The organism is Cellulomonas pakistanensis (genome assembly GCF_016862755.1).
GTDB classification, from domain to species: domain Bacteria; phylum Actinomycetota; class Actinomycetes; order Actinomycetales; family Cellulomonadaceae; genus Cellulomonas; species Cellulomonas pakistanensis.
Genome location: NZ_BONO01000012.1, coordinates 54972 through 110039, shown reverse-complemented (window position 1 = coordinate 110039; position 55068 = coordinate 54972). Strand labels below are relative to the sequence as shown.

At 76.0% G+C, this 55068-nt stretch carries 59 protein-coding genes and 4 tRNA genes (2 of these 63 running past the window's edge); 31 read left to right on the top strand and 32 right to left on the bottom strand.

What is annotated here, in order from left to right; translation table 11 throughout:
• Positions 1–60, bottom strand: partial view of a hypothetical protein gene (locus tag Cpa01nite_RS09715; protein WP_203668552.1) — the 5' end (the start) only. The gene continues 579 nt to the left of window position 1, outside the view; the window shows 60 of its 639 coding nt (coding positions 1–60); it begins with the start codon at positions 58–60; the stop codon falls past the left edge of the window.
• Between the two features lie 233 nt (positions 61–293).
• Here Cpa01nite_RS09715 and Cpa01nite_RS18595 point away from each other — a divergent pair, with 233 nt between their 5' ends.
• On the top strand, positions 294–599 hold the full coding sequence (locus Cpa01nite_RS18595; protein WP_239068674.1) for a DUF2087 domain-containing protein: 306 nt from the start codon (positions 294–296) through the stop codon (positions 597–599).
• Between the two features lie 22 nt (positions 600–621).
• Here Cpa01nite_RS18595 and Cpa01nite_RS09705 read toward each other — a convergent pair whose 3' ends face one another.
• Both Cpa01nite_RS09705 and Cpa01nite_RS09700 read right to left on the bottom strand, forming a co-directional pair.
• Complete coding sequence (locus tag Cpa01nite_RS09705) at positions 622–960, bottom strand: STAS domain-containing protein (protein ID WP_239068673.1); 339 nt, start codon at positions 958–960, stop codon at positions 622–624.
• Between the two features lie 136 nt (positions 961–1096).
• Entirely contained in the window at positions 1097–1411 is a 315-nt protein-coding gene (locus tag Cpa01nite_RS09700; protein WP_203668550.1) for a hypothetical protein, read from the bottom strand.
• A gap of 140 nt (positions 1412–1551) precedes the next feature.
• On the opposite strand from Cpa01nite_RS09700, the gene Cpa01nite_RS09695 reads away from it, so the two are divergent.
• A complete protein-coding gene (locus tag Cpa01nite_RS09695) occupies positions 1552–2595 on the top strand; it encodes a response regulator (protein ID WP_239068672.1) in 1044 nt (347 codons plus the stop codon).
• A gap of 2 nt (positions 2596–2597) precedes the next feature.
• A complete protein-coding gene (locus Cpa01nite_RS09690) occupies positions 2598–4280 on the top strand; it encodes a PAS domain-containing sensor histidine kinase (protein ID WP_203668548.1) in 1683 nt (560 codons plus the stop codon).
• Between the two features lie 59 nt (positions 4281–4339).
• Here the strand turns inward: Cpa01nite_RS09690 and Cpa01nite_RS09685 are convergent.
• The 3 genes from Cpa01nite_RS09685 to Cpa01nite_RS09675 all read right to left on the bottom strand — a co-directional run bounded on the left by Cpa01nite_RS09685 (position 4340) and on the right by Cpa01nite_RS09675 (position 4636).
• A tRNA-Phe gene (locus Cpa01nite_RS09685) sits at positions 4340–4412 on the bottom strand.
• Positions 4413–4453: 41 nt separating this feature from the next.
• A tRNA-Asp gene (locus Cpa01nite_RS09680) sits at positions 4454–4527 on the bottom strand.
• Between the two features lie 36 nt (positions 4528–4563).
• Positions 4564–4636: transfer RNA gene (locus Cpa01nite_RS09675), tRNA-Glu, on the bottom strand.
• Between the two features lie 97 nt (positions 4637–4733).
• On the opposite strand from Cpa01nite_RS09675, the gene Cpa01nite_RS09670 reads away from it, so the two are divergent.
• The gene (locus Cpa01nite_RS09670; RefSeq protein WP_203668570.1) at positions 4734–5078 is read left to right on the top strand and encodes a metallopeptidase family protein; all 345 of its coding nucleotides are present in this window, start codon (positions 4734–4736) and stop codon (positions 5076–5078) included.
• 58 nt (positions 5079–5136) lie between these two features.
• A complete protein-coding gene (locus Cpa01nite_RS09665) occupies positions 5137–6060 on the top strand; it encodes an LLM class flavin-dependent oxidoreductase (RefSeq protein WP_203668547.1) in 924 nt (307 codons plus the stop codon).
• Positions 6061–6135: 75 nt separating this feature from the next.
• On the opposite strand, the gene galE is transcribed toward Cpa01nite_RS09665, so the two are convergent.
• A complete protein-coding gene (gene galE, locus Cpa01nite_RS09660) occupies positions 6136–7095 on the bottom strand; it encodes a UDP-glucose 4-epimerase GalE (RefSeq protein ID WP_203668546.1) in 960 nt (319 codons plus the stop codon).
• Positions 7096–7412: 317 nt separating this feature from the next.
• Between galE and Cpa01nite_RS09655 the strand changes: the two genes are divergently transcribed.
• The 8 genes from Cpa01nite_RS09655 (at position 7413) to Cpa01nite_RS09620 (ending at position 15570) form a co-directional block, all read left to right on the top strand.
• Positions 7413–8546 (top strand): polyprenyl synthetase family protein, encoded by a 1134-nt coding sequence (locus Cpa01nite_RS09655; RefSeq protein ID WP_203668545.1) that lies wholly within the window; start codon positions 7413–7415, stop codon positions 8544–8546.
• Entirely contained in the window at positions 8543–9535 is a 993-nt protein-coding gene (locus Cpa01nite_RS09650) for a phytoene/squalene synthase family protein (protein ID WP_203668544.1), read from the top strand. Before Cpa01nite_RS09655 ends, Cpa01nite_RS09650 begins: the two co-directional genes overlap by 4 nt.
• Positions 9532–11310 carry a phytoene desaturase family protein gene (crtI, locus tag Cpa01nite_RS09645; protein ID WP_203668543.1) on the top strand — a complete coding sequence of 593 codons (1779 nt, stop codon included), beginning with the start codon at positions 9532–9534 and terminating at the stop codon, positions 11308–11310. The genes Cpa01nite_RS09650 and crtI overlap by 4 nt, the downstream gene beginning before the upstream one ends.
• Positions 11307–11654: a lycopene cyclase domain-containing protein gene (locus Cpa01nite_RS09640; RefSeq protein WP_373307380.1), complete on the top strand. Its 348-nt coding sequence runs from the start codon at positions 11307–11309 to the stop codon at positions 11652–11654. The genes crtI and Cpa01nite_RS09640 overlap by 4 nt, the downstream gene beginning before the upstream one ends.
• The gene (locus Cpa01nite_RS09635; protein ID WP_203668542.1) at positions 11651–11998 is read left to right on the top strand and encodes a lycopene cyclase domain-containing protein; all 348 of its coding nucleotides are present in this window, start codon (positions 11651–11653) and stop codon (positions 11996–11998) included. The genes Cpa01nite_RS09640 and Cpa01nite_RS09635 overlap by 4 nt, the downstream gene beginning before the upstream one ends.
• Positions 11995–12867 (top strand): prenyltransferase, encoded by an 873-nt coding sequence (locus tag Cpa01nite_RS09630; protein ID WP_158369864.1) that lies wholly within the window; start codon positions 11995–11997, stop codon positions 12865–12867. The genes Cpa01nite_RS09635 and Cpa01nite_RS09630 overlap by 4 nt, the downstream gene beginning before the upstream one ends.
• Positions 12868–12995: 128 nt before the next feature.
• Complete coding sequence (locus Cpa01nite_RS09625) at positions 12996–14966, top strand: mechanosensitive ion channel domain-containing protein (RefSeq protein WP_239068671.1); 1971 nt, start codon at positions 12996–12998, stop codon at positions 14964–14966.
• Between the two features lie 319 nt (positions 14967–15285).
• Positions 15286–15570 carry an adhesin gene (locus Cpa01nite_RS09620; protein WP_203668540.1) on the top strand — a complete coding sequence of 95 codons (285 nt, stop codon included), beginning with the start codon at positions 15286–15288 and terminating at the stop codon, positions 15568–15570.
• 177 nt (positions 15571–15747) lie between these two features.
• On the opposite strand, the gene Cpa01nite_RS09615 is transcribed toward Cpa01nite_RS09620, so the two are convergent.
• The 3 genes from Cpa01nite_RS09615 to Cpa01nite_RS09605 form a co-directional block, all read right to left on the bottom strand.
• Positions 15748–16017, bottom strand: coding sequence for a GlsB/YeaQ/YmgE family stress response membrane protein (locus Cpa01nite_RS09615; protein ID WP_203668539.1), 270 nt, complete (start codon positions 16015–16017; stop codon positions 15748–15750).
• Between the two features lie 122 nt (positions 16018–16139).
• On the bottom strand, positions 16140–16457 hold the full coding sequence (locus Cpa01nite_RS09610; RefSeq protein ID WP_203668538.1) for a hypothetical protein: 318 nt from the start codon (positions 16455–16457) through the stop codon (positions 16140–16142).
• Positions 16458–16610: 153 nt separating this feature from the next.
• Positions 16611–16958: a VOC family protein gene (locus tag Cpa01nite_RS09605; RefSeq protein WP_203668537.1), complete on the bottom strand. Its 348-nt coding sequence runs from the start codon at positions 16956–16958 to the stop codon at positions 16611–16613.
• A gap of 174 nt (positions 16959–17132) precedes the next feature.
• On the opposite strand from Cpa01nite_RS09605, the gene Cpa01nite_RS09600 reads away from it, so the two are divergent.
• Positions 17133–17738: a TetR/AcrR family transcriptional regulator gene (locus Cpa01nite_RS09600; protein ID WP_203668536.1), complete on the top strand. Its 606-nt coding sequence runs from the start codon at positions 17133–17135 to the stop codon at positions 17736–17738.
• A gap of 56 nt (positions 17739–17794) precedes the next feature.
• On the opposite strand, the gene Cpa01nite_RS09595 is transcribed toward Cpa01nite_RS09600, so the two are convergent.
• The 4 genes from Cpa01nite_RS09595 to Cpa01nite_RS09580 all read right to left on the bottom strand — a co-directional run bounded on the left by Cpa01nite_RS09595 (position 17795) and on the right by Cpa01nite_RS09580 (position 20021).
• Complete coding sequence (locus tag Cpa01nite_RS09595) at positions 17795–18262, bottom strand: SRPBCC family protein (RefSeq protein WP_203668535.1); 468 nt, start codon at positions 18260–18262, stop codon at positions 17795–17797.
• Positions 18259–18630: an ArsR/SmtB family transcription factor gene (locus tag Cpa01nite_RS09590; RefSeq protein WP_239068670.1), complete on the bottom strand. Its 372-nt coding sequence runs from the start codon at positions 18628–18630 to the stop codon at positions 18259–18261. The genes Cpa01nite_RS09595 and Cpa01nite_RS09590 overlap by 4 nt, the downstream gene beginning before the upstream one ends.
• A 261-nt stretch (positions 18631–18891) precedes the next feature.
• The gene (locus Cpa01nite_RS09585) at positions 18892–19530 is read right to left on the bottom strand and encodes a hypothetical protein (RefSeq protein ID WP_203668533.1); all 639 of its coding nucleotides are present in this window, start codon (positions 19528–19530) and stop codon (positions 18892–18894) included.
• 41 nt (positions 19531–19571) lie between these two features.
• Positions 19572–20021, bottom strand: a complete 450-nt coding sequence (locus tag Cpa01nite_RS09580; protein WP_203668532.1) for a DUF4383 domain-containing protein — start codon at positions 20019–20021, stop codon at positions 19572–19574.
• Positions 20022–20229: 208 nt separating this feature from the next.
• Between Cpa01nite_RS09580 and Cpa01nite_RS09575 the strand changes: the two genes are divergently transcribed.
• The 4 genes from Cpa01nite_RS09575 (at position 20230) to Cpa01nite_RS09560 (ending at position 24871) form a co-directional block, all read left to right on the top strand.
• Entirely contained in the window at positions 20230–20829 is a 600-nt protein-coding gene (locus tag Cpa01nite_RS09575; protein ID WP_203668531.1) for a DUF2231 domain-containing protein, read from the top strand.
• Between the two features lie 51 nt (positions 20830–20880).
• Positions 20881–22059: an RtcB family protein gene (locus Cpa01nite_RS09570; RefSeq protein ID WP_203668530.1), complete on the top strand. Its 1179-nt coding sequence runs from the start codon at positions 20881–20883 to the stop codon at positions 22057–22059.
• A 1-nt stretch (position 22060) separates the two neighbouring features.
• Positions 22061–22672 (top strand): DUF2238 domain-containing protein, encoded by a 612-nt coding sequence (locus tag Cpa01nite_RS09565; protein ID WP_203668529.1) that lies wholly within the window; start codon positions 22061–22063, stop codon positions 22670–22672.
• 87 nt (positions 22673–22759) lie between these two features.
• On the top strand, positions 22760–24871 hold the full coding sequence (locus Cpa01nite_RS09560) for an alpha-galactosidase (RefSeq protein ID WP_203668528.1): 2112 nt from the start codon (positions 22760–22762) through the stop codon (positions 24869–24871).
• 19 nt (positions 24872–24890) lie between these two features.
• Here Cpa01nite_RS09560 and Cpa01nite_RS09555 read toward each other — a convergent pair whose 3' ends face one another.
• On the bottom strand, positions 24891–25541 hold the full coding sequence (locus Cpa01nite_RS09555; RefSeq protein WP_203668527.1) for a hypothetical protein: 651 nt from the start codon (positions 25539–25541) through the stop codon (positions 24891–24893).
• A 225-nt stretch (positions 25542–25766) separates the two neighbouring features.
• Here Cpa01nite_RS09555 and Cpa01nite_RS09550 point away from each other — a divergent pair, with 225 nt between their 5' ends.
• From Cpa01nite_RS09550 to Cpa01nite_RS18855, 4 genes are all read left to right on the top strand, one after another.
• Positions 25767–28124 (top strand): transglutaminase domain-containing protein, encoded by a 2358-nt coding sequence (locus Cpa01nite_RS09550; protein ID WP_203668526.1) that lies wholly within the window; start codon positions 25767–25769, stop codon positions 28122–28124.
• 60 nt (positions 28125–28184) lie between these two features.
• Positions 28185–28760, top strand: coding sequence for a GNAT family N-acetyltransferase (locus Cpa01nite_RS09545; RefSeq protein WP_239068669.1), 576 nt, complete (start codon positions 28185–28187; stop codon positions 28758–28760).
• 214 nt (positions 28761–28974) lie between these two features.
• Positions 28975–29964 carry a tryptophan--tRNA ligase gene (gene trpS / locus Cpa01nite_RS09540; RefSeq protein ID WP_203668525.1) on the top strand — a complete coding sequence of 330 codons (990 nt, stop codon included), beginning with the start codon at positions 28975–28977 and terminating at the stop codon, positions 29962–29964.
• A gap of 108 nt (positions 29965–30072) precedes the next feature.
• The gene (locus tag Cpa01nite_RS18855) at positions 30073–32013 is read left to right on the top strand and encodes an HNH endonuclease signature motif containing protein (RefSeq protein WP_203668524.1); all 1941 of its coding nucleotides are present in this window, start codon (positions 30073–30075) and stop codon (positions 32011–32013) included.
• A gap of 46 nt (positions 32014–32059) precedes the next feature.
• Here the strand turns inward: Cpa01nite_RS18855 and Cpa01nite_RS09530 are convergent.
• From Cpa01nite_RS09530 to Cpa01nite_RS09460, 15 genes are all read right to left on the bottom strand, one after another.
• Positions 32060–32132 (bottom strand) — tRNA-Lys (locus Cpa01nite_RS09530).
• Positions 32133–32282: 150 nt separating this feature from the next.
• Positions 32283–32510 (bottom strand): hypothetical protein, encoded by a 228-nt coding sequence (locus tag Cpa01nite_RS09525; RefSeq protein WP_203668523.1) that lies wholly within the window; start codon positions 32508–32510, stop codon positions 32283–32285.
• Positions 32507–33031 carry a hypothetical protein gene (locus Cpa01nite_RS09520; RefSeq protein WP_203668522.1) on the bottom strand — a complete coding sequence of 175 codons (525 nt, stop codon included), beginning with the start codon at positions 33029–33031 and terminating at the stop codon, positions 32507–32509. The genes Cpa01nite_RS09525 and Cpa01nite_RS09520 overlap by 4 nt, the downstream gene beginning before the upstream one ends.
• Positions 33032–33035: 4 nt before the next feature.
• A complete protein-coding gene (locus tag Cpa01nite_RS09515) occupies positions 33036–33182 on the bottom strand; it encodes a hypothetical protein (protein ID WP_203668521.1) in 147 nt (48 codons plus the stop codon).
• 125 nt (positions 33183–33307) lie between these two features.
• Entirely contained in the window at positions 33308–33499 is a 192-nt protein-coding gene (locus Cpa01nite_RS09510; protein ID WP_203668520.1) for a hypothetical protein, read from the bottom strand.
• Positions 33496–33762, bottom strand: a complete 267-nt coding sequence (locus Cpa01nite_RS09505) for a hypothetical protein (protein ID WP_203668519.1) — start codon at positions 33760–33762, stop codon at positions 33496–33498. The genes Cpa01nite_RS09510 and Cpa01nite_RS09505 overlap by 4 nt, the downstream gene beginning before the upstream one ends.
• A 344-nt stretch (positions 33763–34106) precedes the next feature.
• Positions 34107–35420 (bottom strand): glycoside hydrolase family 3 N-terminal domain-containing protein, encoded by a 1314-nt coding sequence (locus Cpa01nite_RS09500; RefSeq protein WP_203668518.1) that lies wholly within the window; start codon positions 35418–35420, stop codon positions 34107–34109.
• 64 nt (positions 35421–35484) lie between these two features.
• Entirely contained in the window at positions 35485–35928 is a 444-nt protein-coding gene (locus Cpa01nite_RS18585) for a response regulator (protein ID WP_239068668.1), read from the bottom strand.
• Between the two features lie 367 nt (positions 35929–36295).
• Positions 36296–37096 carry a polyprenol monophosphomannose synthase gene (locus Cpa01nite_RS09490; protein WP_203668516.1) on the bottom strand — a complete coding sequence of 267 codons (801 nt, stop codon included), beginning with the start codon at positions 37094–37096 and terminating at the stop codon, positions 36296–36298.
• A gap of 42 nt (positions 37097–37138) precedes the next feature.
• On the bottom strand, positions 37139–37792 hold the full coding sequence (locus tag Cpa01nite_RS09485) for a class F sortase (RefSeq protein WP_203668515.1): 654 nt from the start codon (positions 37790–37792) through the stop codon (positions 37139–37141).
• On the bottom strand, positions 37789–38949 hold the full coding sequence (locus Cpa01nite_RS09480) for a glycosyl hydrolase family 8 (protein WP_203668514.1): 1161 nt from the start codon (positions 38947–38949) through the stop codon (positions 37789–37791). Before Cpa01nite_RS09480 ends, Cpa01nite_RS09485 begins: the two co-directional genes overlap by 4 nt.
• A complete protein-coding gene (locus Cpa01nite_RS09475) occupies positions 38946–39881 on the bottom strand; it encodes a DUF4397 domain-containing protein (protein WP_203668513.1) in 936 nt (311 codons plus the stop codon). The genes Cpa01nite_RS09480 and Cpa01nite_RS09475 overlap by 4 nt, the downstream gene beginning before the upstream one ends.
• A 77-nt stretch (positions 39882–39958) precedes the next feature.
• Positions 39959–41944: a glycosyltransferase family 39 protein gene (locus Cpa01nite_RS09470; RefSeq protein ID WP_203668512.1), complete on the bottom strand. Its 1986-nt coding sequence runs from the start codon at positions 41942–41944 to the stop codon at positions 39959–39961.
• Complete coding sequence (locus Cpa01nite_RS09465; protein WP_239068667.1) at positions 41941–43446, bottom strand: glycosyltransferase family 2 protein; 1506 nt, start codon at positions 43444–43446, stop codon at positions 41941–41943. The genes Cpa01nite_RS09470 and Cpa01nite_RS09465 overlap by 4 nt, the downstream gene beginning before the upstream one ends.
• Positions 43447–43523: 77 nt before the next feature.
• Positions 43524–43967: a GtrA family protein gene (locus tag Cpa01nite_RS09460; protein WP_239068666.1), complete on the bottom strand. Its 444-nt coding sequence runs from the start codon at positions 43965–43967 to the stop codon at positions 43524–43526.
• A gap of 294 nt (positions 43968–44261) precedes the next feature.
• Between Cpa01nite_RS09460 and Cpa01nite_RS09455 the strand changes: the two genes are divergently transcribed.
• From Cpa01nite_RS09455 to Cpa01nite_RS09425, 7 genes are read left to right on the top strand one after another with little or no spacing between them, the layout of a single operon-like run.
• A complete protein-coding gene (locus Cpa01nite_RS09455) occupies positions 44262–44429 on the top strand; it encodes a hypothetical protein (RefSeq protein WP_203668510.1) in 168 nt (55 codons plus the stop codon).
• Positions 44426–44515: a potassium-transporting ATPase subunit F gene (locus Cpa01nite_RS09450; RefSeq protein ID WP_203668509.1), complete on the top strand. Its 90-nt coding sequence runs from the start codon at positions 44426–44428 to the stop codon at positions 44513–44515. Before Cpa01nite_RS09455 ends, Cpa01nite_RS09450 begins: the two co-directional genes overlap by 4 nt.
• Complete coding sequence (gene kdpA, locus Cpa01nite_RS09445; RefSeq protein WP_203668508.1) at positions 44515–46185, top strand: potassium-transporting ATPase subunit KdpA; 1671 nt, start codon at positions 44515–44517, stop codon at positions 46183–46185. Before Cpa01nite_RS09450 ends, kdpA begins: the two co-directional genes overlap by 1 nt.
• 5 nt (positions 46186–46190) lie before the next feature.
• The gene (kdpB, locus tag Cpa01nite_RS09440; RefSeq protein WP_203668507.1) at positions 46191–48365 is read left to right on the top strand and encodes a potassium-transporting ATPase subunit KdpB; all 2175 of its coding nucleotides are present in this window, start codon (positions 46191–46193) and stop codon (positions 48363–48365) included.
• A 21-nt stretch (positions 48366–48386) separates the two neighbouring features.
• Positions 48387–48995 (top strand): potassium-transporting ATPase subunit KdpC, encoded by a 609-nt coding sequence (kdpC, locus tag Cpa01nite_RS09435; protein WP_203668506.1) that lies wholly within the window; start codon positions 48387–48389, stop codon positions 48993–48995.
• Positions 48996–49000: 5 nt separating this feature from the next.
• A complete protein-coding gene (locus tag Cpa01nite_RS09430; protein WP_203668505.1) occupies positions 49001–51517 on the top strand; it encodes a DUF4118 domain-containing protein in 2517 nt (838 codons plus the stop codon).
• On the top strand, positions 51514–52227 hold the full coding sequence (locus Cpa01nite_RS09425; protein WP_203668504.1) for a response regulator: 714 nt from the start codon (positions 51514–51516) through the stop codon (positions 52225–52227). The genes Cpa01nite_RS09430 and Cpa01nite_RS09425 overlap by 4 nt, the downstream gene beginning before the upstream one ends.
• Positions 52228–52251: 24 nt before the next feature.
• On the opposite strand, the gene Cpa01nite_RS09420 is transcribed toward Cpa01nite_RS09425, so the two are convergent.
• Together Cpa01nite_RS09420 and Cpa01nite_RS09415 are read right to left on the bottom strand one after the other, a co-directional pair.
• Positions 52252–52980: a DedA family protein gene (locus Cpa01nite_RS09420; protein WP_239068665.1), complete on the bottom strand. Its 729-nt coding sequence runs from the start codon at positions 52978–52980 to the stop codon at positions 52252–52254.
• A 212-nt stretch (positions 52981–53192) separates the two neighbouring features.
• Positions 53193–53417, bottom strand: a complete 225-nt coding sequence (locus Cpa01nite_RS09415; protein WP_203668503.1) for a hypothetical protein — start codon at positions 53415–53417, stop codon at positions 53193–53195.
• Between the two features lie 171 nt (positions 53418–53588).
• Between Cpa01nite_RS09415 and glsA the strand changes: the two genes are divergently transcribed.
• A complete protein-coding gene (gene glsA / locus Cpa01nite_RS09410; protein WP_203668502.1) occupies positions 53589–54602 on the top strand; it encodes a glutaminase A in 1014 nt (337 codons plus the stop codon).
• On the top strand, positions 54599–55068 hold the 5' end (the start) of the coding sequence (locus tag Cpa01nite_RS09405) for an MFS transporter (protein ID WP_239068664.1). The gene runs 1168 nt beyond the window's last position; only the first 470 of its 1638 coding nucleotides appear in the window; the start codon lies at positions 54599–54601; its stop codon lies beyond the right edge, outside the window. Before glsA ends, Cpa01nite_RS09405 begins: the two co-directional genes overlap by 4 nt.

Here is a 55068-nt window from a genome sequence, read left to right as displayed (position 1 = left end):
CGGCTGCTGGTAGCGCTGCGGCCGGGTCTCGCGCCCCAGCAAGCGGTCCAGGAAGCCCATGGTCGTCACCTCTCGTCGTCGGTACCCGGGTGGAACGGTCCGGCGCGGACTCCGGTTCCCTCGGCCCGTGCCGCCAGCATCGCCGCGCCCCGCCGGCCCCGCCACCGGCGCGGCGAGTGTGCACGCGACACGTCGGGCGAGGGTGCGGCGGATCCTCTCCCGACGTGTCGGGTGTCCGCTCGGCGCGGCATATCGGCGAGCGCGTCCCGCCGCGCCCCGCCTACGCTGCACGCGTGGCTGACGACGACGCCCGCACCGGCGCCCGGCCCGGGGGGCCCGAGCGGTTCCTGGTGCGCGGGCGGCTGGAGAACCTGCCCCGGCGGCGTGCGGACCGCGACCTCGTGCTGCGCTGGGTCGCGCAGGGCACGCTGCCGCTCGAGGAGCCGGTGCCCGAGCGGGACCTGACGGAGCGGCTCGGGGAGCTGGCCCGGGACCCGGTCGGCCTGCGCCGCGAGCTGGTCGACGCGGGGCTGGTGACCCGCACCCGGGACGGCGCGGAGTACTGGCGCACCCGGGTCACGGAGTTCGACCCGCTCTGACCGGCCCCCCCGGCCCCGCCGGTCAGCTCAGCGCGGCGAACGCGTCCGCGACGGTCTCGTGCGGCGGCAGCACCCGGATCATCGTCGTCAGCGTCAGCACGTCGAGCACCTGGCCGGTCGGCCGGGCGATCGTGAGGTCGCCGCCGGCGGTGCGCGTCGCGCGCAGGCCGGCGATGAGGGCGCCGAGCCCCGACGAGTCGAGGAACGTCGTCTCCTCGAGGTCGACGACCACCTTGGTGCGCCCCTGCTCGACGAGGTCGGCCACCACGGCGCGCAGCTCCGGGGCGTCGCCCGACGTCAGGCGTCCCCGGGGTCGCAGGACCACCACCGGCCCGCCGATCCGCTGCACCGCGATCTCCACGTCCGCCGCCCTCCTGCCGCGTGCGGCCGGCGTCCGCCGGCCCGGTGCCCAGCCTAGGCACCCGTGGGCCCGCCCGCCCCGCGCGTCCACGGCGCCGGGACCCGTGCGGCGCCGCGGGTGCCCCGCGCCGGTCGGCTCAGCCCTCCGGCAGCACGTGCGCCGCGTGCCGCGGCAGGTCGTCCTCGCCGAGGTCCGTGCGCCACGCCCCCACCACCCGGAGTCCGGCGACGTCGAGGTGCGGCGCGACGACCTGGGCGAGCGGCGTGGGCCAGTCCGGCGCGCAGAGCCGCTCGCGGCCCAGCGGGACCCCGTCCGCGTCGGCCAGCGTGAGGGTCCACACGAGGTCGCCGTCGCCGGACGGGTCGGGGGAGTGCACGGCCACGGTCCGGGCGCGCGCCAGGGTCGCGTCGTCGAGCGCCGCGAGCCGCGGCGGGTCCTCGTGGTGCGGCACCGTCGCCTCCCCTGACCGATGACGGCATCATGCGCGCGGTCCTCGCGGATCCGCCAGACGCGGGCCGATCTGCGAGCATGGCGGCGGCGGGCGGGGCACGCGTCGCCCGCCCCGCACCGGAGCCACCCTGGGGGAACCGCTTGACCAGCCCTGCCCTGCGCGTCGTCGTGCTGGACGACGACCCCGACGTCGCCGCGTACACCGGGACCGTGCTGGAGCGGCGGGCGGGCTGCGAGGTCGTCGTGCTGCACGACGCCTCGGACATCGCCGCCACGCTCGCGCGGTTCGACCCGGACGTCGTCGTCACGGACATCGAGATGCCCGGCATGTCCGGGCTGGAGCTCGCCGGCGTGCTGAGGGAGCAGGCCCCGGAGGTCGGCGTCGTCGTGATGACCGCGCACGTGTCGGTCGAGTACGCGGTCGGCGCGCTGCGGCAGCGTGCCGACGAGTTCCTCACCAAGCCCGTCGCCGGGGGCCAGCTGGTCGACGTGGTGCGCCGGCTCGGCGAGCGCCGCCGTGCGGCCGTCGCCGCGCGGCCGGTGGTGCTCGCGGTGGGCGCGCACCCCGACGACGTCGAGATCGGCGCGGGCGGGATCCTCGCGGCGCACCGGGCGGCCGGCGACCAGGTCGTGATCCTCACGCTGTCCCGGGGGGCGCGCGGCGGGGACGCCGGCGACCGGGAGGGGGAGTCGCTGGCGGCCGCGGGGCTGATCGGCGCGCGGCTGGTCCTCGAGGACCAGCCGGACACGCAGATCCCGGTCGCGGGCCCGACGCTCGAGATCGTCGAGCGCGTGGTCACCGAGGTCCGTCCGACGGTCGTCTACACCCACAGCGCGAACGACCGGCACCAGGACCACCGCGCGGTGCACGACGCGACGATGGTCGCCACCCGCGGGATCGGCACGGTGGCGTGCTTCCAGAGCCCGTCGGCGACCGTCGACTACCGGCCGAACCGGTTCGTCACCATCGACGGGCACCTGGACACGAAGCTGGCGATGCTCGCGTGCTTCGCGTCCCAGGCCGGCATCCGCGACTACCTGGAGCCGGACTTCGTGCGATCGACGGCGCGGTACTGGTCCCGGTTCGGCACCGGCCGCACGGTCGAGCCGCTGGAGATCGTCCGGGACACCGGCGGCATCGGGGGAGCGCGGGCGACGCCCGCGGCCGGCCCGGGCCCGGCGTGACCGTGGCCGACGCACCCACCGCCGGGGCGCCGGCGGCCCGCGCGGGCCGGCGCGACCGCACGGTCCTGCTCAAGCACGCCCCGACCCTGGCGGCGGTGCTGCTCGGTGGTGCGCTCGCGGCGGCGGCGCCCGGCGCGGTGGTGACCGACGCCGCCGCGGTGCTCGCCGGCGTCGTCGTCCTCGCGGCCGCGACCGCGCTCGCGGTGGTCGCCGCCGCCCGCCCGCCGGCCGCCACCCGCCGGGCCGCGGACGCGTGGGCCGCCGGTGACGGCTGGGTCGTCGTCGTGCCGCTGCTCTCGGTGCTCGCGGTCGGCCTGCTGCGGGCGGGGACGGGTGGCACGGGCTCGCTGTTCGGCGCGGTGCTCGTGCTGCCGGTCATCTGGATCGCGGCGGAGCCGGGCCGGTGGTCGGTCGCGCTCGCCGCGGGCGCGTCCTGCGTCGCGCTCCTGCTGCCCGCCCTGCCCGGCCTCGACGGGCACCCCGACGACCTGGCGTGGTGGCGGGCGGGGTTCGCGCCGGTGGTCTACGCGCTCGCGGCGCTGACCGTGAACGAGCTCGCCCGGCGGCTGCGCCGGCACCTCGCGCGGCTCCGGGACGCCGACCGGCTGACCCGGAGCGTGCTGGACGCCGTCACCGAGCAGGCCGTGGTGGGCACGGGCCCGGACGGCCTGGTCGACGTGTGGAACCCGGGGGCCGAGCGCCTGCTCGGCCGGACCGCGGCCGAGGCGCAGGGGTCGCTGCGGGCCGACGCGCTGGTCTCGGCCCCGGAGCTGCAGGAGCGCTGGCGGCAGGCGGGGACGACGACGCCGTTCGGGGCCCTGGTCGCGGACGTCGCGCCCGGCCGGCCCGAGGTGTCCGAGTGGACCTGGCTGCGCGCGGACGGCGCGCCGGTGCCCGTGCAGGTGTCGACCACCGCGCGGCTCGACGGCGAGGGCCGGCCGATCGGCTACCTGTTCGTCGCGACGGACGCCACGGCCGTGCACGAGGCCGCGCGGCTGCAGGACCAGTTCACGGGGATGATCTCGCACGAGCTGCGCACGCCGGTCAGCGCGATCGTCGGGCACCTGGACCTGCTCCGCGACGACCCGCTGACCCCGGACCAGCGGCGGTCGGTGGAGGTCGCCGAGCGGAACGCGGGCCGGCTGCTCCGCCTGGTCGACGACCTGCTGTTCACCGCGCGGGTGGACGCCGGCCGGTTCCCGCTCGCGCTCGCCGACGTGGACGTGGCGGAGGTCGCGCGGGCGGCGGTGGAGTCGGCGGGCCCGGCGGCGGAGCGGGCCGGTGTCGCGCTCGTGCTGGACGTCCCGGACGAGCCGGTCGTCCTGCGCGCCGACGCCGTCCGGCTGGCCCAGGTCGGGGACAACCTGCTGTCGAACGCGGTGAAGTTCACGCCCGCCGGCGGCACCGTCACCGTGCGGGTGTCGGCGACCGTCGACCACGTGCGGCTGGCCGTCGCCGACACCGGGGCGGGCATCCCCGCCGACGAGGTCGACCGGCTGTTCACCCGGTTCTTCCGGACCACGACCGCGACCCGGAACGCCGTGCCCGGCGTCGGGCTGGGCCTGGCGATCACCCGGTCCGTCGTGGTCGCGCACGGCGGCGTGATGGAGGTCACCAGCACCGAGGGCGCCGGGACGACGTTCACGGCGGTGCTGCCGCGCCGGCGCCGGGACCTCGCGGGCTGAGCGGGACCCCGCGAACGACGAAGCCCCGCGTCGCGCGGGGCGATGCGGGGCTTCCTCGGTGGCTCCGACCGGCGTCGATCCGGTGACCTTTCGATTTTCAGTCGAACGCTCTACCAACTGAGCTACAGAGCCTTGATACGACGACACCGGCCCAGTGGACCGGTGTGATCGAGCGACCCCGACGGGACTTGAACCCGCGACCTCCGCCGTGACAGGGCGGCGCGCTAACCAACTGCGCTACGGGGCCTCGTTGTGAGACCTATTCTTCCACATGCACTGCTCGTACCCCCAACGGGATTCGAACCCGTGCTACCGCCGTGAAAGGGCGGGGTCCTGGGCCGCTAGACGATGGGGGCTCGTCGCCCCTGACGTCGAGGCGTCTTCAGACCGAGGAATACGTTACGGGTAGGTCGGCGGATCCACCAAATCGGCGAGGATGGACCGGTGATCGACATGTCGCGCGAGGACTTCGAGGACGCCGTCCGGGACGGGCTCGACCGCATCCCCGACGAGCTCGCCGCCCGGATGGACAACGTGGTCGTGCTGGTGGAGGACGACGCCCCGGCCGACGACCCCGAGCTGCTGGGGCTGTACGAGGGCGTCCCGCTCACGGAGCGCGGGGAGTTCTGGGCGGCGGGGTCGCTGCCCGACCGGATCACCATCTTCCGCCGGCCGACGCTGGCGATCTGCGAGGACCGGGACGAGGTGGCGGAGGAGGTCGCCGTCACGGTGGTGCACGAGATCGCGCACCACTTCGGCATCGACGACGAGCGGCTGCACGAGCTCGGCTGGGCGTGAGCCGGCGCGAGCCCCGCCGGCCGCGGTGGTGTCACCCCGCGTGGCTACGCTCGGTCCCGTGACCGCCGACACCGCCACCCGCCCCGGACGCCCGCGCCTCGGCGTGGTGCTCCTGCCGCAGCAGCGCTGGCCGGAGGCGCGCGAGCGGTGGCGCCGGGCGGAGGAGCTCGGGTTCGACCACGCGTGGACCTACGACCACCTCGCGTGGCGGTCGCTCGCGGACGAGCCGTGGTTCGCCACCGTGCCGCTGCTGGCCGCGGCCGCCGCGGTCACCGAGCGCATCAGGCTGGGCACCTGGGTGGCGTCGCCGAACTTCCGGCACCCCGTGCCGTTCGCCAAGGACGTCATGGGCCTGGACGACGTCGCGGAGGGCCGGTTCCTGCTCGGGCTCGGCGCGGGCGGGGAGGGGTTCGACGCCGGCGTCCTGGGCCCGGCCCCGACCCGCGGGGAGCGCACGCGCCGGTTCGAGGAGTTCGTCGAGCTGCTCGACCGGCTGCTCACCCACCCCGTGACCGACCACGAGGGCACGTTCTACGAGGCGCACGGCGCCCGGATGCACCCGGGCACGGTCGCCCGCCCGCGGACGCCGTTCGTCGTCGCCGCGGCCGGGCCGCGGACGATGGCGCTCGCCGCCCGGTTCGGGCAGGGCTGGGCCACCTACGGCCCGGTGCTCGACCCCGAGGCGGGGCTGTCCCCGGTCGCGGCCCAGGAGGCCTGGTGGTCCGGGCTGGCCGAGCACGTCGACCAGCTGCGCGAGATCGCCGGCCGGCTGGCCCCGGACGGCCGCGTGCCGGACATGTACCTCAACCTCGACGGGGCCCCGGTGTTCTCGGGGGAGTCCGCGGAGACCCTCGTCGAGGGCGTCGAGCGGGCCGCCGACCTCGGGTTCTCGGACGTGGTCGTGCACTGGCCGCGCGCCGAGGGGATCTACGCCGGGTCCGAGGACGTGCTGGTCGAGGGGCTGTCCCGCCTCGGGCGGTGACGCGGTCCGCGGGCGCGCGAGGGCCGGGGTCGACGCTCTCGTGAGCGCCGACCCCGGCCGCGTCCGCGGCCGCCGTCAGCGGGCCTGGCGCGCCTCCCAGGCGCTCGCGACCATCTCGGTCAGCGTGTGCCGCATGACCCAGTCCAGGTCGCGGGCCGCGGCCCGGCCGGACGCGACGATCCGGTCCGGGTCGCCGGGGCGGCGGGGGGCGACCTCGGGCTCGAACGGGATGCCCGTGCCCTGCGCCATCGCGGTCATGATCTCCCGCACGGAGACGCCGTCGCCGGAGCCGAGGTTGTAGACCCGCTGCAGCTCCCGGCCCTCGGCCAGCGCCCGGGCGGCGGCGACGTGCGAGGTCGCCAGGTCGGCGACGTGCACGTAGTCCCGCACGCAGGTGCCGTCCGGGGTGTCGTAGTCGTCGCCGTTGATCCGCGGGGTGCGGCCCTCGGCGAGCGCGTCGAGCACCAGCGGGAACAGGTTGTGCGGGCTGGTGTCGGACAGCTCCGGCGTGCCCGAGCCGACGACGTTGAAGTACCGCAGCGAGGTGTGTGCGAGGTCGGTCGCCCGGGCCTGGTCGCGGAGCAGCCACTCGCCGATCAGCTTGGACTCGCCGTAGGGCGACTCGGGGGCGGTCGGGGTGTCCTCGGTGACCAGGTCGACGTCGGGGGTGCCGTAGACGGCGGCGCTGGACGAGAACACGATCCGCCGGACGTCCGCGGCGGCCATCGCCTCGAGCAGGTGCGCGGTGCCGGTGACGTTCTGCTCGTAGGTGTGCAGCGGGCGCTGCACCGAGACGCCGGCGTACTTGAACCCCGCCAGGTGCACGACGCCGGTGACGTCGTGCTCGCGGAGCGCCGCGGTCACCAGGTCGGTGTCGAGGATCGAGCCCTGCACGAACGGCACGTCGTCGGGGACGAAGCCCCGGTGCCCCGAGGACAGGTCGTCGAGGACCACGGCCCCGATGCCCACCTGCCCGAACGCCCGCACCACGTGCGAGCCGATGTACCCAGCGCCTCCGGTGACCAGCCACGTCATACGGCCACCCTAGCGCGGATCGCTGGTGCTTTCTGGTCGGATCCGGTGGTTTGTGTGCGGTCCGCGGTGCCGGGACCCCGCGGTGGCGGCGTCGCCCCGCCGGGTCGGCACCGGCGCGCCAGCGGCGCAGTGGTGCGATCGCGTCCTCGATGGGGCAGAGTGCACCGCAGGCCGCCCGACGGCGGTCGCGGTGCCCGGCGCCGTGGCCGGGACCGGTGGCGGCGCGTGAGATGCTCAGTATGCTGAGCATCTCACTCGAGCCCTGGGGAGGACGCGTGCGCAGTGCCCGCACCCGAGCGGACGGGAGCGGCGGTCTCGTGGCCGACGCGCCCGCGCGCGCCCGCGCGGACACGGGCCACCACCCGGACCCGGCCGGCCCGGCCCGCGCCGACGGCCTCGCCGTCCACGTGGAGGACGGACTCGCCGCGGTGCGCCTGCTGCTGGTGGACGACGCCGCCGCGCGCCGCGCCCGCGCCCGCGAGCTGGCCGCCGAGCACGCCGCCCTGTGGCGCGCGGTCGGCGAGCAGGTGGGCGGCGGCCGGCTCATGCGCCCGCGCCTGACCGTCGCCGCGTACCTCGGCCTCGGCGGGACCGACCTCGCCGCGGTCGCGCCCGTCGCCGCCGCGCAGGAGGTCCTGCACACCGCGATGCTCGTGCACGACGACGTCCTCGACCACGACGAGACCCGCCGCGGCCGCCCCAACGTGACGGGGACGGTCCGCCGGCGGCTCGCCGCGCGCGGGGTCGAGGGCCCCGCGGCGGACGGCCCGGTGCTCGCGGCCGGGCTGCTCGGCGGCGATCTCGCGATCGCGGCGGCGTTCGACCTCGTCGCCTCCGCGCCGGTGCCCGCCGCGACCGCCCTGCGCGTCGTCCGCTCCATGGCCCGGGCCGTCGACATGACGGTGGCGGGCGAGCTGCTGGACGTCACCGGTGCCCTGCACGGCCCCACGTCGGTCGACGCGCTGCGCGTCGCCGAGCTCAAGACGTCGGTGTACTCGTGCTGCACGCCGCTGTCCGCCGGGGCGGTGCTCGCGGGCGCCGACGAGGCCGTGTGCGGGGTCCTGGACCGGTTCGGCACGGCCTTCGGCATCGCGTTCCAGCTGCTCGACGACGAGCTCGGCGTGTTCGGCGACCCGGCGGTCACGGGCAAGTCGGTGCTGTCGGACCTGCGCGAGGGCAAGCGCACCGAGCTGCTCCGGCTGGCCTACCTGCGGGCGGACGGTGCCCAGCGCGCCGTGCTGGACGCGCTCGTCGGCCGCCCGGACCTGTCCGAGGACGACGCCGCCCGGGTGCGCGCGGTCATGGAGGACTCGGGCGCCCTGCACGAGGCGCGCCTGGTGCGCGCGGACGCGGTCCGCACCGCCCGGACGACCGCCCGCGAGGGCCTGCCGGACGAGCTCGCCGGCTACCTCACCGGCCTGGTCGACGCGACGGCCGGGGTGGCCGGTTGACCGCGACCCAGAGGCCGGTCCGGGCCGCGTCGGCCGCGCTGTACGACCGCACCGCCGCCCGGGCGAGCCGCGCCGTGCTGGCCGGATACTCGACGTCGTTCGGCCTCGGCACCCGGCTGCTCGGCCCGCGGGCCCGCCGGGACATCGAGGCCGTCTACGCGCTGGTCCGGATCGCCGACGAGGTGGTGGACACCCGCGGCGGGGACGACGCGGCGGCGCTGCTCGACGAGCTCGAGGCGCAGACCGCCCGGGCCATGGCGTCCGGGTACTCGACCAACCTCGTGGTGCACGCGTTCGCCCGCACCGCCCGCCGCACCGGGATCGGCGCGGCCGAGGTCGACCCGTTCTTCGCGTCGATGCGCGCGGACCTCACGGTCCGGGTGCACGATCGCGAGTCCTACCTCCGGTACGTCTACGGGTCGGCGGAGGTCGTCGGCCTCATGTGCCTGCAGGTGTTCCTCAACGCGGACCGCGCGCCCGGCGAGCCGGTGCGCCGGCCCGACGCCGCCACGGTCGACGGGGCGCGGGCGCTGGGCGCCGCGTTCCAGAAGATCAACTTCCTGCGGGACCTGGGCGCCGACGCCGGCGAGCTGGGCCGGCTGTACTTCCCCGGCGTGGGGCCCGAGGGGCCGACCGACGCGCAGCTCGCGGCGATCCTCGACGAGATCGGCGACGACCTGGCCCGGGCGCGGGCGGCGCTGCCGCGGCTGCCCCGGCGGGCGCGCGCGGCGGTCGCGGCGACGCTCGCGCTGTACGACACGCTGCTCGCCGACCTGGCCGCGACGCCCCCGGAGCGGGTGCTGGCCACCCGGGTCCGGGTGAGCACGCCACGGAAGCTCGGGGTGCTGGCGCGCACGCTGGCGGGCGAGGCGGCGGACGCCGCGCGCTCGCGGGGCGGCGCGCGGAGCGGCGGGCACGGGGACGGCGGCGGTCGCGGCGGCGCGACGCGCGCGCAGGACGACGGACGAGACGACGGAGGTGCGGCGTGACGGGTCGGGTGGTCGTGGTCGGCGGCGGGATCGGCGGCCTCGCGACCGCGGCCCTGCTCGCCCGGGGCGGCGCGGAGGTCACGCTGCTCGAGCGGCACGACCGCGTCGGCGGCCGCACCGGGATCTGGGAGCAGGACGGGTTCCGGTTCGACACCGGGCCGTCCTGGTACTTCATGCCCGAGGTGTTCGACCACTTCTTCGCGCTGCTCGGCGAGCGGATCGAGGACCACGTCGACCTGGTCCGGCTCGACCCGGCCTACCGGCTGTTCCCGGAGCCCGACCCGGCCCGCGGGCCCGGCGCGCCGTCGGAGCCGTTCGACGTCGTCGGCGACCCGGAGGCGAACTGGGCGACGTTCGAGTCGATGGAGCCCGGCGCGGGCGAGGCGTTCCGCCGGTACACCGCGGAGTCGACCGACGCGTACCGGACGGCGCTCGACCACTTCCTGTACACGACGTTCGAGCGGCCCGACCGGGCGATCAGCGGCGACGTCGCGCGACGCACCGGCACCCTCGCGTCCCTGCTGACCCGGTCGCTGGCCGACAAGGTGGCCGAGACGACCGACCACCCGGTGCTGCGGCAGGTGCTGGGCTACCACGCCGTGTTCCTCGGCTCCTCGCCGTACCGGGTGCCCGCGCTCTACTCGCTCATGAGCCACCTGGACCTGGTCGACGGCGTCCGGTTCCCGCGCGGCGGGATGTACACGATCATCGAGGCGATCGAGCGGCTCGCCGTCGCCCAGGGCGTGACGATCCGCACCGGGGCCGAGGTCGTCGAGGTCGAGGTGGACGGCGCCGCGCGCTCCGCCCGCCACCCGCGCCGCACCGGCGTGGCCCGCGGCGTCCGGCTCGCGTCCGGCGAGATCGTGCCCGCGGACGTCGTCGTGTCCGGCGCGGACCTCTTCCACACCGAGACCGCCCTGCTCGCGCCCGAGCACCGCACGCTGCCCGAGCCGTGGTGGGACGACCGGGGCCCCGGGATCTCCGCGCTGCTGGTCATGGCCGGCGTGCGCGGCGAGCTGCCCGAGCTCGCGCACCACTCGCTGTTCTTCACGCGGGACTGGCCGGGCAACTTCGACGCGATCCTCGGCGAGGGCCGCTCGTCCCGCCCGGAGGACCTGCGCGTCCCCGGCTCCGCCTCGCTGTACGTGTCGCGCACGACGGCCACCGACCCGTCCGCGGCGCCGGAGGGCCACGAGAACCTGTTCGTGCTCGTGCCGTTCCCCGCCGACCCGTCGATCGGGGCCGGGCCCGCGGGCGCCGCCGAGCTGGACTCGTACGCCGACCGGTACCTCGACCAGGTCGGGCGCTGGGCCGGTGTGCCGGACCTGCGCTCGCGCGTCGTCACCCGCAAGGTCGTCGGGCCCGCCGACTTCGCGCGCGACTTCTTCGCCTGGCGCGGCACCGCGCTCGGCATGGAGCACACGCTGCGGCAGAGCGCGATGTTCCGGCCCGCCGACCGCTCGCCGCGGGTGCCGAACCTGCTGCACGTCGGCGGCGGCACCGTGCCCGGCGTCGGCCTGCCGATGTGCCTGATCAGCGCCGAGCTGGTCGCGAAGCGGCTGCTGGGCGAGACCTCGCCGAGCCCGCTGCCCACGCCGCTGCGGCGCGGGTTCCTCGACGCCGCGCGGCGGCGCGGGGCGTGGACGGAGCACGGCGGCACGGCCGCGGGGACCGGCGCGGTCGCGCGCCCGGCCGCCCCGGGCGCCGGCGCTCCGGACACCGCCGGCCCGGCCGGGACCCGCGACGGCGACGCCCTCGCGGCGGGGGCGCGGTGATCCGGTTCGCCTACCTCGGCGCGCTCCTGCTCGCGCTGGGCGGTCTCGCCATGATCGACCACCGGTGGCGCCTGGCGTTCTGGGACGCCCCGCGCCGCGCCGCGGCGTGCGTCGGGATCGGCGTCGCCGGGTTCCTGCTCTGGGACGTCGCGGGGCTGCTGCTCGGCATCTTCGCGCGCGGCGAGAGCCCGCACATGACCGGGCTGCTGCTCGCGCCGGAGCTGCCCGTCGAGGAGGCGGTGTTCCTCACGCTGCTCTGCTACAACGCGCTGCTCGCGTGGCGCGGGATCGACCGCGCGCTCGTGGCGCGGCGCGCGCGGGCCGGCGGGGCGGTGCACCGGTGACCAACATCGTGCTCAACGTGATCGTGCTGGCCGTGGTCGTCGCGGCGTCCTGGCGGGTGCTGCGCCGGATGCGGCTCGGCCCGGTCGCCGGCGCGGCGCTCGTGCTGTGCGTGCTCACCATGGTGTTCGACACCCTGATGATCGCCGCTGACCTGTACGTCTTCGACGAGGACAAGATCCTCGGCGTCTACCTCTGGGGGGCTCCGCTGGAGGACTTCTTCTACGCCGTCGTCGCGGCGCTGGCGATGCCGGTGCTGTGGACCGTGCTCGAGCGCCGGTCGGGCGCCCGCGCGGCGACCGCACCCGCGGCGCCGGGCGCCGGGACCCCGGGGGGCGACGCGTGAGGCAGGTGCTCGCGGCCTCGCGGCCGTTCTCGTGGATCAACACCGCGTACCCGTTCGCCGCCGGCTACCTCCTGGCGACCGAGGGCCGGGTCGACCTCACGTTCGTCATCGGGACGCTGTTCTTCCTGATCCCGTACAACCTGCTGATGTACGGCGTGAACGACGTGTTCGACTACGCCTCCGACCTGCAGAACCCGCGCAAGGGCGGCATCGAGGGCGCGCTCGCCGACCCGGCCGTCGCGCGCGTCGTGCACCGGCGGATCCTCTGGGCGAGCGCGCTGTCCGTGCTGCCGTTCCTGGTCTACCTGCTGGCGGTGGGCTCGCTCGCGGCGGGGCTGACGCTGCTGCTCGTCGTGTTCCTCGTCGTCGCGTACTCGGCGCCGGTGCTGCGGTTCAAGGAGCGCCCGGTCCTGGACTCCGCGACGTCGGCGATGCACTTCGTCGGCCCGCTGCTGTACGCGCTGGTGCTCGTCGGGGCCGACCTCGGGTCCCGCTCCGTGTGGCCGGTGCTCGTCGCGTTCGTGCTGTGGGGGATGGCGTCGCACGCGTTCGGCGCCGTGCAGGACGTGCGGGCCGACCGCGAGGGCGGGATCGGCTCGGTGGCGACCGTGCTCGGGGCGCACGCGACGGTGGTCCTCGCGACCGTCGCGTACGTGCTCGCCGCCGCGGTCCTGCTGGTCCTCCCGTGGCCGGGGTGGCTCGCCGCGGTGCTGCCGCTCGTCTACGCCGCCAGCACCGCGCGGTTCTGGTCGGTGCGGGACGAGGACTGCGAGCGCGCGAACGCCGGGTGGCGGACGTTCCTCTGGCTGAACCTCGTCGTCGGGTTCCTCGTGACGATGCTGCTGATCGCGATCGCCCTCACCACCTGACGCGTGACGGCGCCGCGCGCCGAGCCGGTCGGCGGCCGCCGCCGCGAGGTGTGCAGGTCGTGCGGAGGCTCCGCGGCGCGCCCCGGGCCCGGTGGTGACGCCGTCGCCGGGCGTGTTCGATGGCTCGCGTGATCCGAAGCGCAACGCAGGCCGCCGTGCAGGCGGCGACGACCGAAGAAGCCGTCGACACCGCCCGGGACGTGCTCGTCCCGGTGCTCTGGGTGGCCGGCGCCGTGCTCGTGGCCCTCCTGGTCGCGGTGCTGATCGGCGCCGCCGTCCGGACCGTCGCCAAGAAGTCCGTCCTGGCCGCCGACCTCGCGAAGCGGTCCAGGCGCCCGCTGCGCGCGGTGCTCATCGTCATCGCCGTGTGGGTGGCGCTGGCGATCTCCGTGTCCGACGCGGACTGGGAGACCTCGTGGATGCGCGCCGTCGGCCACGTGCTGCTGATCGCGCTGATCGCCGCGACGACCTGGCTGGTCGGGACCCTCGCGTTCGTGGTCGAGGACCTCGCGCTGTCCCGGTACCGGGTCGACGTCAAGGACAACCGGCACGCCCGCCGGGTCCGGACCCAGGTCCAGCTGCTGCGCCGCATCACCGTCGCCGTGCTGGTGATCGTGGGCGTCGCCGCCGTGCTGCTGACCTTCCCCGGGGTGTCCGCGTTCGGCGCGAGCCTGCTGGCGTCCGCCGGTCTGCTGTCGGTCGTGGCCGGTCTGGCGGCGCAGAGCTCGCTGGCGAACGTGTTCGCCGGGCTGCAGATCGCGTTCACCGACGGCATCCGCGTCGACGACGTCGTGATCGTCGAGGAGGAGTGGGGCCGGATCGAGGAGATCACCCTCACCTACGTCGTCGTGCACATCTGGGACGACCGCCGGCTGATCCTGCCGTCGACCTACTTCACGCAGACGCCGTTCGAGAACTGGACCCGGCGCGCCGCCGAGCTGCTCGGCACCGTCGAGATCGACGTCGACTGGCAGGTGCCGGTGGACGAGCTGCGCGCCGAGCTCAACCGGCTGCTCGCCGACACCGACCTGTGGGACCACCGCGTCGGCATCCTCCAGGTCACCGACGCGGTGAACGGGGTGGTGCGGCTGCGCGCGCTCGCGAGCGCCGTCGACGCCCCGACGCTGTTCGACCTGCGCTGCTACCTGCGCGAGGGCCTGGTGGCGTACCTGCAGCGGAACGCCCCGCAGGGCCTGCCGCGCACGCGCATCGAGACCACGAAGGGCGCGCCGCTGCCGGTCGAGGCCCCCGCGCCGGCGCAGGCCCGGCGGCCGCGCACCGGCGCGCACGCGGTCGTGGAGCCGGCGCCCGAGACCGGCCAGCTCGACGCCCGCCTGTTCACCGGCAGCGTGGAGGCCATGCAGCGCGCCGGGTCGTTCGCGGGCCCGGGCGAGGACGTCATCGCCGAGCGCGAGGAGCACGCGGCGGAGGCCCGGCAGGACGCCGAGACGACGGCCGGGCGGTCGTCGGGCGGGCGCAAGGTGGCCGTGGTGCCGGCGCCCGGGACGGACGCGGTGCCCGTCGCGGTGCGCACGGCCGGGGTGACGGAGGCCGACGCGGTGCCGGTGGCCCCGGCGACCGGGGCGGAGTCGGGCGCGGCGGAGGCCGGTGCGACGGGCGCGGCGCCGGCGTCGATCGCCCCGGCGGAGGGGCCGGACCGCGCGGAGGAGCCGGCCGCCGCGGGGGAGCCTGGTCGCGTGGAGCAGCCGGCCCCGGCGTCGGAGCCCGCTCGCGCGGACGAGCCGGCTCGCGCGGAGGAGCGCGCGGCCGCCGACGATGCCCCGGCGGCCGTACCGACGGGCGCGGCGCGCACCTCGGAGCCGATGGCGGGGCGCGGGGACGAGTCCGGCACGATGGTCCTGCCGGCCTACGCCGACCCCGCGACCGCCGCGATCCCGCCCGTCGCCGGGACCTCCCGGTCGACGGGGGAGACGCAGGTGCAGCCCGCGGTGCGCCCGGACGGCGCCGGCGGGGCGACCGACGACGCCCGGGACGACGCCCCGAGCAACGCCCCGGACGCGGAGGGCACCCCGGCCCCGCCGACGCGCCGCTCGGTCCGCAGCGCGCCGCTCGACCCCCGCGACCGCCCGTCGCGCTGAGGGAGCAGCACCGAGACGCAGCAGGCGTGGGGTTCGTCGCGGGCGAACCCCACGCCTGCTGCGTGCTCGGCGAGGGGCACCGGCCCGACGCGGTGCGCGCGCGGACCGGGGGCGGTCCGCGGGCGGGATCTGGGCCCCAGGGGAGGAGGGTGCGGCGTCGCCGGGGGGCTTGTCCAGCGCGCTCCGCGCAGCGGACACCGGCGGTCTTGCCCAGCGGACCTGCGCTTGCGTCCCCCGGCGGACCCGCCGACGGTGGAGGGGTCCGATGGTCGCGGCGCTCCGGTGCCGACGACCGCCACCGGCCACGAGAGGAGCACCCGTGCTCACCCTGACCGAGAACGCCAGCACCGCCGTCCGCGACCTCACCACCCGCGCGGGGCTCCCCGACTCGGGCGGCCTGCGCATCGCGGAGTCGCAGCAGCAGCTGGGCTCCTTCGAGCTCGCGCTGGTCCCGGAGGCCGTGCCGGGCGACGACGTCATCGACACGGACGGCGCGACCGTGTTCGTGTCCCCGGAGACCTCGACCGCGCTCGCGGACCTCACGCTCGACGCCGATCCGTCGGCGACCGGCGCCCCCGGCTTCACGCTGGCGCCGCAGGGCTGATCGCCCCCGGGGGCGCCGACCCCCGGACACACGGCGAGGGCTCGCGCAGCCGCTGGTGCGGATGTGCGAGCCCTCGTCGTGCCGGGCGGCCCGGGCGGTCTCCCACCGCGCGGGGCCGGTGCCCGGCCCGGGCTCCGGCGACGGTCTCCCACCGTCGCCGGGCCGGATGCTCCTACGTCAGGCGCGGGCGCCCTTGCGGCCGGTGAGGGCCCCGTAGATCAGCAGCACGATGATCGAGCCGGCGATGGCGAGCAGCCACGTCTGGATCGACCAGAACTCCTCGAGCGGGGCGTCCAGCAGCACGCTGCCGAGCCAGCCCCCGAGCAGGGCGCCGACGACACCGAGCAGCAGCGTGATGAACCAGCCACCGCCCTGGCGTCCGGGCAGGATCGCCTTCGCGATAGCCCCCGCGATCAGACCCAGCAGCAGGAAAGCGAAGAATCCCATCTGGCACCTCCAAGAACTCGTTCGGACGGTGAGAACCGTGGCACGGGTGCGGCGGCTCCGCATCCGGAACGCCCGCGGGCCCGCTGCTCAGCGGGTCGTGGGCGGTCGGGTGACGGGTCGGGTCAGCCCTGGACCGCGTTGAACGCGATGGCGCCGAGGACGAAGCCGAGCACCGTGGCGGCCACGGCCACGATCAGCGCGATCTTGCCCAGGCGCTCCTTGCGGACGACGGCGACGATGCCGGTGACGATGCCGGCGAGGCCGAACACGATCGGCAGGAAGAACAGCCCGATCGCGGCCAGCACGAACGTGATGATCGACAGCACCGGGGTGCCGGTGGCGGGCGTCGACACGCCGTAGCCGCCGGGGGCCGCGGGCGCGGCGGGCGGCGGCGTCTGGCCGGCGGGCTGCTGCGGGTTCTGTCCGTACGGGTGGGTCATGGCATTCCCCTGTCTCGTTCTCGGCACCGGTGAGCGCATTCCGACCGCCATCGGGGCGGCACGCCGGAAACTAGGACGAATGCGACATAGCCGCCCGTCGAGCGAGCGCCGGGCGGCCGTTGTCACCCGGACGGGTGGCGGGTCGGGTCCCGGTCAGGCCGCCGGCAGCAGTGCGAAGGCGTTGCCCTCGGGGTCGGTCAGGTTGACCCAGCGCGCGGTGCCGCCGACCGCGCCGACCCGGCGCGCGCCGAGCCGGACGAGCCGCTCGGACTCGGACTCGAGGTCCGTCGTCACGAGGTCGAGGTGCAGGGCGTTGCGGACCACTCCGCCGGACGGGACGCGGTCGAAGACGAGGCGCGGGGCGCCGGTGTGGTCGAGCAGCTCGGCGTGCTCCGGGGTGGCCCCGGGGGCGACGTCGCGGCCGAGCGCGGCGCCCCAGAACCGGGCGACGGCCTGGGCGTCGTAGGCGTCGAACGTCACGCCGTGGAAGGTGCTGGCCATGCGGGCCTCCTGAGGTGGTCGGTGGTGCGGGGTTCGCGGGCCGGCGTCGACGGTGCCCGGTGCTCGGTCGGAGGTGACCGGGCGTCGGAGGCGGCGTACCCTGGAACGGAGGAGCCTCCGTTTCGCTGTCGACTCTAAGCGGAGGACCCTCCGGATCGCAAGAGGAGAGGTGCCGTGACCACCCCGTCGACCCCGTCGACCCCCCTGACCAGGCCGCTGCGCGCGGACGCCGCACGCAACCGCGCCCGGCTGCTGCAGTGCGCCGTCAGCGCGCTCGCCGAGGACGGCGACGCGCCGCTCGAGTCGATCGCGCAGCAGGCGGGCGTGGGCATCGGCACGCTGTACCGGCACTTCCCGGAGCGCAGCGCGCTCGTCGAGGCCGCCTACCGCCAGGAGGTCGCCGAGCTGTGCGACGCCGCGCCCGCGCTGCTCGGCCAGGACCGGCCGGCGGTCGAGGCGCTGCGCGAGTGGATGGGCCGGTTCGTCCGGTACGCGGCCGCCAAGCGGGGGATGGGCGCGGCGCTGCGCACCGCGGTCGGCTCGGACTCGTCGCTGTTCGCCGACACGAAGGCGCGCATCGTCGCGGCGATCGACGTGCTGCTGGCCGCCGGCCGGGAGGACGGCTCGGTGCGCCCGGACGTCGACGGCGAGCAGGTGATGCTCGCGATGGGCGGCGTGTGGAACGTGCCCGACTCCGACCGGTGGGCCGAGCGGGTGCGGGGGCTGCTCGACCTGGTCGTCGACGGGCTGCGCTACGGCGCGGGCGCCGCTCCGCGCTGAGCGGACGAACGGCGACGCGCGCCCCCGGGTTCCGGGAGCGGGCGCCGCGCGGGCCGTCAGGCGGCGGACAGGTACGCCGCGATCCGGTCGAACGCGCCGACCCAGGCCTGCTCGGCGAAGAAGTCCCGGACCTCGGGGGTCGGGAAGCCGCTCTGCACGACGCTCATCAGCGTGCCGCCGTCGACGGCGGCGAACGTGACCTCGACGCGGGTCGTCATCGTCTGGCCGTCCGGGCTGCTGCCGACGGACTCCGTGACCAGGCGGTGCGGCCGGTCGATCTCGAGGAACGTCTGCGTCTCGCGGAACAGCTCGTCGCGGCTGGGCCCCCACACCGCGGTCTGCTGCCCGCCGACCCGCAGGTCGACCTCGATCTCGACGACGCCAGGCTCGGTGTCGAGGATCGCGAACCAGATCCGCTGCTTCTCGGCGTCGGTGTAGGCGTCGAAGACCTCGTCGGGGGTGGCGGGCAGCACGCGCTCGGCGCGCAGCTCGATGTCGGTGGTGCCGGTGGCGTCGGTGCTCATGCGGGTGGTCCTTCCGGGGTGCGCGGGGCGGCGGCCGTCTCACGGCCGCGCTGCAGGGTGAAGAAGGCCTCGAGCCCGTCCAGCCGCCGCTCCCACAGCCGCTGGTAGAACCCGATCCAGGACATCGCGTCGTCCAGGCGCTCGGTGCCGAGGCGGCACTGCCGGGCGCGCCCGACCTTCTCGGTGACGACCAGGCCCGCGTCCTCGAGCACCCGCACGTGCTTCGTCATGCCGGTGAGGGTGATCCCGTACGGCCCGGCGAGCTGCCCGATCGTGGCGGGGCCGTCACCGAGGCGCACGAGGACGTCGCGCCGGGTCGCGTCGGACAGGGCGGCGAACACCTCGTCCAGGCGCTGTTGCTGAACCATGAGGTTCACCATAACGCTGAACCGATCGGTGCACAATCCCCGTGCGATCCCTCGTCGGCGGGCACCGCAGCCGGGCGCCCGACGGGTCGCGGGATCGCCGAGACCCACTGATCCGGTCGAGACCGCCTGAACCGGACGGGGGTCTCGGCCGGATCAGTGGGTCTCGCGGAGCGCGGCGCCTCCGGCGCAGCACGGCGGCGCAGCGCGGCGGCGCAGCACGGCGGCGCAGCAAGGCGGGGCAGCGCGGCGGGGCCCGCGGGGTCAGGAGGCGCGGGCGCGGCGGTACGACGGGAGGCGCAGGCGCGCGGCCCAGCCCGGGACGCGCAGGTCGCCCGGGACGTGCAGCACCGGGTCGAACCGCAGGCCCGGGTCGTCGCGGTCGCCCGGCCGCGCGGGGCACACCAGGCGGCCCAGCCGGTGCCACCGGCCGCCCGGGCGGGCGGACAGCAGCACCAGGTCGACCCCGCCGTCCCGCGGGGCGTCCGGCGCCGGGACCGCGGCGACGAGCAGCGGCCGCCCCTCGGCGTCGAGGAACGGCATCAGCGTGCCGTGCGGCCCGTCGAGCGGCCGGCGGCGCGGGACGAGGACGAACCGGGACAGCCGGCCGAGCCCGGTGCCGGAGAGCAGCAGGTCGTGGGTCAGCCCGCCGACCTGCCAGCGCACCGCGACACCGAACAGGTCGGGCAGCGGCGCGGGCAGCCCGGCCGAGCGGGACACCCGGGCGACCGCCGGGACGACCAGCGGCGCCCCGAGCTCGCGCGCCCCGGGCGCGCCGGCGTCGTCGACCAGCAGGGTGCCGTGCCGGACGACGCCGCGCGGGTGCAGCGGGCGGGGCGCGCGGCGCAGGTGGTCGACCAGGCCGATCAGCGCGCGCAGGACCGCGCCGGCGGCGTCGGCCACCGGCGCGGTCGGTGCGGGACGCGGGGTCCCGGTGCGGGCGCTCAGGCGCGCACCGTCCGGTCGCGGTCGCGGCGCGGCCACAGGGCGATCGCCAGGCCGGCGAGGGCCGAGACGATGTGCAGGCCGTTGTCGGCGCCGTTGATGTTGAGGACGTTCGCGTCGGGGTTGTCCGCGACGATCAGGCCGTACACGAACGTCGCGCCGTAGCCGACGAACAGCAGCCAGCCGTAGGTGCGCGCCCGGCTGGCGGTGGACCACAGCGCGATGCCGGCGAGGCCGATCACGATGTGCACGATGTTGTGCAGCGGGTTGATCGCGAAGCCGAGCAGCGTCTGCGAGTGGTCGTGCTCGGTGAAGCCGTCGAAGCCCGTGACGAGGAAGCCGGCGAGGCCGACCAGCAGGTAGACGACCCCGATGGCCAGCGCGAGGTACTGGTGCGGCTGCCGCGCGGTCGTGCCGGCGGAGCGGGCTGCGGGAGTGGAAGCGGTCATGGCGGGTCCCTCCGGAGTGCGCGGGGTCACCGGGCGACGCGGTCCTGCGGCGGCGGTGCTGCGCGGGGCGGCGCCGTGTGCTGGACGCGGTCCCAGCATGCGTCGGGGCTGGTCGGCCCGCACCCGGGCGGCTCTCGCCGTGCGACGGCGGCCCGCCGGGGCGATGCTCGACGGCAGGACATGTCCGCCTGGCCGACGAGGAGCACGCATGACCGCCGACGAGAGCCCCCTGCTGACCGCGACCCGCCGACTCGAGCGCGCGACCGCCCTCGACGACGCGGTCGACCGCGTGCAGCCCGTCGTCCTCAAGGCCCTGCGGACCAGCCCGAAGCTCGCCTCGCTGCTGCACGGCAAGCCCCTCGGGCACGCGGCGCACCCGCTGCTGACGGACGCGCCGATCGGGTTCTGGGTGAGCTCGACCGTGCTCGACCTGACCCCCGGCGGCGGGGACGGCCGCCGTCGCGCCGCCGACCGGCTGCTCGGCCTCGGCATCCTGTCCGCCGTGCCCGCGGCGGTGACCGGGATGGCCGACTGGGCCGTCTCGGACCGGAAGACCCTGCGGGTCGGCACCGTGCACGGCTTCCTCAACAACGTCGCCCTCGGGCTGTACGGCACCTCGTGGCTGCTGCGCCGCGGCGGGCGCCGGGGGCTGGGCGTCGCCGTGGCGCTCGGCGCGGGCGGCGTGCTCGGCGTGAGCGGCTACCTCGGCGGCCACATGGCGTCCCGGCTCGGCTCGCCGCCCACGTCGGCGTCCGGCCCGGCGGAGCACGAGGGCCGCGAGGGCACGGCGGCCGACCGCGCGGCCTGACCAGCGCTGCTCCGGCGCGCGGGCGGCGACACCTGCTGCGACGATCGGGCGATGGCCCCCGAGCGCATCTCCGACCGGCTGCTGAGCTGGGCGTCGCTCCTGGACCCGCAGACCCGGGAGCAGGCGCTGCGCACCGCGGAGCTCCCGTTCGTGCACCCGCACGTCGCCCTGATGCCCGACGCCCACCTGGTCAAGGGGGCGACGGTCGGCAGCGTGATCCCGACGCTCGGCGCGATCATCCCGGCGGCGGTCGGCGTCGACATCGGCTGCGGCATGATCGCGGTCCGCACGCAGTGGTCGGCGGACGACCTGCGCGCCGCCGGGCCCCTCGCGCGGCTGCGCACCGACGTCGAGCGCCGGGTCCCCCTGTCGGCCGGCGCGTACAACCGCCGCGTCGAGGGCTCGGCCGCCGAGCGCGTCGCGACGCTGGAGACCGCGGCCGAGGCGGCCGGGTTCGACCCGGCGTCCTACGCCCCGACCTGGCGCGTGCAGCTGGGGTCGCTCGGGTCGGGCAACCACTTCATCGAGGTCAGCGCCGACGAGACCGGCCGGGTGTGGCTGTTCCTGCACTCCGGCTCCCGCGGCGTCGGCAACAAGCTCGCCCAGCACCACATCCGCGTCGCCGCGGACCGCTGCCGGGCGGCGGGGGTCGACCTGCCCGACCGCGACCTGGCGTTCCTCGAGGAGGGCACGCCGGAGTTCGACCGCTACATCCGCGAGCTCCGCTGGGCGCAGGACTTCGCCCTGCTGAACCGCGAGGAGATGATGGACCGGGTCGCGGCGGCGGTGGGCGCGTTCGTCGGCGAGGACGTGGTCGAGGCGGAGCGGGTCAACTGCCACCACAACTTCACCGAGCGCGAGGAGCACGCCGGCCGCACGGTCTGGGTGTCCCGCAAGGGCGCCATCCGCGCGCGGGCCGGCGACGCGGGGCTGATCCCGGGGTCGATGGGCACCGCCTCCTACGTGGTCGTCGGCCGCGGCGAGCCGGAGTCGCTGTGCTCCAGCCCGCACGGCGCCGGGCGCGCGTACTCGCGGACGGCCGCGCGGAAGCGGTTCACCCGGGCGCAGCTCCGGGAGGCCATGGCCGGCATCGAGTACCGGGACACCGACGCGTTCCTGGACGAGATCCCGGCCGCGTACAAGGACATCGACGTCGTGATGGCGGACGCCGCCGACCTGGTGGAGGTGCGGCACACGCTGCGCCAGCTCGTGAACGTGAAAGGAGACTGACGTGGCGGTGGTCGTGGACGGGGCGACGGGTGGCGGGATGACGGCGGGTCGGGCGGCGACGTTGCTGGTGCGCGGTCCCGGCGGCGCGGTGCGCGTCCTGGGGCTGGCGAGCGCGGCGGTCGCCGCGGTCGCCCTGGGGCCGGTGGACGCGGCCCTCCTGCTGCTCGTGCTCGCCGGGCTGGTCGTGCCGCTGACGGCGAGGGTCGACCCGCGGCTCGACGCGGCGTACGGGATCGGGCTGCTCGCGTCGGGCTGGGCCGGGGTGCTCGACCTGTACCAGCGGATCTCCTGGCTCGACATCGTCATGCACCTGGTCGTGACCGGGCTCATCGCCGCGGTCGGCCACCTGGTGGTCGCCCGGCTGACGGGAGCGGTCGTCGACCCGGTGGTGCCCGCGCCGCGGCGGGTGCAGGTCGGGTCGGTGGGCTTCACCTGGGCGCTCGGGCTGGCGCTCAGCGTGTTCTGGGAGGTCGGGGAGTACCTCGGGAACACCTACATCGACGCGACGATCCACGTGGCCTACCGCGACACGATCGGCGACATGGTGCTGGGCGGGCTGGGCTCGCTGGTCGCAGGCGTGGCGCTCGTGCGCGCGAGCCGCCGCCGCGCGTAGCGGGGGTCGTCGCGAGGGCCTCGGCCGGCCTGGCAGAGTGGGCCCGGCGCACGCCGTCCGCCATCCCCTCGACGAGGCAGGGAGCCGATGATCCACCATCTGCGCGCCGGGGGCGTCAGCCTCCTGCTCGACGCCCGCGGCACCGGGGTGCCGGCCGTGCTGCACTGGGGCGCCGACCTCGGGCACCTCGACGACGGCGCCCTGGCGGCGCTCGCGGACGCGCTCGTGCCCGCGGTGCCGCCGAGCTCGGTCGACGACCCGCTGCGGCTGACCCTCGTGCCGACCCTGTCGCAGGGGTGGTCGGGGCAGCAGGCGCTCGCGGTGCACCGGGACGGCCGGCTCGACGTCGACCCGGCCCTGCTGTCGGTCGAGCGCGTGAACGTCGACTGGGACGACGTCCTGCTGGTCGACGTCGGCGACGCGGAGGCGGGTCTGGAGGTGCGCACCGAGCTGCGGCTGTCGCCCGAGGGCGTGCTGGCGGTGCGGAACGAGCTGCGGAACGTCGCGGGCACGCCGCTCGGCGTCGGCACCCTCGACGTCGTCCTGCCGGTGCCGGACCGGGCGCGGGAGCTCGCCGACCACACCGGCCTGTGGGCGCACGAGCGGCGGCCGCAGCGGCTGACGCCCGGGCACGGCGTGTGGCTGCGGGAGGCGCGGCACGGCCGGCCCGGTCACGACGACGCGTACCTGCTCGCGGCGGGCACGCCCGGCTTCGGTTTCCGGACCGGCGAGGTGTGGACCGCGCACGTCGCGTGGAGCGGCGACCGCCGGCTGTGGGCCGAGCGCAACCCGCTCGGCCCGGCGGTCGTCGGCGGCGGCGAGCGGCTCGACCCGGGCGAGGTCGTGCTGGGGCCCGGGGAGGTGCTGACCACGCCGTGGCTCGTCGCCACCTGGTCGGACGCGGGGATCGACGGCGCGAGCGACCGGCTGCACCGCCGGCACCGCCGCCGCCGGGGGCCGCTGCGCCCGCGCCCGCTCGTGCTCAACACCTGGGAGGCCGTCTACTTCGACCACGACCTGCCGACCCTCGCGCGCCTGGTCGACGCCGCCGCGGCGGCCGGGGTCGAGCGGTTCGTGCTCGACGACGGCTGGTTCCACGGGCGCCGGGACGACCGCACGTCGCTCGGCGACTGGACCGTCGACGCGGCGGTCTGGCCCGACGGGCTGCACCCGCTCGCGGCGCTGGTCCGGGACGCCGGCATGGAGCTCGGCCTGTGGGTCGAGCCCGAGATGGTCAGCGCCGACTCCGACCTCGCGCGGGCGCACCCCGAGTGGGTGCTCGGCCGGGCGTCGACCCCGGAGTGGCGGCACCAGCGCGTGCTCGACCTCGCCGACCCGGGCGCGTGGGCGCACGTGCACGACGCCCTGGCGGCGCTGCTGCGCGAGTACCCGATCGCCTACCTCAAGTGGGACCACAACCGCGACCTGCTGAGCGGCTCCGCGCACCGGCAGACCGAGGCGCTGTACCGGCTGCTCGACGCCCTGCGGGAGGAGTTCCCGCACGTCGAGATCGAGTCGTGCGCCTCCGGCGGCGGGCGGGTCGACCTCGGGATCGCCGACCGGGTCGACCGGTTCTGGCCGTCCGACACCAACGACCCGCTCGACCGGCAGGAGATCCACCGCTGGACGTCGGTGCTCGTCCCGCCGGAGCACCTGGGCGCGCACCTCGGCGACGCGCGTGCGCACACCACCGGGCGGTCGAGCGACCTCGGCTTCCGGTTCGCGACCGCGCTGTTCGGGCACGCCGGGATCGAGTGGGACCTGACGCGGGCGTCCGACGAGGACCGCGCCGCGGTCGCGACCTGGGCGGCGGCGTACCGGGACCTGCGCGGGCTGCTGCACTCCGGCACGGTCGTGCGGGCCGACGTCGCGGACCCGGCGCTCGCGGTGCACGGGGTCGTCGCGGAGGACCGGTCGGCGGCCGTCGTCGCGCTGGTGGCTCTGTCGGCGCCGGGGGTGTCCCGGCCGGCGCCGGCGCGGGTGCCGGGGCTCGACCCGGACGCGTCGTACCGCGTCGAGGTGGTCGACCTCGGCGCCGGCGCCCCGCGGACGCTCGACGCGGGCGCGCCGGCGTGGTGGACGGCCGTGGCGGGCGGCGGGTCGGTCGTGCTGCCCGAGAGGGCGCTGGGCGAGACCGGGCTCGCGTGGCCGCTGCTGACGCCGCAGCAGGCGGTCGTGCTGCGGCTGACGGCGGTCTGAGCCCGCCGGCGGTCGGCCGTCAGCGCGCGCCGGCCCCCGCGGGGGTCGGCGCGTCCGTGCGGGGGGTGCCCGGGTCGTCCGCGTCGTCGGCGGGGGCCTTGCGGAAGATGATCTTGAGGATCGGGAAGAACACGACGAACGAGATCAGCGCGTTGATGATCATCGTGACCACGTCGGCGCCGGTCTCGCCGGTGCTGTCCCAGCGGTCGATCATCCACCGGTAGATCGGGTCCTTGTAGAACCCCTGCAGCCAGGCGGCGGCGAACGTGATGACGACGTACGCGAACGCGTACCAGGCGGCCGCGCGCCACACGTCGCCGTCCGACTTGAACGTGACGGTGCGCTGCAGGAAGAAGTTGATGATCTGCGCGATCGCCAGCGTGACCTGCACCGCCAGGAAGTACGCCAGGCCGCCGCCGCCCGCGGGCAGCGCGCCCGCCGCGTAGTCGAAGACGAAGAACGTGCTGCCGTCCGCGTTCGTGTTCACGGGCAGCACCTGGAACGCGGTGTCGACCAGCGGGGTCGTCCCGAACACCCACTTGAGCACCGGCATGAGTGCGAGCTGGAGCACGGTCATGCCCTGGCTGATGAGCGTGAACACGACGAACTCGGCCACGGCGGGGCGGCCCTCGGCGAAGCGGCGCCAGGCGTCGCGGGTGCGGCTGAGCATGCGGGTCCTCCTGCGTCGGCACGACCCGGCTCGTCCCGGGGGCCGAGGCCAGGAAAGCCGACCGGCGGTGCGGTCCCGTCCCGTCGGGCACAACCTGTCCGCTGAGGTGCACAGGCTGTCGCGCGGTGCCCTCCGGCGCCCGAACGGTCGAACCGGGAGGTCACGGCTGCGCCGTCCGGGCGCACCGGGTCCCCGTCGCGTCAGGTGATCCGCGAGAATCCTCCCATGACTGATCCGCAGGGGGCCCAGGGCCACGATCGTCCGCAGCCGTCCGACCCCGACGCGACACCCGTACGCGGCGTGCCCGCCGTCCCGCCCGTCCCCGAGGCGCCGCCCGCCGGGGTGCGCGCAGCCGGCAACCCCTTCGCGCCGCCGTCCGCCGGCAGCCCGTCCGCCGTCCGCCCGCCCGCCGCGACGCCGCCCGCGCCCCCCACGGCGTCCCGGCCGCCACGGCGCGCCGTGGCCTGGACGGCCGGCGGCGTGGCCGCCGCGCTCGTCGTCGTCGCCGGCGGACTCGGCGTCGGCCGGCTGGTGCGGGACGACGACCCGGCGCGCCCCGGTACCGCCCCGGCCGACGTCCAGCGGGTCGACCTCGGCGCTGCGGAGTTCGACGACGTGCTCCTCGACGTCGCACCGACCCACGAGTTCTCCCTGCCGATCGAGTGGGCGCTCGAGGACCTGCCGGACGCCCCGACCGACCGGGGCGTCGTCCAGGTGTTCGCCGACCAGCAGCTGACCATCCCCGCCACGGACGCCATCGCCCACGTGAGCTGGGACGGGACGATCTCGGTCAGCCCGCCGAACCACGAGATCCTCGCGTTCGTCCCGGACTTCGAGGAGCAGTTCGGCGACTCCGAGGAGGTGACGCTCAACGCCGCGGGAGAGTGGGGCGTCCACGACCGGTACTTCATCGCCGAGTACCGGGACCGCGCCACCGGCGAGCCCCTGCCGGAGCCGCGCGTGACGGCCTTCACGGTCGACGACGACGAGCAGGCCGTGCAGTCGTCGGTCCGGGTCGACGACGACGGCGTCGCCCACTTCTCCTGGGACGCGGTCGAGGGCGCCGACGAGTACTACATGGTGCGGGCCGACGACATGGGCGTCGACGTCATCGGCACCACCTCGGGGACCACGTGGTCGTCGATCGAGCAGGACGCCGACGTGCAGGCCGCCCTGGCGGCGACGGAGGTCCTGGACCGGGACGTCTACGCGATGAACCAGGCCTTCACGGTCGGCCTCTTCGGGGAGGATGACGCGGTCGACGGCTTCACGGACGACGGCCTCGCGGTCGCGCCCGGGTTCGGCGTCGTCGCCGTCGTCGACGGCGAGGTCGGCCCGCTCGCGGTCCAGGGAGGCGCCGACCTGGTCAGCCGCCTCCCCGCCCAAGAGGCGTTCAACGCCGCCGAGGAGATGGGTGTGACGGGCGCGACCGTCAAGACGCTCGAGCAGCTCCCGACCTCCTACCCGGTGTCCCTGGCCGACGGCTCCACCGTCGTCCGGCCGGTCACCTACGACGCGGACGCCATCACCGAGGCCGAGACCTGGACCGGCACCGAGGACGACGCCGGGAACGTCACGATCACCGGCTCGCGGATCGACTACCGGATCCCCTACCGGGTCGTCGGGACGATGTTCACCGACACCTACACGGTCCGGGCGCCGGACATGGAGGCGGCCCGTGCGGGCGCACGCGCCGCGGACGAACGCGCCGCCGCGGCGCGCGCGCGGACCGGTGACGAGCAGTCCTACGTGTACGTCGAGGCCGGCGCGGGCGACCCGGGCGAGGGCGACGTCGTCAGCCGGGTCGCCCCGGAGGTCCCGTACCAGGTGAACGGCAGCAACCCGCTCACGACGTACCTCGCCGCGAACCTCGTCGCCGGCGAGCGCTACGTCGACGTGAGCGCCTTCGTCGGCAGGGGCTCGGCCATCACCCCGACCGGGGTCTCGCTCTGGGACGCGTTCGACGAGGCGCTCGCGCAGAACCCCATGGCGCTCGCGTACGGGCGGACGAGCGTCGGGTACTCACCGGACCAGCAGCTCCTCAGCATCTCGTACACCGGCTTCGACAGCGAGGCCGCGCGGGTCTCCGAGCAGGAGTCCGTCGCCGCGGCGGTCCAGGACGTCGTGGGCCGGGTCGTCACCGACGGCATGTCGGACCGGGACAAGGCCGTCGCGATCGGCGACTACCTCGCGGCGAACGCGGAGTACGACTACGCGGCCCTGGATGTGGCGCGGCAGAGCACCTTCGCGTCGATCGAAGCGCCGCACGCCTTCGTCGCCACCGGCGTCCTGGTGGACGGCCTCGGGGTCTGCGCGTCGTACGCCCAGGCGTACAAGGCGCTGGCGGACGCGGCGGGCCTGGAGGCCGTGTACGTCACCGGCACGGCGAACGCGTCCGGCGAGGGCCACGCGTGGAACAAGGTGAAGGTCGACGGCGCGTGGCGGGTGGTGGACCCGACGTGGAACGACTCGTCCGACCCGAACCGCTATCTCCTGCAGACGGATGCCGAGGCGGCCGGCGACCGGACCGAGGACACGGACTGGATGCTCGACTCGCGGGTCGCGGAGTACGCGGCGGGCTGACCGGCTCGTGACGTGCGGGGCCGGGAGCGCGCCCCGGTCCCGCACGGCTAACCTGCCCGGGTGACCGCCGCCGACCTGGCCCTGCCCTGGCCGCTCACCACCGACCGCCTGCGGGTGCGCCCGGCCACGCCCGAGGACGCGTCCGTCGTGTGGCGGTACCGCCGGCTTCCCGAGGTCGGCCGCTGGATGACCGGGCTGCCGACCGACGAAGCCGCGTTCGCCGCCCAGTTCGCCGAGCCCGACCGGCTGCGCGTGACGCTGGTGGTCGAGCGGGACGGCGTCGTCGTCGGCGACCTCATGATCCGCGTCGAGGACGGCTGGGGCCAGGCGGAGGTCGCCGAGGACGCGAAGGCCACCCAGGCCGAGATCGGCTGGGCCTTCGACCCGGCCGTCCAGGGGAACGGGCTGGCGACCGAGGCGGTCGAGCGGCTGCTCGAGGCGTGCTTCACCGACCTCGGGCTGCGGCGCGTGACCGCGCTGTGCTTCGCGGACAACGCGCCGTCGTGGCGGCTGATGGAGCGGGTCGGCATGCGCCGCGAGGGCGACTACCGGGCGGACTCGCTGCACCGCGACGGGCGGTGGCTCGACTCGTACGCGTACGCGCTGCTGCGCGAGGAGTGGGCCGCGGGGCGCTGACCGCGGGCCGGCAGGGGCTTGCGCGCGCTCCGGGTGGGTGCGGCAGAGTGTCGGCCATGAGGTTCCTGACGTCCGGCAACGGCTGGTGGTGGCGCTCGCAGGGCGCCGCCTGACCTCATGTCCCCGGCCGCCCACCTCGGGCGGCCGCTCCCGTTCCTCGGCACGGCTCCGGACCCGGCGTGGGTGCGCCATCCCCCCTCGAAGGAGAGCCCCCGTGCCCACGCGTGTCTTCACCGGACTCAAGCCCACCGGCCGCCTGCAGCTCGGCAACCACCTCGGCGCCGTCCGCCCGCTGCTCGACCTGGCCGCCGCCCCCGCCGCCGACGTGCTCGTCTGCGTCGCCGACCTGCACGCCCTCACCGTCGACCACGACCCGGCGCGGCTGCGCGCCCTGACCCGGGAGCTGGCGACGACCCTGCTCGCCTGCGGGCTCGACCCGAGCGCCCGGCTGTTCGTGCAGTCGTCCGTCCCGGCGCACACCGAGCTCGCGTACCTGCTGGAGTGCACCGCGACGCACGGCGAGATGACCCGGATGGTGCAGTTCAAGGAGAAGTCGTCGGGCAGCGACTCGATCCGGCTGTCCCTGCTGACGTACCCGGCCCTCATGGCGGCGGACATCCTCGCCCACGACGCCGAGGTGGTGCCGGTGGGCGAGGACCAGCGGCAGCACCTCGAGCTCACGACGACGCTGGCCCGCCGGTTCAACGCCCGGTACGGCGAGACGTTCGTCGTGCCGCGGGCGACCACCCCGCCGGCGACCGCGCGGCTCAAGGACCTGCGCGACCCCGGCGCCAAGATGGGCAAGACCGGATCGGACGGCTCCGGCGTGGTGTTCCTGCTCGACGACCCGGACACGATCGTGGCGAAGGTCCGGCGTGCCGTGACGGACGCCGAGCCGGCCCTGATCTACGACTCGGCGGAGCGGCCGGGCGTCGCGAACATCGCGGCGCTGCTCGGTGCGCTGACCGGGCGGGAGCCCGCCGCCGCGCTCGACGGGCTGCCGGGTTCCGGGGCGCTCAAGCGGGCGGTCATCGACGCGCTCGTCGCGACGCTCGACCCGGTGCGGCGGCGGTACGCGGAGCTCGCCGCCGAGCCGACGGAGGTGGACCGGGTGCTGGCCGCGGGGCGGGACGCGGTGGCGCCGCCGGCCGCGGCGACGGTGGCCCGGGCGCGCGAGGCGATGGGGCTGCTGCGGGTGGGGTAGCGATGGTCCCGGGGCACGGAACCGTCCACAGGCGGCGGGGCGTGCGTCGTCCCCAGGCGCGGGGCCCGTTTGGCGGGTCGTGTCAGGGGTCGTCGGTAGGGTTTTCTCATGGATGACCTGCAGCGATGCACCGGCGGCGACGCAGTCGCCGACGCTGCGCTGCCGGTCTACGGGCCCGACGGGACGTGCCTGACGGACTACGGTCCGGACCCGGTCGTCGAGGCTGGCGGGGCGCCGCGGACGGGCGAGCAGCGGCAGGTCGAGGCGATCGCGGGGTGCCCGCCCGGGCCGGTGCTGGACGCCTGGCTCCGGGGGTTGGACCTGACCGTGCTGTCGCCGATGATCCTGCTCGAGGTCGTCGCGGCGCGGTCCCGGATGCAGGCGCACCAGCACGCGGGGGCGTTGGAGGCGATCGCGGAGCTGGCCTCGCGCGCGGAGATGAGCCCGGACTGGTCCCCGCTGGCCGGTGCGCCGCCGGTCCAGTCCTCCGTGGCGGGCGACGAGCTGTCCGCCCGGCTGGGGTGGTCGCGGGGTGCCGCGAGCAAGACGGTCCACCGGGCGCTGGTGCTCGACGGGATGCTGACCGCCACCGGCGAGGCGCTGGCCGCGGGCCACGTCGACGCCGCGAAGGCCGAGGTGTTGGCGTCCGGGCTGGCGGACCTGCCGTGGCAGGCGGCGCACGCCGTGGAGGACGCGGTGCTGCCGGACGCCGACCAGTGCTCGGTGGCCGAGTTCCGGCAGCGGGTCGAGCGGGAGATCCGGCTGGTCGACCCCGACGGCGCAGCGGGCCGGCACCAGCGGGCACGCTGCACCCGGCGGGTGACGCACCCGCGGAGCCGGCCGCACGGGATGGCCGCGATGTGGGTCGTCATGGCAGCGGAGGACGCCACCCGCGTCGACGGGGTGCTCGACCACGCGGCGCGGGCCGCCCAGGCCGTCGGTGACGGCAGGACGCTGGACCAGCTGCGCGCCGACGGACTGCGGGACCTGGTGGTCGGGGACGTCCCGCCCGGCGACGGCCCGGCGGTCGAGGTGCGCCTCGACCCGCCCGCGCCGGCGCTGGTGCCGGACCCGCGCGAGCCCCGCCGCGACCTGGAGACCACGGTCCGCCGGAGGCCTGTGAAGCTCGGGCGGACGGAGGCCCGCCCGACCGCCACACTCGTCCCGGTCGACGCGTCCGACCTCGCCGCCTGCGCGCCTGCCGCCGCCGAGTCGGCCGCACACGCTCTCGCGACGTCCACGCCTGCCGCACCCGGGCCCACGGCGCCCGGGCCCGCAGCGCTCGAGCGTGCTGCCGCCGAGCCCACAGCCGCCGAGCCCGCCTCTGCCGGGCCCGCCGCCGAGCCCGCCGTCGCCGGGCCCGCCGCACCCGAGCCCTCCGCGCACCGGCGCCGGGCAGCCGAACCCGTCGCACCTGCGACCGAGACCCCCGACCCCGCTGTCGCCCTCGCACCCGCCGCCCCGCACGACCCGAACCCGTCCCGCGGGCGCTGCGGCTGCGCGCGCCCCGGCGCCGAGGTCCGCGTCACCGTCTCCGCGGCCACGCTGCTCGATGTCGACGACGCCCCGGCGGACCTCGAGGGCTACGGCCCGATCGACGCCGTCCGCGCCCGCGCCCTGGCCGCCGGCGGGGTCTGGCGGCGGATCCTCACCGACCCGGCCACCGACCGCGTCCTGGACGTCGGGCGCCAGCGCTACCGCCCCCCAGCGGCCCTGGCCGAGCACGTCCGGACCCGCGACGGGACCTGCACCTTCCCCGGCTGCACCGTCCCGGCCCGCCGCGCCGACCTCGACCACACCCTCGAGTACCACCCACGCCCCGGCGCGCCCCCGGACGAGCCCCTGGGCCGCACCGACGCCGACAACCTCGGCCCGCTGTGCCACCGCCACCACCGCCTCAAGACCGACGGCGGGTTCCGGCTGCGCCAGATCGAGCCAGGACTGTTCGAGTGGATCACGCCCGCCGGGCACCGCTACCTCGTGCGCCCCGGCACCAGGCAGACCCACGACGCCACCGCCGATCCGTACGACCGCCCACCGCCGTTCTGAGCGTGAGGCTGTCCGGACCCTCGGGTCGTGCGGTCCGGCGCGTGGGTGGGCCCCGTGGGGATCGAACCCACAACCCGCGGATTAAAAGTCCGCTGCTCTGCCAGTTGAGCTAGAGGCCCGGGAGGTGAGGGGATTCATCGGAGGAACCCTCGGGACAACTCCCGTGTCGCCCCGGGTGGTGGGACACCGCTCCGAGGACGACGAAGTCGAAGGTACCGCCTCGCCGGGCAGGCGTGAGACCAGCTGCTGCCGTCCCGGCGACGGACCAGTCATGGGGTCGTCGGTCTTCGTCCTGCGTCCAGCACCCGGCGCCCGCGCTCGGTGAGTCGGTCCACGACACGCGTCACGACCACGACCCCGGTGGCGGTCACGGGCACGGTGGCCCAGCCCTGCTGCCCGGTGACCGCGGACAGGACCACGCCCGCCGCGCAGAACGCGAAGAGGCCTGCCCAGAACGCCACGAGGATGGAGGGGCGGCGACCGTCGTGCTCCGTCACCGCCTGAACCCCACTCGCTCGATCGTCAAGGTGTCGCCCGGCGCCGTGACCATCCTCCAGATCATGGAGAACGGCAGCCTGGTCCTGATCTCGACGCGCTCGCCCGGGACCAGGTCGAGGTCCATCGCCCGGGAGGTCGTCCAGTCCATCGACGCGCGCACGCGGTGCCGCCCCGGCGGCACGTCGACCTCCGCCACGGTGCGGGGCTTCAGGAGTGCCACCGGTTCCCCGTCGACCGTGACGCGGATGCGCCGCAACATGCCGGCTGAGTCGTCGCCACGGGACAGCACGAGGCGCGCGGGCGGACCCGGCACGGTCGGCCCGGCGACACCGCGATCGTCCCGTCCTCCCTGGCGTGCCCGGACGGCGACCGCGGTCCACCCGACGACAAGGACGACGGCAGCACCGAGCGCCGCCGGCAGCGACGGCTCGCCGTCCCCCGCGACCACCACGATCACCACCGCGACCAGCCCGAAGGTGCTCGCCGCCACCATCAACCAGAACGACAGGTCGCGCTTCACGCCGTCACCAGTCCAGGCCGAGGAGAGACAGCACGATCATCACCGCACCGAGCGCCATCCAGCCCACCCCGAGGCGACCCGTGGTCCGCCCGGTGTTCTTCGCGCGGACCCGCCGGACCACGGCGCCGTCGCCGAACGTCTGCTGCTGCATGGCCGACCGCGCGTGCGACCCGCTCCCGGTGCCGGACCAGTGCGGCGCCCGCGAGCAGCACGACCACCCCGGTGAGTGGAGCCGGCCAGAAGACCGTCACGCGATACCCCTTCCCTGCAGCACCGTCATGACGTCAGCGACCGGACTGCGACGAACGCCACCGCCGCGAAGCCCACGACGGCGGCCGTCGCCTGGACCCGTCGGCGCCGCGGCGGGTCGTCGCGGAACCGGAAGAGCAACCACGCCGCCAGCAGGACGAGCGCCACGGCTACCGCCGCCTCGGCCGCCGGGATGCTGCCGCCGCCCGTCCCTGTCACCGGCTCCTCCACGAACCGTGGCCGCGGTCGCCGTCCTGCCTCGCACGGCGCCGCTGCCGATATGACACGACCGCGATCGCCAGCATGAGCACAGTCAGGAGCCCGAGCAGCACGAACAGCCAGGCGGGCGCACCCACGGCGGCACCGGCTGCGATCACGACCACCTCGCAGACCGCGATGGTGGCGTACAGCCCCCAGTGCGGCAGCGGGCCGCGGGCCTTGGTGAGGCCGAGGAACCGCAGGACGTCGCGGGTGGTGGTCATCGCCGCCGCAGACACGTCACGAGCGCGGGAGCGGGCCGACGGGGGACGTCGCCGCTCTCAGCACCCCGCACGCCGTCCGCCCTCCGTCACCGACCCGTGCCTGCACTCTGCATGGTCGGCCGCTACCCGGCCGGACGAACCGGACATTTCACCCGGACGGGCGACCCGTGCGGCGCAGCGAGGAGCAGGAGGTGCCGTCACGACGAACCGGGCCCTGCCCCCGGCGCCAAGCCCGACCCGGACGGCTGGCACCCATCGAGGACGAGAGGATCAGCCGGCGACGAGGTCGGCGGCACCACGTCGGGGGATCGTCACCGCGGAGCGGCCGCCCTCGCCGCCCGGCCTCACGGCGCGGAGGTCGCCACTCCCGCATCGACCTCCGAGCCGGCGCCCGGGCCGAGCTCGGGCAGGTCGACGTCGAGGCACGACATCGCCACCGGGTCCCCGCCGGCCAGCGCCGTGACGCGCGCCGCCGCCTCCGACAGGCGCTCCTCGGGGAGGGTGCCGTCGCGTACCGCCTGGACGAGCCCGTCCCGCATGCGGGCCGCGTGGTTGCCGTCGGTCGTCAGCACCGCGTCGGCGCCGGCGGAGACCGCCTGGACCGCCGCGGCGGGGAAGTCCCAGCGCAGGTTCACCGCCCCCATGCCGACGGAGTCGGTGATCGCGACGCCCTCGAAGCCCATCTCGCGCAGGAGGGCGTACGCGCGCGGGCTCAGCGAAGCCGGCAGGTCCGGGTCGAGCGCGGCGTACTGCAGGTGGTTCAGCATGACGACGGGTGCGCCGGCGTCGACGGCCCGCTGGAACGGCAGCAGGTCGGTCGCCGCCAGCTCGTCGAGGCTCGCCTCGACCAGGGACGACTCCACGTGCGAGTCGACCGCCGAGCGACCGTGACCGGGGAAGTGCTTGACCGCCGAGGTGACGCCCGCGTCGGCGAGCCCGCGCGCGTACGCGAGCCCGTACGCCGCGGCCTCCTCCGGGTCGGCGCTGAAGGAGCGGTCGCCGATCACGCCCCCGGACGGTCCGTCGTCGAGGTCCAGCACCGGTGCCAGGTCGAGGCCGACGCCGACGGCCGACAGCGCCTGCCCGGTGGCGGCGGCCTGCGCGCGGACGTCGTCGGGCGATCCCTGCGCGGCCATCCGACGCGGCGACGGCCCGGGCCCGACGACGTCGCGCATGTGGGCGACCCGCCCGGACTCCTCGTCGGTGGCCACGAGGACCGGGCGGGGCGCCGCCGCGCGCAGCCCCGCGGTGAGCGCCGACACCTGGTCGGCGCCGTACGCGTTCCCGCCGGCGAGGAACACCCCGCCGACGCCGAGCGCGGCGACCTGCTGCGCGAACGGGTCGTCCGCGCGCGTGACCCCGGGCAGCCCGACGACCAGCACGGCCGCCGCCCGCTCCTCGAGGGGGGAGGGAGTGCAGGTCGGCGTGGGCTCGGGGATGGCGGACGGCGCGGCGGTCCGGGCGGGCGCGGACGCCGCCGTGGGCGCGGGTTCCGGTGCGCCGCGCCCGTCCGCCGCCGCCCACGCGAGCGGCACGGCGGCGAGCCCCACCGCGACGAGCGCGGCGGCCGCGGAGCCGCGCGCCCGGCCGGGCCGGGCCGCGCCGCGGGCGTGCCGGGGCGGCGGCCCGGAGGGGCCGGGCGTGGTGGGGGAGCTCACCACGGCAGGCTACGTGCCGCGCCCGGGGCAGCGCCGCCGAGGGCGGGACGGCGCCGTCGCCGCGCTACGCGGTGCGTCGCGGGAGCCGGGCCACGTCGAGGTAGAACCGCCCGATGCGACGCACGGCGCCGCTGAGCTCGTCCCAGTTCAGCGGCTTGGTGACGTACGCGCTGGCGTGCGCGGCGTAGGACCGCAGCACGTCCTCCTCGGCGGCCGACGTGGTGAGCACGATGACGGGGATCGGCGCGAGGTCCGGGTCGGCCTTGATGTGCTCGAGGACCTCCCGGCCGTTGACCTTCGGCAGGTTCAGGTCGAGCAGGATCAGGTCCGGCCGCGGCGCGTCCGCGAACGGACCCCGGCGGTGGAGGAAGTCCAGCGCCTCGACGCCGTCCTCGACGCACCGGAGGTTCCCGGAGGCGCCGTGCTCGTCGAACACCTCCTCGACCAGCAGGCGGTCGCCGGGGTCGTCCTCGACGAGCAGGACACGGGCGTCGTGGGAGGTGAGCACGGCCGAGTGTGACACGATCCGCGGCGCGCGGCGCGGCCGGCGAGGGTCACCTCGCGTCGGCCGTTGCCGGCGTCGTCCGCCGGCTGAGCCGGAGGCAGCGCAGCCCGACCGCCGCCACGACGAGTGCCCCGGCCGCGACCGTCTCGGGGAGCAGCAGGCCCTGGGGCACGGACGCCCACCCGGACGCGAGGTCCGACCCCGTGAGCGCGGAGGTGAGCAGCCGGCCCGGGACGCTCCGGGCGTCGACGGCCCGACGTCGAAGTCGCGCGTGTGGGCCTCCATCGTCTGAGGACGGCATGCTCGCGGGTCCGTGACCAGCGGGAACAGCCCGGGACGGTCACGCGACCGTACCGGCCCGGTCACGGCGTCAGGCGTCCAGCGGGACGGTGCGGCGCAGGACGTGGGAGTGCGCGCGGACCGAGGGCAGCGCGCGCCGGTGCACGACGCGCTCCCGCGCCGCCCGCAGCCGGCGGGTGAGGCCCCAGCCGGTGACCTTGACGAGCGACTCGCGCACGATCGCGCCGCCCATCTTGGACTCCCCGCGCACCCGCTCGGTGAACGTGATCGGCGCCTCGACGACGTCGAGTCCGGCCTGCAGCGCGCGCCAGACCAGGTCCAGCTGGAAGCAGTAGCCGTGGGACTCCACCTGCTCCAGGTCGAGCCGGGCGAGCGCGGTCGAGCGGTAGACGCGGAACCCGCCGGTGGCGTCGCGGACGTCGATGCCGAGCGCGAGGCGTGCGTACAGGTTGCCGCCGCGGCTGAGCACCGTGCGGTGCAGCGGCCAGTTCTCGACGCGGCCGCCGGGCACCCACCGGGAGCCGAGGACGAGGTCGTGCCGCTCGGCGAGCGCGATCATCCCCGGCAGCGCCTCGGGGTGGTGCGATCCGTCGGCGTCCATCTCGACCAGCAGGTCGTAGCCGTGCGCCTGCCCCCAGGCGAACCCGGCGAGGTAGGCGCGCCCGAGACCCTCCTTGCCGGCGCGGTGCAGGACGTGCACCGCGGGGTCCGCCACCGCGAGAGCGTCCGCGAGCTCACCCGTGCCGTCGGGGGAGGAGTCGTCGACGACCAGCAGGTGGGCGGCGGGCACGGCCGCACGCACGCGGCCGACGATCCACTCGAGGTTCTCCAGCTCGTTGTACGTGGGGACGATGACGAGGGTGCGGGCCATGACGGACCTCCGGGTGGTGGCGGGCGTGCGGGTGGGGCGTGATCAGGCGACCTGCGACGCGAACACGACGAGGTTGTCCTCGTAGTGCCCCGTGGCGGGGTCCCAGTCGCCGGCGCAGGTGATGAGCCGGAGCTGCGGGGTGGGGGTGCTGCGGTACACCTCGGACGTCGGGAAGTCGGCCTTCGCCGCGTGCAGCGCGCGGTCGACCGCGAACGTCCGGGTGCTGCCGTCGGACAGGGTCACGACGATCTCGTCCCCCGGGGCGAGGTCGGCGAGGTCCCAGAACACGGCAGGCCCCGTCGGGGAGTCGACGTGCCCGGCGATCACGGCCGGGCCGGTGGCCCCGGGGACGACGCCCCGGTCGTACCAGCCGGCGCTCTGCCAGTCCGACGGGGGCCGGATCCGGCCGTCGTCCTGCAGCCCGAGGTGCTCCAGGCCGGAGTCGACCCCGAGGACCGGGACCGACACCCGGGTGGGCACGACGCCCGCCGCGGGGGCGGACCCCGTCGCGGACGGCGCCGGGTCCTGGAACCCCGGCGCGGCGGCGGACCCCGGGGCGACGGCCTGCGTCGCGGGGGCGGGTCCCGGGGTGGCCGGAGCCCCCGCGGGCCCGCCGGCCGGCGCCGCGCACCCGGCGAGGAGCAGCAGCGAGGCGCACAGCACCTCCGCCCGGGCGCGGCGGCGCGCGCCCGTCACGCGGCGTCCCCGAGCGGGGCGCAGCCCCCGAGCGCGTCGGACTCGAGGAGCGCCCGGCCCAGCGCCGCCCAGGCGGCGCCGTAGTACGTGGGGGCCGCCTGCGCGGCGCGGTCCGCGCGGTCCAGGTCGTCCGCGGCGCCGATCACGTCGCCGTCGGCAGCGCGGGCGGCGGCGCGCCCGACCCAGGCCACCGGGTGCCCGGCCTCGGAGCCCTCGAGGGCGGTGCCCCCGAGGTCCAGCTCGGCAGGCAGGGAGTCGTCCCCGGAGCCCAGGGGGCCGGCGAGGCGCGCGGCGAGCGCGGTGTCCTCCGGCGCGCACGACTCGGCGTACCGGACCGGCAGCCGCGCCGCGTCGTAGCCGTACCGGACCGACTGGCCGGTGCCGGCGGCCCCCGGCATGGCCTCGACCGTGCCGTCACCGTGCACCTGGGCCCAGTCCGGCGGCAACGCGCTGACGTCGAGCAGGGCCGCGGTGGTCGCGGCGGACCCCGACGCGAGCTCCGCCCAGCGGGGGTCGCCCGTCGCGTCGCCGAGCACCGCGTAGGCGGCCGGCGAGGCGTACGAGGGGTTGTAGCCGTAGGGGTCGGCGGCCGTCGCCCACACGCCCGGTGCGAGCACCCGGCCGAGGGCGGTCCCGACGGTCATCCGGTCCGCGACGTCGGCGGCCAGCGAGGTGCCGGCCTCGGTGTACGCGGGCTCGTCCCACGCCGCACCCGCGAGCACCAGGGCCCGGGCCGCGTCGAGGTCGGCGTCGGAGGCCGGCTCCTCGTCGACCACCGCGCCGTCGTCCCACCGCCAGGCGAGGAGGCCGTCGGCGCGCACCAGGTGCTCGGAGGTCCACCCCCAGATCTCGTCGAACGCGGTCCGGTCGTCGGCGACCACCGCGAGCAGCAGGCCGTACGCCTGGCCCTCGGAGACCGTGTCGCCGCCCTGGTCGCGGCGCACCACGCGGCCGTCGTCGACCCAGCTCGCGAGGAACTCGTGCGCGGCCTCGGGCGCGGTGCGCGTCGCAGGGACGGCGGACGGGGCGGACGGGGCGGGCGCGTCGTCCGGGGCGGCGCCCGGCGGCGCGCCGTCCCGCGTCCCGAGCGCCACGGCGGTCCCGACGAGCGCCGCGGCGAGCAGCACGATCACGAGCAGCTGCAGGCGGCGGCTCACCGGCCCGACCCGCCCTTCGCCTCCGCGGCCGCGGTCGCGACCCGGCGGAGGGCGAGCACCACGCCCCCGGCCCCGAGCAGCCCCGCGCAGGCGGTCAGCGCGACGGGGAGCGGGGCGGGGGTGGTGGTCGGCGTCGCGGCGCCCCAGCCGCCTCCCGTGTCGACGCCCTCGGCGGGCGTCGCCCCGGGTGCGGCGGCGTCCAGCACGACCGCGACGGTCTGCGACCGGTCGGCGGTGTCCAGCACGAGCAGCGTGCTCACGGTTCCGCCGGCCAGGTCGACCTGCGCGGTGCCGGAGGCGTCGCCGCCCAGCTCGAGCGTCCACGCCCCCGCGGGCACGGTCGCGTACCCCGTGGCCGCACCGGGCGTGGCGCCCTCGGTGACCACCGTGCCTGTCGACGTCGTGACGTCCACGCTGTCCGCGACCGTCGAGGCCTGGACCACCCGGATCCGGGACTCGCCGTCGGCCGGGTTCGTGAGGTCGTCCTCGTACACCGCGGTGCGCAGGGCGGCGTTCCGGCCGTACGCGGCGACGGTGACCGGTTCGCCGGGCGTCACGGTGAGCGACTGCTCGATGGCCGGGTCGGTGCCCTCCGGCGCGTCGGACGGCACCATCGACACCACGTACGTCCCGGCGGGCAACGTCAGGTAGTCCGAGACCTGGCCGTAGGCGACGTCCTCCAGCTCGTAGAGGACGGCGCCCCCCGCCAGGGCCGTGAGCTCGACGTCGACGGCCTTGGTGTCGGGGGACAGGTGGGCCACCCGCGCCCAGCCGTCGGTCGCGGTGGGCTCGGGGGGCGCGGGGGCGGCCTGCGCCGTGGCGGCGCCGGTCAGGGCGAGGCCGCCGACGAGGACGGCGGCCGCGGCGCCCCCCAGGGTGCGCCGGGTGCGCGGGGCGGGGGCCAGGGCGGTGGGCAGGTGCGTCGAGGTCATGCGGTGTCCTTCCGTGGGGCGGCACGGGTCCGTGCCGTCGGGCGGTCCTGCGGGGTGGTCGGGGACGGGCGGGGCGCTCAGCCGACGCCCGGCAGCAGCCCGGCCGGCTCGGCGACCGAGTAGGTGACGCGCACACCCCCGTCCGCGACGGCCGAGGCGTCGGGCGCGGCCGGGCCGTCGAGGTCGGCGAACCAGGCGGCGGTGGTCGCGCCGGCCGCCGACCCGTCCTCGGCCGTCACCAGGACCTGGCGCCGGACCGCGTCGCCCTCGCCGAGGCTGATCGGGAAGTCGGCGACCGTCACGTCGGCCGTCTGCAGCCGGGACGCCAGCGCGAGCAGGATGCGCGAGTCGACCATCCCCGACTCGAGCAGCGCCCGGGTGTCGCCCTGCAGCGTCAGGCCCGGGTTGCGGGCGAGGTCGGCGCCGGCGCGTGCCCGGGCCTCCCGCGAGGCGGCGGTGGTGGCGTCGGCGCTCGCGAGCCCGGCGGGGTCGACGCGGCGGACGTCGACCTGCGTCGAGCCCTCGCCGAAGCTGGCGACCACCTGCGAGTTCGCGATCGTCTCGCTCACCTGCGGGAACGCGGTGGGGAACGTGCGCATCGAGTCGGTCGTGATCACGTAGTCGACGTCCTGCCAGCCGTTCGGCAGCAGCGCGGCGACGGCCGGGTCCGTGTCGACCTTGTAGTACCAGAGCACGTCGTCCCGGTCGAAGCCCGCGCGCACCAGGTCGACCCACATGGCGTCGTCGACGACCAGGGTGCTGCCGCGCGGCACGTTCGTCTCGACCCAGTCCTGCGCCTGACGCATCGGCTCGTCGAGGTCCGCTCGGAGGAACCCGCGCAGCTGCCCGCCCCACAGCGGGACGGCGACGACGGCCGCGGCGGCCACGCCGGCCACCCACGCCAGCCGCAGGCCGCGGCCGGCGGTCCCGGTGCCCCGGGGGTGCCGCACCCGGCGGACCGCGGCGTCGGTGACGCCCGCGACCAGGAGCGCCGCCAGCGGCAGCAGCACGATCACGTAGGGCACCGGCACGTACCCGCCCGGTCGGAGCAGCACGGCGGTCAGGCCGAGCAGCAGGAGCGCGAACGGGCGCAGCCGGCGCACGGCCAGGGCGGCCACCCCGGAGACCAGCCCGGCGACGATCAGCACGGGGTCGAGCTGCCACCACTGGCCGAGCGTCCGGCTGACCAGGCTCCCGGCGTCGAGCGGCGAGCCGCTCGAGTCCCGGTCGGCCAGCTGGAACATCACGCCGTCGACCAGGCTCACCCGGTCGGCGCCCGGCAGCAGCTCGCCCTTGACCGTGGCGAGCACCAGGTAGGAGGCCCCGATCAGCACGAGCACGCTGCTCGCGACGGTGAGCGTGTACCGGCGGGTGCTCGGGGCGGCGTACCGCCACAGCAGCCACGCCAGCAGCGGCAGCGCCAGCAGGAAGGTCTCCTTGCTGAGCACCGCGACGCCGAACGCGGCCGCGGCGCCGGCGTGCGCGGCCAGCTGGTTGCGCCGGGCCGTCGCCAGCAGGAACGCGCCGAGCAGCCACGGGGTCGCCACGTTGTCCAGGTAGACCGAGCGGTGGAACTGCAGCGCCAGCGGCGACAGCGTGAACACCAGCAGCGCGGCCGTCGCGGCCGGGCGGCCGAGGCCGAGGCGGCGCGCGAGGGCCCACAGCAGCGCGGCGGCCGCGAGCGTGAACGCCACCATCGCCTCGCGCCCGGCCAGCACCGCGACGTCGTACCGGTCGAAGGCGCCGGTCAGCCCGGTCCACCCGGCGATCTGGATCCAGCCGACCGGCGGGTGGTCGTACCAGTAGGTGTAGTGCGCGATCTCGCCGAACGCGCCGATCGCCCAGGCCTGCGCGGTGTAGGTGCCCTCGTCGTCGATCCGCTGCGGGGAGCCCCCGAGGTTGACGAGCTGCACGACCGCCGACAGCACCAGCGCCGGCGCCAGCCAGGCGTAGTTCAGCGCGCGGGCGCGCAGTCGCGCGCGGGTGGCGCGGCGGGGGCGAGGGGCGGGGGCGGCCTCGGGCGGCTCGGGCCGGACCGGGGGTCGTTGCAGCGTGCTGGTCATCGGGCGACCTCCGTGGTCGGGCGGGTCGCACCGGCGGCGACGGCGGCCCGCTCGGAGCGGGTCGGTGCGACCGCGGCGTCGCGGTGCGCGCCGGTGTGCTCGGTCTTCTCCCAGCTGTTCTCGCCCCTGAGCTGGCGGAGGACGGCCCGGACGGCGGCCGCGGCGAGGAACACCTGGAAGGGGAAGGTGCCGAGGACCAGGCGGAGGTAGTCCCGCACCCGCGGTCGGCGGCCGTACAGCCGGCCGAACTCGGTGAGGCCGGCGACCTCGACGGCGACCGTGACGACGGTCGGCACCAGCGGCAGGAACGTGAGCAGCGCGAGCGGAGTGGGCACCTTGACCAGCAGGGCCACGGCGACGGACACCGGGACGAGCAGCCCGGTCGCCGCCTGCAGGAACGGCATCGACAGCAGGTACCGCGCGAAGCCGCGCTGTCGCCACGTCGGCAGCGAGCGCCACTCGCCCTTGGCCAGCACCTGCAGGAAGCCCTGGTTCCACCGGGTGCGCTGCTTGAACAGGCTGACGAACGTCCCCGGGGTCTCCTCGCGGGTCACGACGTCGGGCGAGTAGGCGACGACCACGCGGGCTCCGGCGCTGGACAGCCGGACGCCGAGCTCGCAGTCCTCGGCGAGGCAGGCGTCGTCCCAGCCGTCCGACCAGTCCAGCCACTCCCGGCGCACGAACACCGTGTTGCCGCCGAGCGGGATGAACCGCGAGCGCGCGTGGAAGTGCAGGCGGGACCGGAACCAGAAGTAGTACTCCAGCACGTTGCGCAGCGACCACCAGGTCGACTGGAAGTTCATCAGCTGCACGCCGCCCTGGACCACGTCGGCGCCGGTCTCCTGGAACCGGGTGTCCACGAGCTCGAGCAGGCGCGGGTGCACCTCGTCCTCGGCGTCGAAGACGCCGATCACGTCGCCGGTCGACACGGTGAGCGCCAGGTTCAACGCCTTCGGCTTGTTCTTCGGCACGCTGTCGTCCACGACGACCCGGATCAGTCCGGGGTGCCGGGCGGCGGCCTCCCGGGCGACCAGCTCGGTGCCCGGGTCGTCGTGCCCGACGATCGCGATGATCTCCAGGTCGGGGTGCGACTGCGTCGCCAGGCGGTCGAGCGTCTGGCCCAGCACCTCTTCCTCGTGCCGGGCCGGGACCAGCAGGGTGAACCGGTGGGCCGCGCGGCGCGGGGTCTCGGAGAAGCGGGTGGCGGTGAGCGCCTGCGCGTCGCGCCAGGCGTGCAGCATCCACCACAGCGTGGTGAGCGCGACGGCGGTGAGGGCCAGCGCGACCAGGGCGATCGCGCCGTAGCCGAGCCACTCGCCGGGGGACCACTCGGGGAGGAGCCCGCTCGCCGTCCCGGGCGCCGGCACGGCACCGCTGTCGACGGGTTCGGGCGCGACCGGCGCCGGCGCCGCGGGTTCGGGGGTCAGCAGGGGACCGGGCTCGGCGGCGCCGGGTCGGGCGGTGGTCAGCAGGGGTCCCGCGGTCCGGGTGCTCAGGGTCATCGCGCTCCTCGGGTGGTCCGGTCGGTCGTGATGGCTGGGTCCGGGACACGGTCGCGGGGGCCGTGCCGACGGCGTTCTCAGCGGGGGTTCGGAGCCGGCAGGCGCCCGGATGGGTTATTTGTCGGATTTATTCCGACCGGCGGTCCGCGGAACACGATCGCGCGGTAGCCGACGTACCGGACGACGGTGCCCAGCCCGACTCCGACGACGTTGCCCGCGACGTTGTCCGCGAGCTGCGACGTCAGGCCCAGGACGTAGTGCGAGACGAACAGGCACGCCGCCGAGGCGAGCAGGCCGACGACGTTCGTCGCCGCGAACAGCAGCGCCTCGTGGGCGACGGGGCCGCCGCGACGGTCCCGGAACGCCAGCGTGCGGTTGCCCAGCCAGGCCACGGTGGTCGCGACCGTCACCGAGGCGACCTTCGACCAGATCGGCGACTCCTCCAGCACCGTGGCGCGCAGCAGGTTGTAGACGCCGACGTCGACGACGAAGGCGACGGCGCCCACGCCGCCGAACGCCACGAGGGACCGGAGGGTCGCGCGGCGCCTCGACGCTCGGGTCGCCGGGGGGCGTGCGTCCGTGGCCGAGGTCGTCGCCGAGGGGGTGGTCGCCATGGACGGGGTTCGGAGCGACCGGGGGCGCGGATGGGATCAAACGGACTATTGGGGCGAACCGGCGAGCCCGGCCCCGACGGGACGGGCCCGTCGCCCGGACGAGTGGCGGACGACCCCGCGCGCACGGATCCCGTCAGGACCGCGCCCGTGCCCGTATGGGAACCGTCAGGATCGCCGCCGGCGCTCCCGCCGGGGCGTCAGATGGTCCACGGCCCCCGCCGGACGCGGAGGGCCGCCGCGCCGCCCGACCCGGGCGCTGCGGCTCGTCGCGAAGGGAGCCCCCTCGTGCTGGACCTGGTGTTCGTGGTGACCGTGGTCGCCCTGTTCGCGCTCGTGGGCGCCGTCGCCGCGGGGGTCGAGAAGCTGTGATCGTGCTCGACCTGGTCGCGGCGGCGCTCGGCGTCGCCGCGGTCGGCTACCTGGTGTGGGCGCTCGTGAAGCCGGAGCGGTTCTGATGGCCGCGTGGACGGCCGTCGCGCAGGTCCTGCTCGCGGCCGGGGTCCTGGCGGCCCTGTACCGCCCCCTCGGCGACTACCTGGCGCACGTCTACACGTCCGCGCGGGACCTGCGGGTCGAGCGCGGCCTCTACCGGCTGATCGGCGTGGACTCCCGCTCGGAGCAGTCGTGGCGCTCGTACGTGCGCAGCGTGCTGGCGTTCTCGCTGGTCGGCGTCCTGCTGGTGTACGCGCTGCAGCGGATGCAGGCCTGGCTGCCCTGGGACCTCGGCCTGCCGGCGCCGGGGGAGCACCTGTCGTTCAACACCGCCGTGTCGTTCGTGACCAACACGAACTGGCAGTCGTACTCCCCGGACGTCACGCTCGGCTACGCGGTGCAGGCGCTCGGCCTGGCGGTGCAGAACTTCGTGTCCGCCGCGGTCGGCATGGCCGTCGCGGTGGCGCTGGTGCGCGGGTTCGCCCGCCGCCGCACGGGCACGATCGGCAACTTCTGGGTCGACCTCACCCGCGGCACGCTGCGGGTCCTGCTGCCGGTCTCGGTGCTGGCCGCGGTCGTGCTGATCGCCGGCGGCGTGATCCAGAACTGGGCCGGCTTCACCGACGTCACGACCCTCGCGGGCGGCACGCAGTCGGTGCCCGGCGGGCCGGTCGCCTCGCAGGAGGCCATCAAGCTGCTCGGCACGAACGGCGGCGGCTTCTTCAACGCCAACTCGGCGCACCCGTTCGAGAACCCGAGCGGCTGGACCAGCCTGTTCCAGGTCCTGCTCATGCTCGCGATCCCGTTCTCGCTGCCGCGCACGTTCGGCCGCATGGTCGGCTCGCACAAGCAGGGCTACGCGATCCTCGGCGCGATGGTCACGATCTTCGTGACCAGCCTCGTGCTCCTGACGGTCGTCGAGTCGCGGGGGATGGGCACGGCCCCGGAGCTGGCGGGCGCCGCGATGGAGGGCAAGGAGCAGCGGTTCGGCATCGCCGCCACGACGCTGTTCGGCAGCGTCAGCACGCTGACCTCGACCGGCGCGGTCAACGGCATGCACGACTCGTTCACCGCGCTGGGCGGGCTGTTCCCGATGCTCAACATGATGCTCGGCGAGATCGCCCCCGGCGGCGTCGGCTCCGGCCTGTACGGGATGCTCGTGCTGGCCGTCCTCGCGGTGTTCGTCGGCGGGCTGATGGTCGGCCGGACGCCGGAGTACCTGGGCAAGAAGATCGGCCCGCGCGAGATCAAGCTCGCCTCGCTGTACATCCTCGTGACCCCGACGCTGGTGCTGGCGGGCACGGCCCTGTCGTTCGCGATCCCCGCGGTGCGGGCCGACGTCGAGGCGACGTCGATCTGGAACCCGGGCGTGCACGGCTTCTCCGAGGTGCTCTACGCGTTCACCTCCGCGGCGAACAACAACGGCTCGGCGTTCGCCGGGCTGACCGCGAACACCCCGTGGTTCAACACCGCGCTCGGCGTCGCGATGCTGCTCGGCCGGTTCGTGCCGATCGTGCTGGTGCTCGCGCTGGCCGGCTCGCTCGCCGCGCAGGACAAGGTCCCGGCGACCGCCGGCACGCTGCCCACGCACCGGCCGCTGTTCGTCGGCCTGCTCACGGGCGTCACCGTCGTGGTGACCGCCCTGACCTACTTCCCCGTTCTCGCGCTGGGTCCCCTGGCGGAAGGTCTGTGAACCGCATGTCCACCCTCACCACGCCGGCCGGCCCGACCGCGACCGCCCCGGCTCCCGAGCACGACACCTCCGCGCCGCGGCGCGCGTTCAGCCTCCGCCAGCTCCGCGAGGCGCTGCCCGAGACGTTCCGCAAGCTCGACCCGCGCCTCATGTGGCACAACCCGGTGATGTTCGTCGTCGAGGTCGGCGCCGTGCTCACCACGGTGCTCGCGGTCGCCGAGCCGTTCACGGGCGGCCCCGAGCGGTCCGGCGGGACCGACACCCCCGTGACGTTCACGGCGGGCATCGCCGTGTGGCTCTGGCTCACGGTGCTGTTCGCGAACCTCGCCGAGGCCGTCGCCGAGGGCCGCGGCAAGGCCCAGGCCGACAGCCTGCGCCAGACCCGGTCCAGCACGACGGCCACGGTGGTCGACGGCTACGACCCGGCGCGCGACCCGGGCGCCGAGCGCGCCCGCACCCGGTCGGTGGCCTCGCCGGACCTGACCCTCGGCGACGTGGTGGTCGTGACCGCCGGGGAGCTGATCCCGGGCGACGGCGACATCGTGCACGGCATCGCCTCGGTGGACGAGTCGGCCATCACCGGCGAGTCCGCCCCCGTGGTCCGCGAGTCCGGCGGCGACCGCTCGGCCGTCACCGGCGGCACCCGGGTGCTGTCGGACCGGATCGTCGTGCGGATCACCTCGAAGCCCGGCGAGACGTTCGTGGACCGGATGATCGCCCTGGTCGAGGGCGCCGCGCGGCAGAAGACGCCGAACGAGATCGCGCTCAACATCCTGCTCGCGTCGCTGTCGGTCGTCTTCGTGGTCGTGGCCCTGACGCTCAACCCGATCGCCGGCTACTCCGGCGCCGCGGTGAGCGTGCCGGTGCTCGTCGCGCTGCTGGTCTGCCTCATCCCGACGACGATCGGCGCGCTGCTGTCGGCGATCGGCATCGCCGGCATGGACCGGCTGGTGCAGCGCAACGTGCTGGCGATGTCGGGCCGTGCGGTCGAGGCGGCGGGCGACGTGACGACCCTGCTGCTCGACAAGACCGGCACCATCACCTACGGCAACCGGCGCGCGGTCGCGTTCTTCCCGCTGGCCGGCGTCGACGCCCACGACCTCGTGCGGTCCGCCGCGCAGGCCTCGGCGGCCGACCCGACGCCGGAGGGGAAGTCCATCGTCGACCTCGCGGCGGACCAGGGCGTGGCGGGCGACGCCGCGACCGTGGCGGCCGGCACCGAGGTCGTCCCGTTCACCGCGCAGACCCGGATGAGCGGCGTCGACCTGCCGGACGTCACCCGGATCCGCAAGGGCGCCGGCTCGGCCGTCGTCGCGTGGCTCGAGGAGGAGGGCGCGCTGCCCGGCCCCGTCCGGCGCGAGCTCGACGGGCACGTGGAGCGCATCTCCTCCGAGGGCGGCACCCCGCTGGTCGTCGCCGCGAAGGACTGGTCCGGCCGCGGCCGGGTGCTGGGCGTCGTGCACCTCAAGGACGTCGTCAAGGACGGCCTGTCCGAGCGGTTCGCCGAGCTGCGCGCGATGGGCATCCGCACGGTGATGATCACGGGCGACAACCCGCTCACCGCGAAGGCCATCGCGGCCGAGGCCGGCGTCGACGACTTCCTCGCCGAGGCCACCCCGGAGGACAAGCTCGCGCTCATCAAGCGCGAGCAGGAGGGCGGCAACCTCGTCGCGATGACCGGCGACGGCACCAACGACGCCCCCGCGCTCGCGCAGGCGGACGTCGGCGTCGCGATGAACACCGGCACCTCGGCCGCCAAGGAGGCCGGGAACATGGTCGACCTCGACTCGGACCCGACCAAGCTGATCGACATCGTCCGCATCGGCAAGCAGCTGCTCATCACCCGGGGCGCGCTCACCACGTTCTCCATCGCGAACGACGTCGCCAAGTACTTCGCGATCATCCCGGCGCTGTTCGCCGGGGTGTTCCCCGGGCTCGCGGCGCTCAACGTCATGCAGCTGTCGTCGCCGGCGTCCGCGATCCTCTCGGCGATCGTGTTCAACGCCCTCGTGATCGTCGTGCTGATCCCGCTGTCCCTGCGCGGCGTGACGTACCGCGCCGCGGCCGCCTCGTCGGTCCTCGGGCGCAACCTGCTCGTCTACGGGCTCGGCGGCGTCGTCGCCCCCTTCCTCGGCATCAAGCTGATCGACCTGGTCGTCAGCCTGCTGCCCGGCTTCTGACCGACCCTAGGAGACGGAACCATGAGCTCTCCCCGCACCACCTGGTCGCACCTGGGCGTCGCCCTCCGGGCGATGCTGGTCCTCACCGCGGTCCTCGGGATCGCGTACCCGCTGCTCGTCACCGGGCTCGGGCGGCTGCTGCCGGCCCGCGCCGACGGGTCGCTGGTCACCGGCGCCGACGGCACCGTCGTCGGGTCGTCCCTGATCGGCCAGTCCTTCGCGGACGCCGACGGCGCCGCGCTGCCGGCCTACTTCCAGTCCCGGCCGTCCGCGGCCGGCGACGGGTACGACGCCGCCGCGTCGTCCGGCTCGAACCTGGGCCCGGAGAACGCCGACCTGGTGGCCGCGATCGAGGACCGCCGCGCGGCGGTCGCCGCCCTGGAGGGGGTCGACCCGGCCGCCGTGCCGGCCGACGCCCTCACCGCGTCCGGCTCGGGCCTCGACCCGCACATCAGCCCCGAGTACGCCGACCTGCAGGTGCCGCGCGTCGCCGCCGAGCGCGGGCTGTCCGAGGACGAGGTCCGCGGGCTGGTCGCCGGCGCCACCACCGGCCCGGACCTCGGGTTCCTGGGTCAGGCCGGCGTGAACGTCCTCGAGGTCAACCTCGCGCTCGACCGGCTGGCGGGCTGAGGCGCGTGCACAGGGGCCGGCTGCGCGTCCTGCTCGGCGCCGCCCCGGGCGTCGGGAAGACCTTCGCGATGCTCGAGGCGGGACGGGACATGCGGCGCGACGGCAAGGACGTGGTGGTCGCGGTCGTGGAGACCCACGGCCGCCCCGCCACGGCCGCGCTGCTCGACGGCCTGGAGGTCGTGCCGCGCGCCGAGATCGAGCACCGCGGCGTGCGGCTGTCCGAGATGGACCTGGACGCGGTGCTGGCCCGGCGGCCGACGGTCGCGCTGGTCGACGAGTTCGCGCACACCAACGCGCCCGGCTCCCGGCACGAGAAGCGCTGGCAGGACGTCGCCGAGCTGCTCGACGCCGGCATCCACGTCGTCACGACGGTGAACATCCAGCACATCGAGTCGCTCAACGACGTCGTCCGGACCATCACCGGGGCGCCGCAGCGGGAGACCGTGCCCGACGCGGTCCTGCGCGCCGCCGACGACGTCGAGCTCGTCGACCTGGCGCCGCAGTCGCTGCGGGACCGCCTGGCCGAGGGCAACGTCTACCCCGCCGAGCGGGTGGACGCGGCGCTGTCGAACTACTTCCGGCTGGGCAACCTCACGGCGCTGCGCGAGCTGGCGCTGCTGTGGCTCGCCGACGAGGTCGACTCCGCGCTGCGCACCTACCGCGCGGAGCACGCGATCGAGGCGCCGTGGGAGGCGCGCGAGCGGGTGGTGGTCGCGCTGACCGGCGGGCCCGAGGGGGAGACCCTGCTGCGCCGCGGGGCCCGGATCGCGGCGCGGTCGGCCGGCGGCGAGCTGCTCGCCGTGCACGTCAGCGCCCAGACCGGGCTGCGGGACAGCAACCCGGGGGCGCTCGTCGCGCAGGCCGCGCTGACCGAGCAGCTCGGCGGCACGTTCCACCAGGTCGTCGGCGAGGACGTGCCGGACGCCCTGGTCACCTTCGCGCGCGGGCAGAACGCCAGCCAGCTCGTCATCGGCCTCAGCCGGCGCAGCTGGCTCAAGGCGGCGCTGACCGGCCCCGGCATCGGGCAGACCGTCATCCGGCAGGCCGGCGCCATCGACGTGCACATCGTCAACCACGCCGCCGCCGGCGCCCGACTCGCGCTGCCCCGGCTCACCGGCGCGCTCACCGTCCGGCGCCGGGTGCTGGGGTTCCTCCTGGCGCTGGTCGGCGGTCCGCTGCTGACCTGGGGGCTGGTCGCGGCGCGCAGCGAGCAGTCGCTGGCGAGCGACGTGCTGGCCTACCAGCTGCTGGTCGTCGTCATCGCGCTGGTGGGCGGGCTGTGGCCGGCGCTGTTCACCGCGCTGATGTCGGGGCTCACGCTGAACTACGTGTTCGTCGAGCCGGTGCACACGGTGACCGTCACGGAGCCGGTGCACGTGCTGGCGCTCGCGCTGTACGTGGCCAACGGTGCGCTGGTCAGCCTCGTCGTGGACCAGGCGGCCCGCCGCAGCCGGGTCGCCCGCCGCGCGGCCGCGGAGTCCGAGATGCTCATCGGGATCGCCGGCGGCGTGCTGCGCGGGCAGGACGCGCTCGGCGCGCTGCTCGCCCGCACCCGGGAGGCGTTCGCGCTGGACGCGGTCCGGCTGCGGGTCGGCGACGCGCTGCGGGTGGAGAAGGGCGAGCCCGCGGGGACGCGGCCGCCGACGGTGGTGCCGGTCGCCGACGACGCCGTGCTGGAGCTGCACGGCCCGCCGCTCGACCGGTCCGCGAGCCGGCTGCTCCCGGTGGTGGTCACGCAGGCCGCCGCCGCGCTCGAGCACGAGCGGCTGACCGCGACCGCGAGCGAGATCGCGCCGCTGCTGGAGACCGACCAGGTGCGCAGCGCGCTGCTGTCCGCGGTCAGCCACGACCTGCGCCGGCCGCTCACCGCCGCCGCCACCGCGATCAGCAGCCTCCGCGCGGACGACGTCGAGTGGTCGCCCGCCGACCGCGCGGAGCTGCTCGCCACCGCGGCCGAGAGCGTCGACACGCTCACCGCCCTGGTCACGGACCTGCTCGACGTCAGCAGGGTGCAGGCGGGCGTGCTCGGCGTCTCGTGCACGGCGACCGACGTCGACGAGGTGATCCTGCCCGCGCTCGACGAGCTGCACCTCGGCCCGGACGACGTCGAGCTGGACCTCGACCCCGACCTGCCCCGCGTGGTCGCCGACGCCGCCCTGCTGCGCCGGGTCGTGGTGAACGTGCTCGCCAACGCGGTGCAGCTCAGCCCGGCGGGCTGCCGGCCGCGCCTGACCACCAGCGCGTTCGGCGACCGGGTCGAGATCCGCGTCGTCGACCACGGGCCCGGCGTGGCGGCGGAGCGGTGGCCGGACCTGTTCCTGCCGTTCCAGCGGCTGGGCGACACCGACAACACGACCGGGCTCGGCCTCGGGCTCGCGCTGTCCCGCGGGTTCACCGAGGGGATGGGCGGGACGCTGACGCCCGAGGACACCCCCGGGGGCGGGCTGACGATGGTCGTGAGCCTGCCGACGGCGGGCGCGGGCGCGAGCGCGGGCACGGGCGCGGGGGCGGGCCGGCCGTGAAGATCCTGATCGCCGACGACGACGCCCAGATCCTGCGCGCCCTGCGCATCACCCTGCGCGCCCGCGGGTACACCGTGCTCACCGCGTCCGACGGGGCCGAGGCGATCGCCCAGGCCGCCGCGCACCGGCCCGACCTGTACCTGGTCGACCTCGGGATGCCGCGGGTCGACGGCATCGCCCTGATCCAGTCCCTGCGCGGCTGGACGCAGGCGCCGGTCCTCGTCGTCTCGGGCCGGACGGGGTCGGACGACACGGTGGAGGCGCTCGACGCCGGTGCCGATGACTACGTCACCAAGCCGTTCGACCTCGAGGAGCTGCTCGCGCGGCTGCGGGCCCTCGGCCGGCGCTCGACGCCCGCGGAGGGCGACGAGGGCCCGACGGTGACCTTCGGCGACGTCACGGTCGACCTGGCGCGCCGGCTGGTCACGCGCGCCGGGGCGGGCGCCGTGCACCTGACGCCGACCGAGTGGCAGGTGCTGGAGATCCTGGTGCGGCACCCGGGGCGGCTCGTCACGCGGCAGACGATCCTGTCGGAGATCTGGGGCGCCACGCACGTGACCAGCTCCGGCTACCTGCGGCTGTACCTGTCGCAGCTGCGCAAGAAGCTCGAGCCCGAGCCCGCCCGGCCGCGGTACCTGCTGACCGAGCAGGGGATGGGGTACCGGTTCGACCCGGACGGCAGCGCCGCGGCGGCCGGGGCTCCCGGCTGACGCGGGGCCGCGGCCCGGCGGCGTTCAGTCCCCGGCGACCGCCGGGTCGGCCTCGCGCTCGCGGCGCAGCCGCCGCAGCTTCCGCAGCCGCGCGACCACGAACCACAGGCACGCCGCCGCGATGGCGACGAGGACGGCGTTCGACAGCACGCCGCTCCACTCCGCCAGCACCGGCCGGATCGCGGGGCCGAAGGCGTACCCGAGCCCGATCCAGATGGCGTTCCAGACGGCCGACCCGATCGCGGTGTACGCGGTGAACGCCCAGAACGGCATCCGCTCGATGCCGGCGGGGATGGAGATGAAGCTCCGCACCAGCGGCACGCACCGCCCGACGAGCACCGCGACCGGGCCCCACCGGACGAAGAACCGCTCGGCCTTGTCGAAGTCCTCGGCGTCGAGCAGCGGGATCCGCGCGACCAGGGCGCGCGTGCGGTCCCGGCCGAGCCAGGCGCCGAGGAGCCACCAGATCCAGGCGCCGAGGATCGCGCCGGCGGTGGCGGCGAGGATCGCCCACCACAGGTTCATCCGGCCGTCGTAGGCGAGGAACCCGGCGCCGGGCAGGACCGCCTCGGACGGGATGGGCGGCACGAACGTCTCGATGAAGACGGCCGCGCCGACGCCGACCTCGCCCAGCGTCTCCATGAGGTCGAGGACCCAGCCGATGAAGCCCTCGTACTCGTGGCCGGTCGCCGGGTCGACGGCGGCGGGGGTGCGGGCGGGCGCGAGGGCGGCGGCCGGCAGGGTGGTGCTCACGGCGGTGGACTCCAGGATCGCATCGTCGGGGGACCACGAGCCGGCGGCGCGCGCCGGGGGCGTGCGCGCGGGCGATCCGCGGCTTTCGTCCTGTCTCGAACGCGCGAGCGCCCCGATCGGTTCCGGCGGGCGTCCCGCGCGGGTGCACGAGACACGTCGAGGGTGCCCTCAGTGTGGGCACCCTCGACGTGTCTCGTGCGCCTCGGCCGGCGTCAGCGGTTGATGTCGTCCGGGTCCGGGCCGGGGCTGGTCGGCTGCGTCGTGCCCGTGCCCGTGCCCGTGCCCGCGCCCGTCGCCGCGCCGGTGCCGTGCGTCGGGTGCGCGGCCTCGTCCGGCTGGTTGACGTCGTCCGGGTCGGGGCCCGGGCTCGACGGGCGCGTCGGCGGCTCGCTCGGCGTCCCGGTGTGCTCGTGCCGGGGGTCGGGGGTGGTGGTCATGCCGGTCTCCCTCGATCGAACGGTGACGGCCGCGGGCGACGCGGCCGCGCGTCACCGCCACGCTACGCGCGCGCCACGGGACCGCACGCCGAGCGGGCGCGAGGACGCCCTGTACGTCCGGCGGGCCGCGTGCCACGATCGGCCGCGGGGCAGGCGACGGGCGGAGGGCGCGTGAGCGACGAGGTCGGCGACGTGGCGCAGGCGGTCTCGACCGGGCGGCTGCCCGGCTGGGACCGGGTCGAGGAGCTGGTGCAGGAGGCGCACGCCCGCCACCGCGACCGCGCCGAGGGGGCCGTGGCCGACTACATCCCCGTGCTGGCCGAGGCGGACCCGCGGCTGTTCGGCGTCGTCGTCGCGGAGACCTCGGGCGATCTGCACGCCGCGGGCGATGCGGACGCGGCGTTCACCATCCAGTCGATCTCCAAGGCGTTCGTCTACGCGCTGGTCTGCGAGGCGTACGGGCACGAGGTGGTGCGCGACCGGGTCGGCGTGAACAACACCGGGCTCCCGTTCAACTCGGTCATCGCGGTCGAGCTGAACGACGGGCACCCGATGAACCCGATGGTCAACGCCGGGGCGATCGCCACGACGGCGCTGCTGCCCGGCGGCACGCCCGACGAGCAGTGGGCGCACCTCGCCGCGGGCCTGGCGCGGTTCGCCGGCCGCACGCTCGAGGTCGACCCGGTGGTCTACGAGTCCGAGGCGGCGACCAACCAGCGCAACCGCGCGATCGCCCGGCTGCTGGAGAGCTACGGGCGCATCGACGCCGACCCGCTCGAGGTCGTCGACGTCTACACCCGCCAGTGCGCGATCCGGGTCACCGCGCGCGACCTCGCCGTGATGGGCGCGACGCTCGCGGACGGCGGCGTGCACCCGGTCACCGGCGAGCGCGTCGTCTCCGCGCAGGTCTGCCGCGACACGCTGGCGGTGCTGGCCGCGACCGGCATGTACGAGCGGTCGGGGGAGTGGCTGTTCGAGATCGGGGTCCCGGCCAAGTCCGGCGTCTCGGGCGGGATCGTCGCGATCGCCCCGGGCAAGGGCGCGATCGGCACGTTCTCCCCGCCGATCGACCCGGCCGGGAACAGCGTGCGCGGCCGGCTGGCGACGGCGCACCTCAGCCGCACGCTCGGCCTCAACGTGTTCGCGTCCGCCGCCCACGCCGCCGACCGGAGGACCCCCGCATGACGAGCACCGAGACCCGTGGCGCGACGACGGCCGAGGAGCGCCGGTCCTGGGTGCCGATGGCGAGCCTGTTCCTGGCGCAGGTCCTCATGTCGTTCAACGTCGCCGCCCTGCCCGTCTCCCTGGGCGGCATGGTCGAGGACTTCGGGGTCCCGCCGACCGTCGTCGGCTCGACGATCGTCGTCTACGGCCTGACGGTCGCGGCCCTGGTGATGACCGGCGCGAAGCTCGGGCAGCGCGTCGGCTGGGTGCTGATGTTCCGGGTCATGGTGGCGACGTTCGCGGCGTCGGCGCTGCTGATGATCCTGTCGCCGAGCGTCGGGTGGGCGATCGCCGGGCAGGCGCTCGCGGGTGCGTCCGCGGCGATCATCGTGCCGTCGCTCGTCGCGCTGATCGCCGAGAACTACCGCGGGGCGCAGCAGGCGACCGCGGTCGGCTCCCTCGGGTCGGCCCGGGCGATCTCCGGGGT

Bases quoted from the DNA above. Each gene is read 5' to 3' on its own strand.
- Cpa01nite_RS09605 (WP_203668537.1), bottom strand. From the start codon at position 16,958: ATGGCCAGCACCTTCCACGGCGTGACGTTCGACGCCTACGACGCCCAG.
- Cpa01nite_RS09465 (WP_239068667.1), bottom strand. From the start codon at position 43,446: ATGACCCTGAGCACCCGGACCGCGGGACCCCTGCTGACCACCGCCCGA.
- galE (WP_203668546.1), bottom strand. From the start codon at position 7,095: ATGACGTGGCTGGTCACCGGAGGCGCTGGGTACATCGGCTCGCACGTG.
- Cpa01nite_RS09455 (WP_203668510.1), top strand. From the start codon at position 44,262: ATGGTCCACGGCCCCCGCCGGACGCGGAGGGCCGCCGCGCCGCCCGAC.
- Cpa01nite_RS18855 (WP_203668524.1), top strand. From the start codon at position 30,073: ATGGATGACCTGCAGCGATGCACCGGCGGCGACGCAGTCGCCGACGCT.
- Cpa01nite_RS09515 (WP_203668521.1), bottom strand. From the start codon at position 33,182: ATGCAGCAGCAGACGTTCGGCGACGGCGCCGTGGTCCGGCGGGTCCGC.
- Cpa01nite_RS09595 (WP_203668535.1), bottom strand. From the start codon at position 18,262: ATGAGCACCGACGCCACCGGCACCACCGACATCGAGCTGCGCGCCGAG.
- kdpB (WP_203668507.1), top strand. From the start codon at position 46,191: ATGTCCACCCTCACCACGCCGGCCGGCCCGACCGCGACCGCCCCGGCT.
- Cpa01nite_RS09490 (WP_203668516.1), bottom strand. From the start codon at position 37,096: ATGGCCCGCACCCTCGTCATCGTCCCCACGTACAACGAGCTGGAGAAC.
- Cpa01nite_RS09555 (WP_203668527.1), bottom strand. From the start codon at position 25,541: ATGCTCAGCCGCACCCGCGACGCCTGGCGCCGCTTCGCCGAGGGCCGC.
- Cpa01nite_RS09580 (WP_203668532.1), bottom strand. From the start codon at position 20,021: ATGACCGCTTCCACTCCCGCAGCCCGCTCCGCCGGCACGACCGCGCGG.
- Cpa01nite_RS09610 (WP_203668538.1), bottom strand. From the start codon at position 16,457: ATGACCCACCCGTACGGACAGAACCCGCAGCAGCCCGCCGGCCAGACG.
- Cpa01nite_RS09505 (WP_203668519.1), bottom strand. From the start codon at position 33,762: ATGACCACCACCCGCGACGTCCTGCGGTTCCTCGGCCTCACCAAGGCC.
- Cpa01nite_RS09615 (WP_203668539.1), bottom strand. From the start codon at position 16,017: ATGGGATTCTTCGCTTTCCTGCTGCTGGGTCTGATCGCGGGGGCTATC.
- Cpa01nite_RS09575 (WP_203668531.1), top strand. From the start codon at position 20,230: ATGACCGCCGACGAGAGCCCCCTGCTGACCGCGACCCGCCGACTCGAG.
- Cpa01nite_RS09550 (WP_203668526.1), top strand. From the start codon at position 25,767: ATGACTGATCCGCAGGGGGCCCAGGGCCACGATCGTCCGCAGCCGTCC.
- Cpa01nite_RS09590 (WP_239068670.1), bottom strand. From the start codon at position 18,630: ATGGTTCAGCAACAGCGCCTGGACGAGGTGTTCGCCGCCCTGTCCGAC.
- Cpa01nite_RS09670 (WP_203668570.1), top strand. From the start codon at position 4,734: ATGTCGCGCGAGGACTTCGAGGACGCCGTCCGGGACGGGCTCGACCGC.
- Cpa01nite_RS09560 (WP_203668528.1), top strand. From the start codon at position 22,760: ATGATCCACCATCTGCGCGCCGGGGGCGTCAGCCTCCTGCTCGACGCC.
- Cpa01nite_RS09415 (WP_203668503.1), bottom strand. From the start codon at position 53,417: ATGACCACCACCCCCGACCCCCGGCACGAGCACACCGGGACGCCGAGC.
- kdpC (WP_203668506.1), top strand. From the start codon at position 48,387: ATGAGCTCTCCCCGCACCACCTGGTCGCACCTGGGCGTCGCCCTCCGG.
- Cpa01nite_RS09475 (WP_203668513.1), bottom strand. From the start codon at position 39,881: ATGACCTCGACGCACCTGCCCACCGCCCTGGCCCCCGCCCCGCGCACC.
- kdpA (WP_203668508.1), top strand. From the start codon at position 44,515: ATGGCCGCGTGGACGGCCGTCGCGCAGGTCCTGCTCGCGGCCGGGGTC.
- Cpa01nite_RS09570 (WP_203668530.1), top strand. From the start codon at position 20,881: ATGGCCCCCGAGCGCATCTCCGACCGGCTGCTGAGCTGGGCGTCGCTC.
- Cpa01nite_RS09470 (WP_203668512.1), bottom strand. From the start codon at position 41,944: ATGACCAGCACGCTGCAACGACCCCCGGTCCGGCCCGAGCCGCCCGAG.